The following is a 57,671-nucleotide window of genomic DNA, read 5'->3' on the forward strand; positions in this document are numbered from 1 at the left end:
CCCGCCGACATCGGCGTCTCGATCACCGGGTACGGCGAAGGCTCGTACATCACCAACGACGCCAAGCACCGCGAGCACCTGCGCAAGCTGGGTGTGGGCCGCATGCGGGTGGAGCTCCACTACCAGGAGCCAGGAAACCACGACAGCCCGATCATCTGCGGCGGCTACAAGTGCGCCACCGAGGTCTCGGGCGACGCCTGGATCACCGCCATCCGCGACCTGGGCGCCGAGCCCGTCGTCATCCTCCAGGTGGACGGGCGACAGAGCGCCGAGGTGAACCGCGGCGACGCGGTGGCCCTCTACCGGCACTTCGCCGCCACCGGCAAGCCGGTCCAGCGCTTCATCCTCGGCAACGAGCTCAACTGCGCGTGCACTCCGGAAAAGCCCGAGATGCCGGCCGGCGAGTACAGCAGGCGCTTCAACCTGATCGCCGACGCGCTGCGGGCGGAGAACCCCGCGGTGAAGGTGGGCGGCCCCGCCACGGCGTGGAACGACCTCGGCTACATCAGGACCTTCCTCGAGGGCTCCCGCGACCGGGTCGACTTCCTCGACTACCACGACTACGGCAACGGCTCCGAGCCCATCACCGACGAGGCGCTCCTCGGCAGCGTGATCCGTCAGTACGAGACCGACATCAAGGAGGTGAGCGCCCTGGCCGAGTCCGTTCTCGGCAGGAAGGTCGAGCTCCAGATCGGCGAGTTCAACTCCGACTTCGACGACCCCGACGGTCACCGTACGCTGACGCACTTCAACACGCTGTGGGGCGCGGCGGCGCTCGGGCAGATGCTGCACGCCGGCGCCGGCGCCTTCCAGTACGGCGACAAGAACGGCCAGCTCGGCCTGACCAGCACCAAGGGCGAGGGCGGCATCCCGCGCAGCGAGCCGCTGCCCATCTACCACGGCATCGGCATGTACACGGGCGAGGGGCTGTTCAGACCCTTCGGCAAGACCGTCGTGCAGGCGAGCGCGGACACCGACAAGCTGCACGTGTTCGCCTCCGACCACGCCAAGAACGTGGTCCTGGTCAACGTCGGCGCCGACCAGGTCGAGGCGGGTCTGACGCTCACAGGAGTGACGGCGGGGACCGCCGCCGTCTGGCGGAGCACCCAGGACGCCTGGGCCCCGCACAGGACGGGAACCGCCACCATCACCGGCGGCAAAGCCACCGTCGCGCTGCCGCCGGGCTCGGTGACGACGCTGGTGATCGACCAGCAGGGCCTCTCGGCGACCTACTACGACAACGTCGACCTCACCGGGGCCACGGCCACCAGGATCGACTCCACCGTGAACTTCGACTGGGGGCAGGGCGCCCCTCACCCGGCCATCGGCCCCGACACCTTCAGCGTGCGGTGGACGGGGAAGGTGGTGGCCGACAAGGCCGAGACCTACACCTTCATCACCACCACCGACGACGGGGTGCGGCTGTGGGTGGACGGCAAGGTGCTCATCGACAACTGGACCGACCACTCCAAGCGTGACGACACCGGCCAGATCGCGCTGAGCGCGGGGCCGCACGACATCAGGATGGAGTTCTACGACAGGGGCTACGACGCCATCGCCGAACTGCGCTGGTCGAGCCCGAGCATCCCGCGCCAGGTCATCCCGGCCGACAAGCTGCTGGCAGGCTAAGCGCCGGCCGTACCGGCCTCCGCGGCGGCGAGCGATCGGCGCGGAGGCGTCAGCGGCGCCTCGACGCGGCCTGGGCGGACCCCGTCAGCGGGCCGGGCCCACCACCGGCGCCCACTCCCTGACGCGGGTCACCTCCACACCGGGCGTGCGGTAGTACGGATCGGCCTCGAGCACGCGCTCGACCTCCGCGCGCTCGCCGGTGAAGACCAGGAGCGCGCCCGAGTCGTCCGCCCACGGCCCCGCCGCGAGCAGGCGCCCCTCCTCGTGGAGCCGAGCGAGGAACGACCGGTGTGCGGGACGGGCGGCAAGCCGTTCGGGGGTGGCAGTGAAAGCCAGCTCAAGGATCATCATGCGGCCGAGAGTATGGTCGGACGATGGCGAGTTCAGTATCAGCCGATACACCGGCGCCATGGCGGGCGCTGGGCGCCGTCCCTCTGCTGGCGACGCTGCCTGAAGACCGTCTTCGTGCGCTGTGGCGCGACTCGCTGCCGCGCCGCCACCACGCGGGAGAGGTGCTGCGCGGCATCGGCGATCCGGCCGAGCACCTGCTCGTGCTGTTGCGCGGCAGGGTCTGCGCCACCGCCGGCACGGCCGCCGGCAGGGTCGTCCGCTTCGGCGAGTGGGCAGGGCCGTGTGCGCTGGACAAGGTCGCCGTGATCGACGGCCGCGGCCACACGGCCACACTCACGGCGATCACCGCCTGCAGCGTGCGCAGCCTGCCCCGAGCCCGGCTCGAGGAGCTGGTCGACGACGTGCCCTCGGTACGCCGGCACGTCCTGCGCCTCCTCGCCGACCAGGCCAGGCGGCAACAGGAGCGGTTCGCCGACGCCGCCATGCTGCCCGTGGAGGCCAGGCTGGCGAGCTGGCTGCTGGCGCGGGCCGCGGCGTCGCCCCACGCGCGGGTCGAGCTGCCGCAAACCCAACAGGAGCTCGCCGACCTGCTGGGGACGACCCGGGTGACGGTCAACCGCGCACTCTCAGCGCTGCGCCGCGACGGATTGGTCGAGGTCACCCGCCGCGCCGTCGCGGTCCTCGCGCCCGAGCTCCTCGCCCTGCGCGCCCACGCCCCCTCGCGCCGCGAGCCACAGCGGTGAACCCCGGTCGGCGGTCATCGGTCAGAAGCGGCGGCACTGGTCTTCCTTGTCACCGCCGACGGAGTTCCCGCTCCCCGTCGGCTCGTCGGCGAAGGCGGGGGTGGCACGGGTCTGGCGTCGGACGGCGCGGGCCTCACTCCGGCTTCCACAGGGAGAAGGCCGCCTGCACCTCATGAGGCGCGTGGGCGAGGGCGGCCTGGTCGGGTTCGGCCGGAGTGACGCGGGGGAGGTGGACGACGATGTCGTAGGCATCGAGGGGGCTCACGCCGCTGTAGTACGTGCCGTGACGCTGCCGGGAGACGGCCCGGACTGCTGCGGCGTCGGCCGGCGACAGGCGCCGCAGGTCGGTCGCGAAGGGTCCGTCGTGGCAGGCGGCCATGAGCGCGTCGAGGCTGCCGGGCTGGGGCGCCTCCTCCAGCTCCGTGAACAGCGTGCCGGCATAGAAGTCGGGCGAGGTGTTGAGCGTCTGGCCGCTCGCCGAGGTCGTGCCGATGACCAGGTAGTCCTCGCCCAGCCGATCGGCCAGGTGCATGCCCATCGACGGCGAAGGGGACATGCCGGGCACGGTATGGGGCCAGCGTTGGACGTGGCCGTTGTGGGCGGCGAGGACGATCCGGCCCTCCCTGTCCAGGATCCACTCGACCGTGTCCGCGATCGTGGCCTCGCGGTCGAGCATCATCCCGTGCTGGTCGCCGCGAGCCAGGTCCCGCAGCATCGCGTCGAGGGTGATCGTGATGCTCAGCGAACGGAGCGCGCGCTCGTAGGCGTCGGCCGCCGTCCCCCTGACGTAGTCGAGGCGCCTGGCCGTCATGCGGGCCCTGAGATCGGCCAGGCCCGCCGTCAGCGCGTCCCTCGTCGCGGGCGCCAGCTGCCCGTAGGCGGAGAAGGTCGCGGGCGCGGAGAACGCCGACGTCGCCGCGAAGGCGGCGGCCGTCTCCCGGATGCCCGGATCGACCTGGAATCCGGGATCGGCCTGCGCGAGGTAGGCGGTCACCGCGTCCAGGCCGGGCAGGAGGGACACCATGGAGCCCGGCATGTCGATCCCGTGGAAGCCGACGGGGTGCGCGGCGGTGCGGTTGTGCCGCCGCATCCACTCCAGGTGGGCGCGCAGCTGCTTCCACAGCCCCATCAGCGATGTCATGCCGTTCGCCATGACATGGCCGAGCCGCTCCTCGCCGCCCCTGACCCAGGTGTCGGGCAGGCGTCCCTCGACGAAGCCCGACTCGGTCGCATAGGCGCTGAAGCCGTGCCGTTCGACCAGATAGCGCAGCAGGCGGTGGCGGAGTTCGTAGAACTCGCGGTTGTAGTGCGCGCTCTCTCCGATCGCCACCACCCGCGCGTCGCCGATCGCCAGGTCCAGCCATTCGAGATCGTCCAGCGGCGCGGCCGGATCGAGCGTGGACAGCGGTATCACCGCCTCGTCACTCAGCCTGGCGGATGTCGTCACAGCCTTAGCGTTCACAGACGGCTCCTTGCTTTCCCATTTTTGGGAACGGTACCAGATGTGGGACCATGTGACGATGGACATGCTTGGCCTGCTCCTGCACCCGGTGCGGCTGCGCATCGTGCACGCCATGTCGGGAGAGCGCACCCGCACCACGTCCGACCTGTGCGCGCGCCTGCCCGACGTCCCCAAGACCACCGTGTACCGGCACGTCGGCCTGCTGGCCGACGCGGGAGTGCTGGAGGTGGAGAGCGAGCAGCGGGTGCACGGCGCCGTCGAACGGCGCTACCGCCTGCGCAGGGAGCAGGCGGTGATCGACCGTGACGCGGCCGCGTCGATGTCCCTGGACGACCACCGCCACGGGTTCACCGCCGCCATGGCCGCGCTGCTGGCCGAGTTCGACGCCTACCTCGACAGGGAGCGCGCGGACCCGACCGCTGACTCGGTGTCCTACCGGCAGTTTCCGCTCTGGCTCAACCAGGCCGAACTCGCGGAGCTGATCGGCGACATCACCGGCGCCATCGTGTCGAAGATGCACAACAAGCCCGCGCCGGACCGCAGCCCCCATCTGCTGAGCACGATCCTGTTCCCGACCGAGGAGCCGCCGCGGCCTCCGAGCGGCTGAAGGGGCCCCGCTGACCCGCACGGCGTCGGGCAAGGCTTGACGGTGTTCTTGCCGTGGCCGTCCCGGCCTGGTGCGCGTCGCCGTCGTAGTGTTCATCCATGGTTCCACCGGAGGACTCGCAGCTGCTCGACACGGCGACCCGGCTGTTCGCCGCGATGGGCTACGACGGGACGCCGATCGAACAGATCGCGGAGGCGGCAGGTGTGGGCGTGGCCGATCTCAGGCGCGCCTTCGGCGGAAAGCGGGAGCTCTACCTGGCCGTCATGGAGCGCTGTCACCAGACCGAGCGGGCCTCGCTGGACAAGGACCTGGCCCAGATCTCCTACGCCGACCCCGCGGCCTTCGCGCGCTCCATTCACTTTCTCATCGACGGCTACATCGACTTCGCGGCTGAGCACCCCTACATCCACGCACTGTGGATGCATCGGTGGCTGTCCGACGCCATTGACGTCGAGGAGCTCGAGTCTCGTTACGCCCGGCCGCTCTACACGGCGATCCTCGAGACGCTGCAGCCAGGGGTGGCCGCGGGATACATCGGCTCGGATGTCGATGTGGAGTACGTGCTGCACTCGCTGATGTGGTGCGTGCACGGCTTCGGGCAGGGCGGGGTGCCCGACAGCGGACGCAACGGATTCTCCGACCCGCGGGCGCTGCACCGCTTCAGGGCCAACATGCACCAGATGGTCCATCGGGCCCTCCGCCTGCCGGAAAACCACGAACCGCGGTTCTGATCCGCCTCACGTCGATGGCCCCGTGACAGTCGCGACATCCAGCTGCGACCCTCGACGCATGGAAGAACTGATCAAGGCGTTGACGGAGGGCGAAAGCCGGATCGTCGCCCTCGTGCCCGAGATCGACGGGCTCGAGGGCGCGGGCGTCACCACGGTCGCGGCCGCGGCCTGCGCCGATCCGCGGGTCGTGAAGCGCTTCCCCAACGGCGTCGCCTGGTTGAGCGTGGGCGCCGACCGGCCGGAGATGCTGACGGATCAGATGGTCGATCGAGCTCTCGAGGTGAACGGCGAGAGCGACTCCGACACGGACTGGCTCGAGGCCGTCGCGACCGGCCGGCTCATGGACGGCGGCGAGTGGCCAGGCCCGCCGGGAGACGGACTGCTGGTGCTGGACGGGGTGCGCGATCCCCACCTGCCCCTCGGGGCACTGGTCATCGCCGACCACGTCAGCGTGCTGGTCACCGCCAGATCCGCCCGCGTGCTGCCCGACGACATCCCGGTCATCGCTCTGCCCGTACCGCGCTGGCCGCTGCTGGAGCGGCTGTCGGGCGAACTCGGCGTCCGCCCCGCGCAGGAGCCCGACCTGAATGACCCACGCTCGCGTGCGGCGGCCGTGCGCGAGGTGCTGAGCGCAGGGCTGGCCGGACTGAAACTGCCGGGCAGCGTGGCCCGCCTGACAGAGCTCGGCGTCTTCGCCGACGAGGCCAACATCCCCGCGGGGCTGGTGCGGCTGCTGTGGAAGCGCACCGCCGAGCTGGAACCGCTCGACTGCGAGCTCACGCTGACCGGGCTGAGCGCGCTCGGCGTGCTCTCCCGCGCGCCCGACCGCGAGGTGGTGATGATCCCCGACGTGATCCGCGGCCACCTGCGAGCGGAGCTGGCGGCCGCCGGATCCGGCGAGGTCCACCGCGCCCTGATGGAGGCCGTCGTCGAGGCCCCCCACACGGCGTTCTCCGCGGAGGACGCCAGGTATTTCCTTTTCTATCTGCCCGACCATGCGGCACAGGCCGGTGACGAGGTGTCCGACATCGTCTGCGACGGGGCGTGGCTCGCCCGCAAGCTGAACCGTTTCGGCATCGCGGCCGTGGAGCAGGACCTCATGCGGGCAGGGACACCGCTGGCCGAGCGGCTGCGCCGCACGCTCGCCCAGAGCATGACCGTGCTGGAGCGGCCGGAGCTGGTGGCGCCCCCGCTGCCGACGCTGGCGGCCACGCTCGCCTGCCGCCTGTACGGGATCCCCGAGACGGCTGACGAGGTGAAGATGCTGCTCAGCCGGCTCGGCGCCGCCTGGCTGGAGTGCCTCTGGGCCCCGCCCGACCTTCCCCATCCGGCGCTGCGCCGGGTCATGGGCCGTGCCGAGCCGCTGAGCGGGGTGGCGATCAGTCCCGACGGGTCCTGGCTGGCGACGGCGGGCGGCAACGGCAGGGTCAGGATCTGGAACCTTGACGGCAGCGTCGAAGCCACGCTCTCCGGGCACGACGACGACGTCAACGACGTGGCGATCGCGCCGGACGGCACGTGGCTGGCCACCGCGGGCGACGACGAGACCGTGCGGCTCTGGGACGACGACGGGACGGAGCGGGCCGTCCTGCACGGGCACGAGGGCGCCGTGCGGCGCGTGGTGATCGCACCGGACGGCAGCTGGCTCGTCTCGTGCGCCGCCGACCTGCGGGCCTGGTCGGCGGACGGGACTCTGCTGTGGCAGGTGGACATGACGGTCATGTCGGACTCCAGGCCGGTCATCGGTGCCGACAGCTCCTGGGTCGCCTTCGTGGACGAGGAACGCGAGAGCGTGCTGGTGTGGACGCGCGAGGGCAGCCTGCGCGCCGAGCTGGCCGGTGGCGAGGATGGTGCCCATGATGTCGCCGCGCACCCGGTCCGCGACCTGCTGATCGCAGAACACTGGGACGGCTGGATGCGGCTGTGGAGCCCGGACGGCGTGCCGCTGGGCGCGATCGAGCCGGACGGGTTCATCTTCGGCGCCCTGACCGCGGCGCCCGACGGATCCATGGTCGCGGGAGAGGGGTCCGGCAGCGACGTCCTGCTGCGGGCCCTGGAACCGGTCACCGACTCGCGCCTCACCGGGCACAGCATGCCCCCGAGCGACGTCGCCTTCAGCCCGGACGGCACCTGGCTGGCCAGCGTCAGCGACGACGCCACCGTCCGCCTCTGGGACGCCGGCGGCGGCCTGCCCGAGCCCGACGAGCACCTGCGCCGCGAACCCGTCCGCTTGCTCGCCGTCGCGGGCGACGGCAGCGTGCTGGTCACCGCGGCCTATCGCGGGCTGACCTTCCGCGACACGGAGGGCCGCGCGCTGCGGTCCGTCCACGACGAGGAACGGATCGACGCGGTGGCCATCAGCGCCGACGGCTCCGCGCTCGCCGCCGTCAACGCCGAGGACGGCCTGCTGTGGCTGCTGGATCGCGACGGCGGGATTCGCCATCGGGTACGGCTCAGCGAGCCGGGCACCGCGCTGGCCCTCGCGCCCGACGGCTCCTGGGCCGCCGTGGCGACGGAGAACGACCTCGGATTCTGGGAGGCCGACGGCCGGCTACGGACCGAGGTGCCCGTCGCGGGGGCGGAGTACCTGGCCATGGCGCCCGACGGCAGCTGGCTGGCCGCCGCCCGCTCCGACCACGTGCTGCTCTTCGACGCGCGAGGGCGGCGGCTGGGCCCGGCGTTGGACGCGGGCGAGGAGATCACGGGACTGGTCGTCTCGCCACGCGGCGACTGGGTCGCCGCCACCACCGGGCAGGGCGCGATCCTGCGGTGGGACCCCGAGGGCAGGCTCCTGGCCGAGCTCGAGGCGGCGGCGGCGGCCAGCCACCTGGCGGTGGGCCCGTTCGGGTCGTGGCTGGCCACGGTGTGCTTCGACGACGCGGTGCGGGTGTGGGACGTGCAGGCGGGTGAGTGCATCGCGGCGATCCACCTGGAGGCCGGGCTGTACGCGTGCGCGTGGACGCCCGGCGGCACCCGCCTCTACGTGGCGGGGTGGGCCGGGCTCCACGGGTTCGCCCTGCGCCTGCCGCACCAGAGCTAGTGCCGCGTCAGGCAACGTTTGCGACGTTCGTCGTTGACCCTGAGCCGACGGTAGGTGACGTGGCACCGTGCATCGAAGTCGAGCGTTATGGGCGCCGTCCCGTTGCGAACCTGAACGCCCCGAGCGCCGAATCGGTCGCGCGCTCGGTCTGCGGTCTGGTTCGCATCACGACGGTGTTGAGTAGGTGGGATCGGGCGCCGATGAGAAATGGCGCCGACAGTCGTCTAAGTAGACGTCCGGTGAAAACGCGCTGCGCGCATCAAGGGAGAGCAACGAGATGAGACCACTTCGATACTCGATCAACGTCACGCTCGACGGCTGCTGCCATCACGAGGCAGGGCTCCCCCCGGACGAGGAGTCGATGCGTTACTGGACCGCGGAGATGGAGCGAGCCGATGCCCTGCTATTCGGCCGGGTGACCTACGAGATGATGGAGTCGGCGTGGCGGAAGCCGGCCACGGACACGTGGCCTGACTGGATGGATGAGTGGCAGATCCCGTTCGCCGAGACCATCGACCGGGCGAAGAAGTACGTTGTGTCGAGCACGCTGAGCGCGGTCGATTGGAATGCCGAGCTGGTGCGAGGCGACTTCGGGCAAGCGGTTCAGCGGCTCAAGCAGGAGTCAGGCGAGGGCCTGTGGGTGGGTGGCGTGACGCTCCCCCTGGCGTTGGCAGATCTGGGACTGATCGACGAGTACGAGTTCCTTGTACAGCCGGTCCTTGCCGGACACGGGCCGACGTTGCTCGCCGGTCTGCGCGAGCGCATCCAGCTCGAGCCCGTGGACCGCCGTGAGTTCCGGTCGGGGGCGGTCGCCCTGCGATACCGGCCCACGCGAGTTACGGCTTGACGTGATTTATCCTGGCACGTTGGCCGCTCCCTCGCGACGGAACGACGGCTCGGAGTCGCGTTGGCCGCGCTGGCCGTGCCCCCGAACGCGCGGACATATCGACGGGGGACATCGCCCCGAGGTGCCGGTAGCGGACAGGGCAAACGTTGCCTGACGTGGCACTAGCACGCCCATGCCTCATGATCGCAGGGTGTGGCGTGCCTTCGCCGGAGGGCGTGCGCCCAGCGGTTCGTGGAACCGCTGGGCGCCGGTGTTCCAGCGGGCTCAGGAGGCGTTGCGCAGCTCCGCCCCCACGATGCCGTCGATCCAGCTGCGGTAGTGGGTCACGTCGGTCCAGATGCCGACGCCGGGACCGCCGTCGGGGTTGGTGGAGCAGCCCGCGCCGCCGTCCCTCCGGTCCTCGTAGTCGTCGCCGTCCCTCGAGGTCGCCCCGATCAGCTCCCACCTGCCGGCGATCATGCGGATCTGCGGACCGCCGGAGTCACCGTTGCAGGCGCTGGCGGCCCGCCCGCGGCTGTCGCCGGTGCACAGCTCGGCGCCTCGCGCGAGGTCGGAGCATCTGCCGTCGGGCACGCGCACGGTGTCGAGCTCCTGCAGCTGCCGAGGCTCGCAGGCGGGGTCCTCACCGTCCTCGCAGACCAGGCCCCAGCCGATGACGCGGGTCGGCTGGCCCACCTTTCCCGGGTCGGCGGCGATGCGGATGGGCTGGAGGGAGACCTTCCGGTCCAGCTGGACCAGCAGGATGTCGCTCCTGTGGTCGTCATCCCCGCCGCGCTGTCGCCAGCCGGGATGGGTGACGACCCGCTTGACGCTGGCGACCTCTCCGCCCTTGCCCTTCTCGAGGGAGCCGACCCGCACCTGGGTCCTGCCGGGCTTCATGAGCCCCTTGCAGTGGGCGGCGGTGACGACCCAGTCCGAGGCGATGAGGGAGCCGCCGCAGTGATGGCCGGGCTCCCTCCGCAGCTGGAAGGAGACCATGAACGAGTAGGGCTCCGTCACGGCCCTTCCACCGATGATGGCGGGACGGCCCGCGCCGGGGGCGGCGGCGGTGACGGCAGCGGTGGCGGCAGGAGCCAGCGCGAGGCCGGCGGCCATGAGGGCGGCGAGCACCGCTGATCGTCTGCGAATTGCCTTGAACACACACATCTCCATCAGTTGAGGGGTATGGCTGGAGCTTGACCGATGGTTGCCGCTTTTGTCCAGCTTTCGACCGGTTCGCACCGGAAACGAAGGATACGCAAGGTTATCTATGCCTTTGGCAGATTTTGAGGGAGGGCCGCCTGCGGAACACGTGGCCGAGAGTTCCGGGGCGGAAGGTCTTCGTAGTGCGGTGGCCGCGGCTGGGCGGCAGGCCTGTCCCGGCGAAACGTCGATAATCCTCATATGGAAAGCTGCCTGACCACCTCCGACAACGCCGAGGTCGGAGTGCTCGTCCTGGGCGGATCCAGCGGCCGCGTCGAGGCGGGTCGCTGCGCGCTGCTGTCCGCGCACGGGATGACCGCGATGTCCATCCGCTGGTTCGGCGGACCGGGTCAGCCGCCCGGCATCTGCGAGGTGCCGCTGGAGACCTTCGTGTCCGCGCTCGACCTGCTGGCCGCGACGGGAGTGTCGCGGCTGGCCGTGCTCGGGCTGTCCAAGGGCGCGGAGGCGGCCCTGATGCTGGCGTGCGTCGAGCCGCGGGTCCAGGCGGTGGTCGCCCTTTCGCCCTCATCGGTCGTCTGGGCCAACGTCGGGCCAGGGCCGGACGGCGTCACCGTGCCGTACCGCTCATCGTGGACATGGCGCGGGCGACCCGTTCCCTTCGCCCCCTACCCCGCGCAGTGGCCGACGGAGGGGCCGCCCACCTCCTTCCGCGCGTTCTACGAACGCGGCCTGGCAGCCGCGCCTCCCGAGGCGGCCATTCCGCTGGAACGCACTCGGGCGGAGGTCCTCCTGGTGGCGGGCGGCGACGACCTCATGTGGCCGTCGCTCGCCTTCGCCAACGCACTGGCCGGGCGTCGTGAGGTTCGCATCGTCAGCCACCCGTCGGCGGGGCACCGCCCGCTCCTTCCCGGCGAGGCTCCGCCTCCGCCATCGCAGTCCTATCTGTACGGCGGATCGCCCGAAGCCGATGCCGCCCTGGGGGCGTCGGCCTGGCCGCGCATCGTGGACATGCTGAACCAGCCGAATGCGTGACCGCGCCGGCGACCCTTCCCGCTCCGCCGAGCACTGGCGCGCGGCCCGCGACGGCGGGCCGAAGCCGTGGCACCTCTCGAGGGCGGCCGCGCTCCCTCGCGGCCCGGGGCGCGTCCAGCGCGCTGTGACAGGTGTGCGTCAGATCACAACCCCGCGTGTCACAGCCGTCCTTCCTCGATCCGTCTGAAACGCGAAGGCGGAAGAAAGGACGGATCATGACAGCGGGTCGTTTCGTCAAGGTCGTCACGGTGCTGGCCGCGATGTCCATGCTGATCACCGGGGTGTGGGCGCGGGTCGATCCCGCGAGCTTCGCCGAGTGGGCCAACTGGCCGAACCACGTGCACTTCCTGCACGACGCGGGTGTGTTCCAGATCGCCATCGGTCTGATGCTGCTGTGCGCGCTGTGGTGGCGCGACGTCGTGGTGGTGGTGCTGGCGGGCTTCGTGTTCGCCAACACCTTCCACGCGTTCAACCACGCGGTCGACCTCGAGCTCGGTGGCGGCAACGCCAGCGACCCGTGGGCGTTGCTGGCGGTCTCGGTGGTGGCCGCGGCGGGGCTCGCCGTCAGGCTGCGCACGCTTCACATCCGCAGGAACGCCAAGGAAGGGGCGAGCGCGTGAACGTCCTGCTCGCGGGGGCCACCGGCACGCTGGGTTCGGTCCTGGTCCGCGACCTGCTCGCCGCCGGTCATACGGTGCTGGGACTCACGAGGTCCGCCGGCGGCGCCCGGCGGCTCGCCGAGGCGGGCGCCGTACCGGTGGTGGCGGACATGATGGACCGCGAGGCGCTGCTGGCCGCGCTCGACGGCCGGCAGGCGGACGCGGTCGTCCACGAGGCCACCGCGATCACCGGCCTGCCGCTGTTCCACCGCGCCCTCTACGCCACCGACGCCCTGCGCGACCGCGGCACCGCCCACCTCCTCGAGGCGGCGAAGCTGGTGGGCGCGCACAGGTTCGTCACCCAGTCGTTCTTCCTTGGGTACGGCTACCGCGACCACGGCGAGGCCCCCGTCACCGAGGAGCGCCCCTTCGCCGAGCTCGGCCAGGGCGCCTTCGACCCCCACATGCGCTCGATGCGCGCCAACGAGGAGCAGGTGTTCGGCGCACCGGGCATCGAGGGGATCTCCCTGCGCTACGGGATGTTCTACGGTCCCGAGGCGTCGACCAGGAAGCTCATGGACATGACCAGGAAGCGGATGCTTCCCGTTCCTGACCCTGCGGGCACCGTCTCGCTCATCCACATCGAGGACGCCGCCTCCGCCACGGTGGCCGCCCTCGAACGCGGCGTGGCAGGCCGGGCGTACAACGTCGCCGACGACCATCCCGTCCGCTTCGACGACTACGTCAGGGCCCTCGCGGCGGCGGCCGGCGCGCCCGCGCCGCTGCGGTTGCCCAGCGCCCTGCTGCGCCCGATGCCGTACATGTACGCGCTGATGGTGGGCACGCGCATCCGGCTGAGCTCCGAGCGGGCGAAGCACGAGCTGGGATGGGCGCCGGCTTACCCCTCCTACCGCGAAGGGCTCGCGTTCGCGACGTAGCCGCATGTGTTCATCTCTCCATGACGGGAGCGCGCCCGGCATTCGGTCGCGGGATGCCGGGCGCGCCCAGCGGTGCCGCCGTCCGCGTACTTCGCGATCGTTTCGGCCCAGGTCGCCCTTGTGCTGCACGATCCCGCGCAGGCGCCGACGCGCCCCATGACGGCCCGCCGTCCGGGTGGGCTCAGCGAAGATGGAAAACTGGGTAGTCATGGACATCTGCCGCAGGAACAACGTAACGGTGACCGGTCGCTCCGACGGGCCGGTGGTCGTGCTGGCACACGGATTCGGCTGTGACCAGAACATGTGGCGCCTGATCGTCCCCGCCTTGACCGAGCGCTACCGGGTGGTGCTCTTCGACTACGTGGGCTCCGGCGGTTCGGAGCTGTCGGCGTGGAGCGAGGACCGCTACGCGTCGCTGGACGGCTACGCCCAGGACGTGGTGGATGTCTGCGACGAGCTGGATCTTGAGCGGGCCGTGTTCGTGGGGCACTCGGTCAGCGCCATGATCGGTGTGCTGGCCGCGCAGGCGGCCCCGGAGCGGATCGGGGCGCTGGTGATGGTGACGCCCTCGCCGTGCTACATCGACGACGACGGCTACCTCGGCGGGTTCACCGCGCAGGACATCGACGAGCTGCTGGCCGCGCTGGAAGCGAACTACCTGGGCTGGTCATCCACGATGGCCCCGGTCATCATGGGCAACCCCGAGCGCCCCGAGCTGGGGGAGGAGCTGACCAACAGTTTCTGCGCGACCGATCCCGACATCGCGCGGGTCTTCGCCCGCACGACGTTCCTGTCCGACAGCCGTCAGGACCTGAAGAGCGTGCACGTGCCGACGCTGGTGCTGGAATGCGTCCAGGACGTCATCGCCCCGCGTGAGGTCGGCGCGTTCGTGCACGCCGCGATCCCCTCCTCCCGCCTGGTCACCTTGGACGCCACGGGTCACTGCCCGCAGCTGAGCGCGCCGGAGGCCACCGCGCGGGCCGTCCTGGACTTCCTGGAGTCCCTGTGATGTGCCGGACGGAGCAGGACCCCGAATCGTCCGAGACCGAGGACGAGGCCGACACGGACGCGGTGTTCATCGCGCTGCTGGAGGACAGTTCCGAGGAACTGTACGAGTCGGCGCCCTGCGGGTATCTGTCCACGCTGATGGACGGCACCATCGCCAAGATCAATGCCACGCTGTTGCGCTGGCTCGGCATGGAGCGCGAGGCGGTCGTGGGGCGTAGACGTTTCACCGACCTGCTCACTGTCGGCGGCAAGCTGTACCACGAGACCCACTTCGCGCCGCTGCTGCGGATGAAGGGCGAGCTCAGCGGCATCGCCCTGGAGATGAAGACCGCCGACGGCGGCCGGCTGCCCGTGCTGGTCTCCTCCACCGTCAAGCACAGCGGTGAAGGCGAGCCGCTGCTGATCCGCACCACCGTCTTCGACGCCTCCGACCGCCGCACCTACGAAGAGGAACTCCTGCATCGCAAGCGGGAGGCCGAACAGGCCAGGGCGGAAGCCGAGCAGGCACGCGCGGAGGCGGAAGAGGCGCGCCGGCAGGCCGAGGCCGACCGCGCCCGGCTGTCCGACGCCCTGGCCGTGCTGCAGCAGTCGCTGCTGCCGGCATCGCTGCCGGCCGCGCCGGGGCTGGAAACGGCCGTCTACTACCACACGGCCTCCCCCGACCGGCTGGGCGGCGACTTCTACGACCTGTTCCCCGTCGACGGCGCCCGCTGGGGCTTCTTCCTCGGCGACGTGTGCGGCAAGGGGCCCGAGGCCGCGGCCCTGACCTCCCTGGTCCGCTACACCCTGCGCGCCGCCGCCCTCCACGACCCTGAGCCGGCCACCGCCCTGGCCACGCTGAACGCCGTCCTGCACGAGCGGTACGCCGCCAACGGCGACGTCCGCTACTGCACCGCCATCTTCGGCATCGTCGACACCGGCTCCCGCCCTGGCCACGCCACTGTCCGCCTCGCTTCCGGCGGGCATCCCTCGGCCCTGATCCTGCGGGCAGGCGGCCACGCCGAATTCCTGCCCACCCCCGGCGGCCTGCTCGTCGGTATCCTGCCCAGCGCGCCCGCCACCACCGCCGAGACCGTCCTCGAGCCCGGTGACACCCTTCTGCTCTACACCGACGGCCTGACCGAGGCCCGCACCGGGCCCACCCACAACAGCCTGTACGGCGAGGACGCCCTGCACGCCTTCGTCACCGCGCATGCTCCCTGCACACCCCAGGAGGCGATCGGAGCGCTGAGCGAGTTGCTGGACAGCTTCGGCGACGGTCTCGACGACGACACCGCCCTGCTCGCCCTCGGCGTTCCCGCCGCTCCTCCGCACCCTCTCCCGGCAACGAAACACGACCGATGAACTCGCTGACCATCACCGACAGAGACGCCGCCGCCGGACCCGTCGTGGAGGTCACCGGCGACCTCGACTACACCCACGCCGCCGCCCTGCGCCGACAGGTCGAGCGCCTCACGCTCCGACCGGGCCAGTGCCTGGTCATCGACCTGGCCGGCCTGAGGTTCTGCGACTCCAGCGGTATCACCGCACTGCTCGCGGCCCGCCAGCACGCCCTGGCCGCCGGCGCCGACATCGCTCTGGCCGCCGTTCCCGCCAACACCTTGCGTATCCTGACCGTCATCGGCCTCGACCAGATCTTCACCCTCCACCCCGCCGCCAGCACCGCCTGACCGCCATCCCGCGCACCCCACGGAAGCGACGGTCGCGGCTGCTAGCATCGATATATCCAAATATTTAGATGGATGTATGGAGGTGTGATGTCCAAGGTGCTGGTGGTCGGGGCGGGGGCGCTCGGGCAGGTCTTCGGCTCCTGGCTGGCCGAGGGGGGAGCCGAGGTCAGCTTCCTGGTGCGGCAGGGCAGGGAGGGCTGGGCCGAGGACGGGGTGGAGCTGTTCCGGCTGAGGAAGGGCCGGCCGGCGGTCGGGAGGCGGCTGGTGCCGCACCAGGTGATCAGCCGGCCGCCGCGAGAAGCGTGGGACATGGTGTGGCTCTGCGTCGACTCTCCCGCGCTGCGCGGAGACTGGACGCGTGAGCTGCGCGCGGCGGCCGGTGCGGCGACCGTGGTCACCATCGGCCAGGACCCGCACGACCTGGACACCCTGGCCGGGGTCTGGCCGCGGGAGTCGATCGTCCAGGTGACGCCGACGCTGCTCGCCTACCAGGCGCCTCTGGAGGCGGAGGTGCCAGGCCAGGGCGTGGCCTACTGGGTGCCGCCCGGCTCGGCGATGGGGGCCGCGGGGGCGCGCGCCCCGCAGGTCATCGACGCGCTGCGGCGCGGCGGCGCGCGGGTGAGGCGGGTGCGCAAGGCCGGGTCCGGCGAGGTCGCCGCCGCCAGGATGGTTCCCTACATCGCCGCGATCGAGAGCGCGGGCTGGTCCTTGCGGGCCGTACGGAGGCGGTTGGGGGGTGCGGCGGCGGCCAGCCGCGAGGCGGTCGCCGTGACGGCGGCTCAGCACGGAGGGCGCCCTCCGTTGTCCGTGCCGGCCTGGGCCGTGGGACTGGCCCTGCGCGCGCTGCCGCTGCTGACCCCCTTCGACCTGCAGCGCTACCTGGAAGCGCACTTCACCAAGGTCGGCGCGCAGACCCGGCTGATGCTGGACGGCTGGATCGCCGATGGCGCCGCCCGCGCGCTCCCCGTGACCCACCTCGCCGCCCTTCGCGGCTCCCTTCCCGAAGGAGCGCCGGCGTGAGCGGCCCGGTGGCGGCTCGGGACGTTCTCGCCCTCTTCTCGCAGACCAGGCCGCTGTTCACCGCGCTGGGCGACGAGCGCAGGCAGGAGATCATCGTCTTCCTCCTGGAGTCCACCGATCCGCGCAGCGTCGGAGAGATCGCCGCCCACCTGAACCTGTCCCAGCCCGCGGCCTCCCACCACCTGAAGATCCTGCGCGACGCGAGGCTCGTGACGGTACGGCGCAGCGGCACCCAGCGCCTGTACGCCCTCAACGCCGCGGACTACCCGCAGCTGCTGACGCCGATGCGCGACCTCGTCACGTTGATCGTCTCGTGCGCCATGGCATCACCTCCGCGATGAGGCGTTGAAGGGGATCTGGTAAGCCAGCGTTCCACGGTTACCCGAGACGAAGGAAAGTTTCTAGAGGGTATCCGCTAGGGAAAATTTCTTCCCCGAACTTATTGACCTTGGGCCTGACCCATCGCAAAGCTCTTGGGCATGACGGTCACTGTCCGCGCGTTCGCCCCCGGTGACGAGCGCTCTCTGATCGAATCCTGGAACCGGAGCCTGCCGGCCGACCCCACGACCGCGGCGTGGTTTCGCGACTGCGTCCTGCTCGACCCCAACTTCGACCCTGAAGGCCTGCGCGTGGCCGTGGCGGAGGGCCACGTGGTGGGGTGCGCCTACGCCGTCCGCCGGTTGACGCCGCTCGCGCCGGGCACGGACCTGGAGCCCGAGGCCGGCTGGATCCCGTTCTTCTTCGTCGCGCCGGACCACCGGGGTGGCGGGCTCGGACGGCGCCTGCTCACCGAGGCGCTGGAGTTCCTGCGGGCCAGGGGCAGGACGCGGGTCGACTTCGCCTCCTACACGCCCAACTACGTGCTGCCCGGCGCCGATCCCGAGCTCTACCCGGACGGGTTCGCCCTGCTGACCGGTCTCGGGTTCGCCACCCTCTACTCGCCGGTCGCGATGGACCGCACGCTGGTCGGCTACCTGACACCGCAGGACGTGCACGAGCTGCGCGCCAAGCGGGAGAGCGAGGGGTACGGCTTCCGCAGCCCGGCCGACGGCGAACTGCCCGAGCTGATCAGGTTCGCGGCCGACGAGTTCAACCCCGACTGGGGGGAGGCGATCCGCCACCACAGGGACCCCACCCGCATGGTCATCGCCAAGAAGCGGGACCGGCTGGTGGGGTTCGCGCTGTATGCCGCCTACCGCGGCATCCCCGAGCGGTTCGGCCCCTTCGGCGTGGACGAGGGCGAGCGGGGCACCGGGCTCGGCAAGATCCTGCTCCACCTCACGATGACGAGGATGCGGGCCGAGGGTCTGCACTCCTCGTGGTTCCTCTGGACCGGGGAGGCCAGCCCCGCAGGACACCTGTACACCAGGGCGGGATACCAGGTCACCCGCCGCTTCCACGTCATGAGGTGGACGGCATGACCCATGTCCTGGCCATCGGGGCCCACGCGGGAGACATGGACCTGACGGCGGGAGCCGTACTCGCGCAGCACGTGCTGGAGGGGCAGCGCGCCACGCTCCTGCACCTCACGCTCGGCGAGCCCCGTCGCGCTGCCGATCTGCTCCACGCGGGTGCCGGACCGCACCGAGCTCGGCGACGGCCGGTGGACCCACTGCTGGCACGCCGAGGCCGCGGGGCTCCGGCACAACTGATCCGCAAGCGGTCCCAAGTGATCCGCAGTTCGGTCGCGGTGAACTCTTTCGTGTCCCGACGAAAGAGAAGGAGTCATGCGATGTCGCGTTCTTCCAGGCTAGGCAGGCGGCTCACGGCCGTCGTGCTCGGCGTCCTCGCCGCCGGCGTGATCGGCGGCGCCACCGCCGCTCCGGCCCAGGCGCAGGACATGGAGTGGGTGTGGGACTGGTGCTTCGACTGGGAGGGCGGCGGCTACGGCATGTGCTGGCGTCACCTCTGAGGCAGGCTCAGAAGTAGCGGGGAGTGAGGTCCGTCGTCGGCCACGACGTGATGCCCATGGCGGCGTCGTACAGCTCGTCCAGCAGCGCGTCGTAGTCGGCGGCGCCCTCCTCCTCCCGCCGGTTGAACGTCGCGCAGTAGGTGACTCCGTTGTGCATGCGGGACAGGATCGCGAACGTGCCGGGCAGCGAGCCGTTGTGCCAGGTGTTGAGGCCCGAGCCCATGGTGCGCACCCACCAGCCGCCCGCGTACCACGAGCCGTGCTGGTTGAGGCCGGTCTCGGGCTTGGCCAGGAGTTTGGCGACCGAGGCGGAGCTCAGCACGCCGCCCCCGCCCGTGAAGATCGTGGAGAGTCTGACCAGGTCGACCGCCGAGGCCAGCCAGCCGCCCGCCGAGTCGAGGTTGGCGTAGTTGGCGCCGCCGTACGGGTGGGGGACCACGGCGCCCGAGTCGTCCAGGACCGTCTTGGCCGTGTACTTCGAGTGGTAGGGCAGGCCCTCCTCGACGCTCCTGCTCAGGCGCATCCTGGTGATGCCGACAGGGGCGAGCACCTTCTGCTTGACGTACGACTCGTAGCTCTGGCCCGAGACCTTCTCGATGATCCGGCCCAGCAGCAGGAAGTTGTAGTTGTTGTACGACATGCGGGTGCCGGGGGCGAAGTCGAGCGGCCGCTGGGTGGCGTACGCGAGGATGTGCGCGTGCGTGATGGGCAGCGGCACGTCCAGGGTCGCCGAGATGGCGTGGTCGGAGAACAGGTAGTCGCGCTTGGACACCTCCTTGTCCCAGCCGCCGAGGTTCTGCATCAGGCGCAGGACGGTCACCTTGGCGAGGCGCGCGTCGGCCGCGGCCGACAGGCCGAGCAGCGTGGTCACGGAGGCGCCGAGCGAGAGCTTGCCGTCCTGGACGAGTCGCATGATCGCGGCGCTGGTGATGTGCTTGCTCAGGCTGGCGATCCGGAACAGCGAGGTGGGCTGCACCAGTGCGAGGCCGGCGGTGTTCCCCCGCCAGATGAGAGGCCCAGCGGTGGGGGAGGCGCTCGGGCTGGGGCTCGGGCTGACGCTGGGGCTCGGGGTCGCGGTGGGCGTCGGCGTCGGAGACGGACTGGGCGAGGGAGCGCGGGTGAAGGAGTAGTGCCCGTAGCCGCGGGCCAGCAGGATCTTGCCGTTCCTCGAGACCGCGAGCTGGGCGCAGCTGATCGAGCGCGCCTGGATGAAGGTCTTCAGCATGGTGTCGAGGCGGGCGAGCTGGGCGGGGACGATGCCCGTGGTGGTCACCTCGCTCGCCGCCGCCGCCGCCGCCGCCGCCGGACGCAGGCCGAGGGCGAGAGCGGGTACGGCTCCCACGCTCGCTGCGAGAAGGTTCCTGCGGCTGATCGTCGTCACTGCTGACTCCCTAGTCCCAGATATGTCAGGCAGCACCGTATATTACGGACATCTCGTAGGTGGGGTTTGTGGCCGAATAAGGGCGGCGTCCCCGAAAGCCACCGACTTGGATGTCCCTATGGAGCTGCGGCGGTTGCGGTACTTCCGCGCGGTGGCCGAGGAGGCCAACCTCACCAGGGCGGCGGAGTGGCTCGGCATCCGCGCGACCTCGCTCAGCTCGCAGATCATCGCGTTGGAGCGCGAGCTCGGCGCCGCGCTGTTTCGGCGGACACCCGCAGGGATGGAGCTCACGGCGGCGGGGAGAGCGCTGCTCGCCCACGCCACAGGGGTGCTGGAGGCGGCGGAGTCGGCCGAGCGCGCCGTGCGCGACGCCGCGGACGAGGAGCGGGCGCTGCGCATCGGTGTGACGCCCGGCAGTCCGCCATGGGCGGTGCGGGCGTTGTGGCGGGGCGCGAACGTGGAGGCGCGTGACCTCTCCGTGGCGCGCCAGCTCACCTCGCTGCGCGCGGGGGAGCTGGACGGCGGGTTGCTCGTGCTTCCCGCCGACACCTCAGGGCTCGGCTCCGCGCTGGTCAGCGAGGCGCGGCTGGGCGTGCTCGTGTCCCGCGACCACCCCTTGGCGGCTCGGCCCCGCGCGAGCTGGGCCGACCTGGACGGCCAGGAGCTGTTGTGGTTCGACAGGCGGCTGGCTCCCGGCTACCACGAGGCGGTGCTGAGCGCGTGTCGCCAGGCGGGCTGGCCGCCCGTCCGGGTGCGGGAGGGCGCCGCCAGGCACGGCCTGCTCGCGGCCGAACTGTCGCACGGGGGAGCTCTGGTGGCTCTTCGCCCCCGGTGGGACATGCGCGAGGGCGACGGGCTGACGTGGCTCCCGCTGTCCGGCGGCCCGTCGGTCCGGCACGCGCTGGTCTGGGATCCCGCGCGGGAGCACGCTGGCCGCCTCCGTGATCTGGCCGCCCACCTGGCACGTGAGGCGCCGCCTCACGGTCATGAGGAGACACCTCGTGGACGGGGATGACGGCCCCGCCTAGGTTGCCTGACATGGCACTTTCTCACTGGGGATTCATCTACATGGCCGACGGCTGCGACCCCGATCGCGACGTCTCGATCATCGAGACCGGCGCCAGCAGGACCGTTCTGGTCGGGATCGGACGGCACGACCAGCTCGTGGAGGCGGCCGTCAAGCTGGTCGCCGACGGCGCCCAGCTCGTGGAGCTGTGCGGGGCCTTCGGCCCGACCTGGACGGCGCGCTTGATCGAGGCGGTGGGCGGCGCCGTACCGGTGGGAGCGGTCGGTTACGGCCCCGAAGCGGTCGACCAGCTGCACGCGATCTTCTCCTGACGACCGAGGGTCAGCGCACCTCCTTGCGGACCACGCGCAGGACGCCCGCGGCCATCGGCAGGACGACGCGGGCCTGTTGTGAACGGGCGCCGGGACCGGCAGCGCGGCGGCGGGTCAGACGCGAGCTCGCAGCCGCCCGCGAGCAGCGGCGGCGGCTGACGCGGAGGTCAGGGTCGATGCCGGGTGGCCGAGGACGCACGCGCGCCGCGGCCCAGCACGGGAACGAGCACGGCCGCGACCGCCAGATGCATGAGGGACAGCATGACCTTGGCCCCCGTCGTGGCACCGACGCCGAGGATCGGCACGAAGGACAGCACCAGGACCGCGAGGGCCAGCACCGTCCAGACGAGCCCGGCGCGACGCGGCGCGCGGCGTTCCAGTACGGCGAGCGCCCCCCAGCCGAGCAGCGACAGGATCAGCGTGAAGCCGGCCACCATCGGCAGGCCGACGACCATGGGCGGCCGGCCGTCGCGCTGATCGACCGTGAGGTCGATGCCCAAGGCCAGGGCGAGGAGCCAGAGCAGGCTGGTGGCCAGGACGGCGCCCGCCACCGCGACGGATCGTGACCGGCGGCGTCCGAGTCGGGCGCTGCCGGTGGTGGTGGCCATGTCGGCCATGGGGTCCTCCTTCAGTGGCGGATAACTGATCCTCAAATGTAGGAGGGAGGATGAAGATGACGAATGCTTCACAGTCGCGAATTCATACGTCATCGTCTTCTGCTAGCGTCGCCGCATGGATGTGCTCAGCGATGTGATCGCCATCATGCGCTCCGGGCGGCCCCGCTCGGCAAGGGTCGCCTGGCACGGTCCGTGGGGGCAGCGCTTCCCCTCGGTGCCGGGATCGGCCGGATTCCAGGTCGTCCTGCAGGGGTCCTGCTGGCTCATCCCGCCGACCGGCGACCCTGTCGCGCTCGGCGTGGGCGACGTGGTGTTCTTCCCTCACGGCCACGGCTACGGTCTGGCCGACAGCCCTGCGGCGTCGCTGGCCGAGCCCGCCTGCGACCCGATGGAGGACGCCGAGCTGTTCGTCTCCGACCTCGTCGGGCGGAGCGGGCCCGTCACGGTGACACTGTGCGGCGGCTACCAACTCGACCCCGCCAGGGCCCACCCTCTCCTGCGCGACCTGCCCGAGGTCATCCACCTGCCCGCCAGGGTCGGCCGGCACCCCGAGCTGCGCGCGGCGGTCGACCTGCTCGGCGCCGAGGTCGACCGTCCAGGCCTGGGCGCCGACACCCTCGTGCTCGCCCTGCTGGACATGCTGCTGGTGTACATCCTGCGCGCCTGGTTCGCCGACCGGCCCGCGGGGAGCCAGGCCGCCGGCTGGTCGGCCGCCCTGGCCGACCCGGCGGTCAACGCCGCCCTGCACGCCATCCACCAGGACCCCGCCCGGCCCTGGACGGTCCAGACCCTCGCCGATCGGGCGCGCCTGTCGCGGGCCGCCTTCTCCAAGCGCTTTACCGCCCTGGCAGGCCAGCCGCCCCTCACCTACCTGACCTGGTGGCGCCTGGCCGTCGCGGCGCGGATGCTGCGAGAGTCCGACGCCCAGCTCGGCGAGGTGGCCACGCGCGTCGGCTACACCTCCGAGTTCGCCTTCGCCAACGCCTTCAAGCGCGAGTACGGTCTCGCGCCGGGCCGGTACCGCCGCCAGGGCGGAGAGGCGGTCTCTGCCTCCACCGCGACGTAGGTCACGCGGGCGGCGCTAGATCGACGAGCGGTTGACCGAGCGCGGCAGCAGTGCGAGCAGGACGACCAGCGCGGCGGCCACCGGCACCCCCCAGAAGAGCACCTCGGGGACGGCGGCGGCCGTCGCCTCGGCGGTCTGGGCGCCGCTGCCCCGCAGCTCCCTGGTCAGCAGGCTGCCGAAGCTCGCGACCCCGAGCGACATGCCGAGGCCGCGCACCGACAGCGTGGCTGAGGTGACGGCCGCGAGATCGGCGGGCGAGGCGGCGTTCTGCGCGACGACCACCAGGTTCTGCATCAGGAGCCCGAACCCGACGCCCAGCACGCCGAGTTCGAGGGCGAGCACGGCGTAGGCGGTCCCCGGTCCGATCTGGCTGACCAGCGCGAAGCCCAGCACCACGACGAGCGAGCCGGCGACGAGCGAGGACTTGTACCTGCCGCTCCTGCCGACGCGGGCGCCGGCGAGGAACGACACCGCCATGAAGGTGACGACGTACGGGTTGAGCGCGAGGCCCGCCTGCGTGGCGCCCATGCCGTACGCGCCCTGCAGATAGGTGGGCAGGTAGACGACCGAGCCGCCGAGCAGCGCACCGAGGAGCACGGTGGCGGGCAGGGCGATCCGCAGCGCGGGGTCGGCGAACAGCCTCGGCGGAAGCAGCGGGTTGACCGCCCGCCGCTCCCACCACACGAAAGCCGTCAGGAGGACGGCGAAGGCGCCGACCAGCCCGAGGATCACGGCGGAGGTCCACGCGTGGGCGCGACCGCCCCACTCGGCCACCAGCAGCAGGCTCACCGTCGCCCCGACGAGCAGCACGGACCCCGCGACGTCGACCCTGCCGCCCCCTCCTGCCCTCGGCAGCCGCAGCGCGAACGCGACCATGGCGATGCTGAGCAGGCCGAGCGGCAGGTTGATGTAGAAGATCCAGCGCCAGCCCACGGCGTCGGTGATCGCCCCGCCGGCCAGCGGCCCGCCCACGCTGGCGACGGCGAAGACACCGCCGGTGAGGCCCTGCACCCTGCCGCGCAGGCGCTGCGGGTAGAGCTCGGACAGCGCGATCGTGGGCAGGACGAACAGCGCGCCCGCGCCGATGCCCTGCAGCGTCCTGGCGGCGATCAGCTGGGGGGTCGACTGCGCCAGGCCGCACAGCACGGAGCCCGCGATGAAGACGGCGACCGCGGTGACGAAGACGGCGCGCCGTCCGAATCTGTCGCTGAAGCGGCCGTAGAGCGCGCCGGTGGTGGTCGAGGCCAGCACGTAGGAGGTCACGATCCAGCCGATGGCGTCCATGCCGCCCAGGTCGGCGGCGATGTCGGGCAGCGCGATGGCCACGACCGTCTGGTCCAGGACCGACAGCAGCATGCCGATCAGGAGCCCGGCCGTGGCCAGCGGAACCCGGCTCGCGCCGGCCGGGGCGTCGGATGCGGTCTGGACGGACTGCGCGGACACGGCGCTCAACCCCCGGCCCTGGCGAACGGGTGGGGCAGGGCGAAGTCGGCGCTGAGCAGGTCCTGGTCGATGACCGCCGCAGCGACGGTGCCGCCCGCCGCGGCGGCGACGACGGCGGCCATCGGCATCGGCACGGTCGCCCTTCGCGCCATGTCGCCTGCCGCGTAGACGCCCGGCACGCTGGTCTGGCCGAACTCGTTCACCTCCACGCAGCCGTCGGAGAAGGCCCTGCAGCCCAGCCGGGCGGCCAGGCCTGAGCGCTGGCGTGGCGCGTTGACGACGAAGACGGCCTCCCTGTCCAGCGGCGGGCCGCTCTCGAACACGATCTGCTCGAGGCGGTCGCCCGTCGCCTCCAGCCGGGCGACGGGCTCGCATCGCACCGTGACGCCGTTCGATTCGAGCGTCGCGCGCGAGGCCGGATCGAGCGCTCCGCCGTCCGTGCAGAGCGCGACGTCGGAGGCGAAGCGGCTCAGCTGCAGCGCCAGCCGTACACGGGGTGGCTCGGATCCCATCACCGCGACGGCCTTGCCGGTGCACTCGTAGCCGTGGCAGTAGGGGCAGTGGAAGGCGGAGCGGCCCCACAGCGGGCCGGCTCCGCGCGGGCCTGGCAGCTCGTCGGCCAGTCCGGTGGCGAGCAGGAGCCGCCGCGCGACGGCCGTGTCGCCGCCGGACAGAGACAGGCGGAAACCGTCCCGATCGGCGAGGTCCACGGCGGTGACGGCTTCCTCGCGCACCTGGACGCCCGGGTAGGCCGCCAGCTCGGCGCGGCCGAGTTCGCGCAGCTCGGCGGGTGGGGTCCCGTCGCGGGTGAGGAAGTTGTGGACCGCCTCGGCGGGGGCGTTGCGGCCCTCGCCCGCGTCGATCAGAAGCGTCGTGCGGTGGGCCCTGCCCAGGGTCAGGGCCGCCGACATCCCCGCGGGGCCCGCGCCGACGATGGCGACATCGAACAGGCATGCGTTGCTTGACATGAGAGTGAGTCTGCAAGTTAATGTCAACATGAAGTCAAGTGGTTCCATGCGCATCGGGGAGCTGGCCGAGCGGTTCGGTCTCGCGCCGCACGTGCTGCGCCACTGGGAGTCCATGGGCCTGCTCACCCCCGCCACGAGGGTGAGCGGTCGCCGCCAGTACACCAGCGACCACTTCGTCAGGGTCATGACCATCCTGCGCGCCAAGTCGGCGGGGATGAGCCTGGAGCAGATCAGGGAGGTCCTCGGCGTCCCCGGGCAGAGAGAGCGCAGGGAGATCCTCCAGCGGCACCACGCCGAGCTGGAGCGGCGGCTGCACGAGATCACGGCGTCCAAGGCGCTGATCGAGCACATCATGCAGTGCCAGGCCGACGACTTCACCCAGTGCCCTGGTTACCGGCGGCTGGCCGAGAGCGAGGCCGGTGGCTGGAACCTCCACGAGAACGTGTGCGTGGTGGAGGACCGGCCTGTCTGACGGGAATCGCCGCGACCCGATGGCATGATCCTTGAGGTGGCACAGCGGCGGAAGTTCATGGTCGTGCTGGAGCACGGGGCGCTCGTGACCGGGCTGATCGTGCTCTACTACCTGATCCCGATCGGCGACGGGTCCGACCTTCCGAGGGTCGGCCTGGGAGTGGCTCTCTTCCTCCTGGGCGTGGCCGTCCTGGTCTGGGTGTTCGCCCGCCACACCCTCGCCGTGGCGCGCAGGGACAGGCAGGCTCGGCTGGGGGTGCTGCTGTACCTGCTGTACACCGCGACCTCCTTCTTCGCCCTGAGCTACTACGCGGTCGCAGGGATCGACGGCGACCAGTTCGCGGACCTGCACACCCGCACCGACGCGCTGTACTTCACGGTCGCGACCATCGCCACGGTCGGATTCGGAGACGTGCACGCCGTCGGCCAGCTGGCCCGCGCCCTCGTCACCGTGCAGATGGTCTTCGACCTCGTCATCATCGCGGCGCTGGTGGGCGCCTACCGGCTGACGTTCGCCCACAGGAGCGAGCGCTGAAGGCCCGCCACCACGCGGTGTGTACGGTTCTCGCATGCGGTTCGGGGTGCTCGGTCCACTGACGGTGTGGGACGCCGAGGGGAATGCGGTCAGGATCTCCGAGGCGAAGGTCAGGGCGCTCCGCCGACCTGCTGGTGCACGAGGGGCGGCCGGTCTCCGCCGACCGGCTCATCCCCTTGCGCCCCGGGGCTGACGCGCGTCACGTAGCGGGCGTCAGCGCTTGCGCACCGGCAGGCGAGCGGGGCGGATGATGATGCTGCCCGACGTCCACCGCACCTCCTCGGCCGCTCCCGCGAGCGTGAGACCGGGCAGCCGCCGGACGAGGACGCCGAGGATCTCCTGCAGCTCCATGCGCGCCAGGTTCGCGCCCAGGCAGTAGTGCGGGCCGCGGCCGAAGGCGAGGTGCTGGGCCGTCTCGCGCCGCAGGTCCATGGTGTGCGGGTCGGGGAAGACCGAGGGGTCGAAGTTGGCTCCCGCGAAGGAGGCGATCACTCCCTCGCCCTTCCGTACCGTGCCCGAAGGCAGCTCGACGTCCTCGGTGGCCACCCTGAGCAGCGGGCTGTCGCCGGGCTGCTCCATCCTGAGCAGCTCCTCCACCGCGCCGGGCACCAGCTCGGGCCTGGCGGCCAGGCGGGCGTAGCCGTCGCGGGGGTCGAGCAGCCTGAGCACCGCCCTGCCCAGCACCGATCCGGTCGTCTCGTGCCCCGCGAGGAACAGTCCCAGCGCGTTGCGCACGAGCTCGTCCTCGTTCAGCCGGTCCTCGCCGTCGCGGGCGTGGATCATCGCGGCCAGCAGGCCGTCCCCCGGATCCTCCCGATGCTCGGCGATCACCTCGGCCATGTAGGCGTAGAACTCCATGGCCGCGGTGAGCTTGTCCTCCTCCGACAGGCTGGAGGTGGACAGCATCGCGTCCGACCAGGCCCGAACCCGTACGGAGTCGATTCCCGGCACGCCCATGACGTCGCAGATGACCTGGATGGGCAGGGGGAAGGCGAAGTCGTGCAGGAACTCGAACTCCTCCTCAAGCCCCTCGATGAGCTCGGTGGTGAGCTCGCGCAGCCTGGGCCGCCAGCCGTTGACCACACGCGGCGTGAACACCCCCGACAGCAGCCTGCGCAGCCGGGTGTGGTCGGGCGGGTCCATGCTGGTGAGGGTCCCGGGGGAGTCGGCGATGGTGAACCCGGGAAACATCCGGGGCGCGCCGGGGCGGCTGAGGTCGCGGCTGAACCGCGGGTCGCTCAACACGGCCACGGCGTCCTCGTGGGTCGTGGTGAGGTACGCCGTGTCCCCGCTGGGCAGCAGCACCTTGCCGAGGGGCTCCTTGGCCCGCCGCTCGGCGTACGTCTGCGCAGGGACTCCCCGTGGACCGGGTACGAACGGGTAGCGCTCAAAGTCGGCCATGAACCGGACGCTATCCACTGATCCACCGACGTGACAGGCCTAAGGCGCGGCTAGATCTCCCTGAGCGCGGGAAGCAGCGAGCCCTTCGCCCAGTCGAAGAACGGCTGCTGCTGGTCGGCTCCGATCTGCACCAGCGCCACATGCGTGTACCCGGCGTCGGCGAACTTCCGCACCGCCTGGACGACGGTGTCGACGTCGTCCCCGCAGGGCACGCTCTCGGCCACGTCCTCGGGCCGTACCGCGCTCGCCGCGGCCGCGAAGTTCACCGGGCCCGGCAGCTCCGCCATGACCTTCCACCCGCCCACGCCCGACCAGCGCCACAGCCGGTGGGCGCGCTCCTTGGCGGCGTCGGCGTCGGTGTCGTAGGCGATGGGCAGCTGGCCGTAGACCGGCTTGCCCGTACCGCCCGCGGCGTTGAACTGCTGGACCACCTCGGGCATCGGCTCGTTGACCACCAGCAGGTCGCCGAGTTCGGCGGCGATCGCGGCCGAGCGCCCGCCGGAGGCCGCGATGCCGATCGGGACCTGCTCGTCGGGCCGGTCGTAGAGCTTGGCGGAGTCGACGTTGAAGTACTCGCCGTGGTAGGTGACGTAGTCCCCGCCGAACAGCTCCTTGATGATCTCGATCGCCTCGCGGAACATCTCGTGCCGCGTGTCGGCGGGCGGCCAGCCCTCACCGATCACGTGCTCGTTCAGGTTCTCACCCGCGCCCAGGCCGAGCGTGAAGCGGCCGCCGCTCAGCGCCCCCATCGTGGCGGCCTTCTGCGCGACCACGGCAGGGTGGTAACGCATGATCGGGCAGGTGACGTACGTCATGAGCGGGATCCGCTGCGTCGCGTGCGCGACCGCGCCGAGCACCGACCACGCGTAGGGCGAGTGCCCCATCTCCTCGATCCAGGGGAAGTAGTGGTCGGAGATCACCGCGAAGTCGAAGCCGAGTTGCTCGGCGGTGACGGCGTAGTCCACGAGCTGCCGGGGGGGAGTCTGCTCGGACATCAGGGTGTATCCAATGTGCACCATGAAGTCGTGGTTTCCTGGCTTCGGCAAGGATAAGTACCGAACACCGAAGATCAATGATGATCGGCGCAGGCCGTACGCTCTCCGCTCGGTGTGATGCAGGGTGGGGGCATGTCGGTCGCGGACTTTCGCAGGTGGGTGAGCCGTCCATGGGCGGGGGACGCCGCGCTCGCCGTGGTGGTGCTGGCGGCGGAGCTCGGCTCGGTCTCATCAGGTCTCAGCGTCAGGGTCGTGCTGATCGCGGTGGGCGGGGCGGGGCTGATGCTCCTGCGCCGCCGCTACCCGGTCGTCGTGGCCGTGCTGGTCGGCGTGCTCTATGTGGTGGGCGCCCAGCCGCCCCGGTACGACGCGCCGGTCAGCGCCATGATGATCGCGCTCTACAGCGCGGGCCGCCACACCCCGGCGCTCACCTCCTTCGCCGTGGCGGCGACGGCCGTGGTGGTCAGCCTGGCGCTCAACGGGGTGGTCATGGGGGCGCCTCTGTCGATGACGCTGCCCCTGGCGCTGTCGCCCGCGATGCCCGTGGCGGCAGGGCACCTCGTCCGGCTGCGGAAGGAGCTGACCGTGCGAAGGGAGCAGCGGGCGGCCGAGCACGCGGTACGCGAGGAGCGCCGGCGCATCGCGCGCGAACTGCACGACGTGATCGCCCACCACGTCAGCGTGGTCGGCCTCTACATGGGCGTGGCCAGGAGGACGATCCCGATCGACGGGGAGCGCGCCCAGCGGGCCCTGCTCACAGGGGAGGAGACGGCGCGCAGGGCGATGACCGAGATGCGTCACCTGCTCGACGTGCTGCGCACCGACGGCGAGTCGGTGGAGAACCAGGCGGGCGTCGGGGTGGCGAGGCTGCCGGCGCTGGTCGAGGAGTCGGGCAACGCGGCGCTGGAGGTCACCGGCGAGGCGGTCGAGCTGCCGACGACCGTGGACCACGCCGTCTACCGGATCGTCCAGGAGGCGCTCACCAACACGCGCAAGCACGCGGTGGGCGCCAGCTCCCGCGTACGGCTGACCTACCTGCCAGGCCTGGTCGAAGTGGAGGTCGCCGACGACGGCCAGGCGCGCCAGAGCGGCGGCGTGGGGCTCGGCCTCGCGGGGATGGCCGAACGGGTGTCGCTGTGCGGAGGCCGGTTGCGCGCCGGCCCCTCGCCCGCGGGAGGCTTCGTGGTGCACGCCCGGATCCCCCTGCAGGAGAAGACGTGATCAAGGTACTGCTCGTGGACGACCACGCGCTGGTCAGGGCGGGGCTGCGCCTGCTGCTCGAGACCGAGGACGGACTGACCGCCGTGGGCGAGGCCGTCGACGGGCTCGACGCGGTACGGCAGAGCCACGCCCTGCGCCCCGACGTGGTGCTGATGGACCTCCACCTGCCCGGCATGGACGGCGTGGCCGCCACGGAGCGGATCGTCGCCGAGCTGCCGCAGGTCAGGGTGCTGGCGCTGAGCACGTTCGACCTGGAGGAACACGTGGTGGCGGCGCTGAGGGCCGGCGCGTCGGGCTTCCTGCCCAAGGACGCCTCGCCCGAGGAGCTGATCGAGGGCATCAGGATCGTGCACAGGGGCGAGGCGACGGTGGCGCCCCGGCTGCTGCTCGGCCTGATCGGCACCTTCGTCCGCCCGACCCGCCCCCGTGTGGTCGAGGTCCCCGCCGAGCTGTCCGGGCTGAACGAGCGCGAGAGGCAGGTGCTCGAACTCATCGCGCGCGGACTGTCCAACGGGCAGATCGCCGAGGAGGTCGGTCTCTCGGTCTCGACGGTGAAGAACCGCGTGAGCGACGTCTTCGCCAAGCTCGGAGTCCGTGACAGGGCTCAGGCGGTGATCGCCGCATACGAGGCCGGCCTGGTCACCCCGCGCGAGCGGGGCCGCTGACCCTCGTCCACCACGCCGGTCGCTGTTTCGACCGCCGTGGCGGAGGGGGCGGAGCGGACGAAGAGCCCACCCGGGGGCGAGGCGTGGGCTCTCGTCGTGCCGGCCGCCCGGTCACCGGCCAGGCACGTCACGCCGGGCTGGTTGTGGCGCGGGGGCCGGAGAATCCCCGGCTCCTACTTGCAGCTGTGGAAGCCGGAGTTGTAGCCGTCACGGAACCCGTTCCACCAGGCGCCGCTTCCGTGGACGTTCAGGTCGTGGGGCTTCTTGGCCTTGCAGTCGGCCCTTCCGTCGGTGAACCCCGCGCTGTAGCCCTTGTTGTACTGCTTCTTCTTCTTGGGCTTCGGCGGCAGGGCCGTCGTGACGGTCGTGGTCTCCGATCCGGCCTGGGCGATGGCCGTGGTGCCGAAGCCCGCCGCGCCCTGGGTCACCGTGCTCGCCTGCACGGCAGCGACCGGTCCGAAGGCGAGAGCGGTGAGGAGTGCTGAGCCGACCAGCAGACGTCGAGTGCCAGGCATTCCCTTCTCCTTTCTTCTGCCGGGGCGGCCCGTGGCGATGGTCGGCCGGCGAGCTCGCGCTCCGACGTTCCCTGCCATCATCGGAAACGGACTGTCACGCGGCCGCCATGATCGCGTGACGCCGGCGTGACCGGCGTCCTCACCCGCCGGCGGGCTGGAGCTGCGCCACCAGCTCGCGCAGCCGTGGCGTCGGCCGCAGCCCGAGCTCGCACTGAAGGCGCTGTGCGTAGCGTGTGAAGTGGCGCAGCGCCTCGACCTGGTTGCCTTCGGCGAGGTGCGCCTGGATGAGCGCGGCGCAGGCGCTCTCGCGCAGCGGCTCGGCGTGCAGGGCGGCGCTCGCGGCCGCGACGGCGTCGGCGTGGCGGCGGGCCCTGACGAAGTCGGCGGCCAGCGCCTCCAAAGCGTGCAGGCGTTGCTCGTGCCACTCCTCCGCCGTGGCGAGGACCCAGTCGTCGTACCAGCCAGGCAGCAATCCCGACGACAGCACGGAGACGGCCGAGGGGCTCAGGTCCTCGTCAGGGGTCGGCGCGGTGCGGTCGAGGATCCGCAACGCCAGGGAGCGGGCGTGATCGATGTCCACGTCGGTGTCGGGCGAGAGCCGGATCTCGGTCACACCGACGTCGAGCATGCGCCGCCCCGCCCCGTTCAGGCGGGCCAGCGCCGATCGCAGGCTCGCGTACGCGCGCCGCTCCGACGCCTCGGGCCAGAGGGTTCCCGCGATGAGGTTCCTGGGAACGCTCTGGCGGCACAGGGCGACGAACGCCAGGAGGCGTTCCGAACCACTTGGCAGGGTGACCTGGTCGTCCCCTGCCTGGAGCCGGAAGCCGCCCAGGAGATCGACACGCAGAGGAGACCGGTAGCTGCTCTCCATAATCCTCCCGTCCCGGCACTATCCGGGAACAGCGTCACGCGGTGGGCAGCCCTTCCAACCATCCCTATTGTCCGTTATGTACCCTCCGAATGTCGAGGGAGGCGCTCGAAGGACCGGCCGTGGCGGCTCAGCCGCGCGCGTCCAGGAGGGCGTTGAGCTCCGGGTAGGGGACGGCGCCGTCCAGCGCGGTGTAGGTGCCGGAGCGGAGGAGCTCCTCGGTCGCGCGCCTGGCGACGCCGTAGGCGGCCTCGGCGACGGCTGAGCCGAGGCTGATCCTGGCCACCCCCTGGGCGGCGAGCGTCGCCACGTCAGGCGCGCCGAAGCCGGCGAGCACGTTGAGGGGCGCGCCGACCTTGTCCGCCAGGGTCGCGAGGGCGGGAAGATCGAGCAGGCCGGGCACGAACACGCCGTCCGCTCCGGCCTCGACGTAGGCGGTCGCGCGCTCCAGCGTCTCACCGAGGTCGGCGCTCCCGCCGAGGTAGGTGTCGACGCGGGCGTTGAGGAACATCGGGATCCCGGCCTCGTCGGCGGCGGCGCGGGCGGCGGCCAGCCGTGCGGCCTGCTCCTCGATCGTGCGCAGCGGGGCGGCGCCGGGGCGGTCGGCGTCCTCCAGGCTGACGCCCACGGCGCCGGCGGCCAGCACCTCCCGCACGGTCCGCCCGACCCCCTCGGCGTCCTGCGCGTAGCCGCCCTCGATGTCGGCGCTGACCGGCACGGTGACGCCCGCGACGACCCTGGCGACCAGGTCGCGGGCGGCGGCGGCCCCCAGGCGGTCGCCGTCGGGCGAGCCGAGGCTCCAGGCGACGCCCGCGCTGGTCGTGGCGACGGCGGACGCGCCGGCGGCGGCGACGACCATGGCGCTGGCGGCGTCCCATGCGTTGGCGAGCAGCAGCGGCCGCCCGGGGACGTGCAGCGAACGGAACAGCAGTGCTCGGTCACGTTGTGTGCTCATGAGGAGAGACTCCATCAGCTGGCGACGCCCCGGCCAAACGTTTTAGGCAGGGCTGAAACGTGGCGGGGCGCGGTAGGCGGCGGTGATCGCCCCGATCGCCGGCGCCATTCTTGATTGCCGCCTTTTGGAGAAGAAACATTCGACGGCGCCATGACTGTGGAATGTCGAGATGAATTCGGTAAGGAGTCATGGTTGTTTTCGCACATGGATTTCGGTCCGCAGTGGAAAGTGGTCCTACCGTGCGGAAAGAGACCGAAACGATCTGCCGGACCCGCGGCGGCGCTTCCTTGACAGTCGGTGATTTCCGGGAGTCGATGTCGCGGCCGGACGAAGGCGCCAGGACAACGATCTTGGGTGGGCCGATTTCGCCTCCGCAGGCCGGAGGGGGCAATTCCGCTTGTTCGCCTGCACAGAGGGGTCCTGTATCAGCCTGTCCGAATCTCTGGTTTGGTCCCGACGCATACTTGGGCGCCCTATCACCCCGAAGGGGTTCTGTGAAGCCCCTGAGTCGGACGTGTCAGCTGAGTTGCGGACTGCGGTAATGACCGTTGACGCCGCCCGTAAGGACTGGATATAAGAGGTCTGACCGCAAACCGCCAATACTTGGGCAAGACGTACTAAGTCGTACGGGATTCAATTCAAAGAGTTCTTTGCAGCTTTTGCCGAGGAGCCCCCGCACCATGGCGATGAAGCATCTCTGTCTTGCGCGACCTATGCCCTGTACGTCCTTTCTGACCGCGGACGGCACCCGCCCAGGCCGGGGAGGTGCGCAGCCATCACGGGTCAGCTGACCGCGGCTCCGCGCGACCCCCACCCGGTCTCCGCGCGCCGTACCCGCACCCTGTTCTGCCTCCCCTTCGCCGGCGGGGGCGCAAGCGCCTACACCCCTCTGCAGCGCGACCTCGCGAGCCTGGAGGTGGTGCCGCTGCAACTGCCTGGCAGGGAGAACCGCCTGTCCGAGCCGCCCGCGTTCACCGTCCACGAGGTCGCCGACGAGATCGCTCCCGCCACGGACACCCCCTACGCCCTGTACGGCCACAGCATGGGCGCGCGCCTGGCCTTCGAGGTGGTCAGGGAGCTGCGCCGCCGCGGACTGCCGCAGCCCACGCGCCTGTACGTGGGAGGCGCGCACCCGCCGCACCTCAGGGTGCCGCTGGCCGCCACCGCCGACCTGCCCGACGACGCCTTCATCGACCAGCTGGTACGGCGAGCAGGCGCCATGGCCGAGCTGAGGGAGGAGCCCGAGCTCCGCGAGCTGATGCTGCCCCTGCTCCGGTCGGACCTCGCCTGGATCAAGCGCTACCGCTACACGCCCGAGCCCCCGCTGGACACCTCCATCGTCGCCTTCGCGGGCGTCGACGACGGGGAGGTGGGCCCTTCCGACATGCTGGGCTGGGCCCGGCACACCGCCCGTGACTTCGGGCTGAGAACCGTGCGCGGCGGCCACCTGTTCGTCAAGGACACACCAGAGGAGCTGGCCCGCCTGATCAGCGCCGACCTGGCCGGCGAGGTCGGCGCGCCGGAGCAGGACGAGCTCCACCTCTGGCTGGGCGAGAGCGCGGCGGGCGCGGAGGAGGTGCTGCGCCGCTACGGCGGCGACGTGCGGGCGAGCGCCTGCGAGGCCGACGGGCTGACCCTGGTCGCCGTGACCGCGTCACACGCGGCGGGCGTGGCCGTGGGCCTGGCCGCCGCGACGCCCGAGGCCGTCGACCTGTCCGTGCTCGACGTCACCGAGCGTGACCAGATCGAGGACGCGGCGGAGGAGGACAGGCACTGGCTGGCGCAGCGCGCCGTGACCGCCAGGCGAGCCCTGGTCGCGGGCGCGGGCCATGGCGCCGCGATCGAGCCCTTCCCCGACCTCGGCGACCCAGGACCCTGGCAGGTCCAGGGCTGGCAGGTGCTCCACCTGCCGCTGCACACCTCGCGGGGCGAGGCTCGGGGAGCCGTGGCCGTGCCGTACGGCGGGGCGAGGCTCACGCTCTTCACGCTGAAGGACCGGACCAGGTGATCGAAGTGAAGGCGAGTCCGCTGCTGCACGACCTGGTCACCGCCCAGGCCGGCCGTACCCCCGACGCCGTCGCGATCAGGCAGTGGAACGAGCGCCTGACCTACCGCGAGCTGGTCGGCGCCGCCAACGCGCTGGCCCACCGCCTGCGCGAGGAGGGGGTGGGGCCCGAGGTCCGCGTCGGCGTCTGCGCCAGGCGCACACCCGGCCTGCTCGTGTCGGTGCTCGGCGTGCTGCTGGCAGGCGGCGCGTACGTGCCGCTCGACCCGTCGCACCCCACGGCGCGGCTCCTCACGATCATCGAGGACGCCGGGATCGACGTGGTCGTCGCCGACGAGAGCGGCGAGAAGAAGCTGGCAGCCGCGCCCGTCAGGCTCCTGCTGCCGGACGGGCGCGAGGAGCCCGAACCGCCCGCGTGCCACACCCATCAGGCCGGCGCGGCGTACGTGCTCTACACCTCCGGCTCGACGGGCCGGCCCAAGGGCGTCGTGGTGAGCCACGCGTCGGTGGTCGCGTTCGTCACGATGGCGGGAGGGCGGTTCGACCTCGGCGCGGGATGCCGCTCCATCGGCTTCGCCGCCCTCGGGTTCGACGTGTCCGTGCTCGACATCTTCGCCCCGCTGGCCGAGGGCGGGTCGGTCATGCTGGTCCCCGACGAGGACAGGGTGGACCCCGCCCGCCTCCAGCGCTTCCTCGAAGGTCACGAGGTCACCTGGGGCACCATCCCGCCCGCGCTGCTGCCGCTCCTGGACCCCGGCAGGCTGCCCTCCCTCACCGACCTGCTCACCGCGGGCGAGCCTGCGGGTCCCGAGCAGGTGGCCCGCTGGTCCAGGCCGGGCCTGCGCCGCTTCCACAACTGGTACGGCCCGACCGAGACGACCGTGTGCGTGGTCGGCACGGAACTCGAGGGCGAGTGGGACAGGCCGCTGCCGATCGGCCGCGCCCTTCCCGGCTGCACCGCGCACGTCCTCGACGACGAGCTCGAGCCCTGCCCTCCCGGCGTTCCTGGCGAGCTCTACATCGGCGGCCCCCAGCTGGCCCGCGGCTACCTGGACAGGCCCGCCCTGTCGGCCGAGCGCTTCGTCCCCGACCCCTACGGAGCGCCCGGCGCCCGCCTGTACAGGACGGGCGACAGGGTCGTGCTCGGCGACGACGGCGCGATCGGCTTCCTCGGCAGGGTGGACCGCCAGGTCAAGGTCCAGGGGCAGCGGGTGGAGATCGGCGAGATCGAGTCCGTGCTGCGCGCGCACCCGGCGATCCGCCACGCCGTCGTCGACCTGGACACCGGCGCGGGCGGGCTGAAGGAGCTGACCGCCTACCTGGCGCCCGAGGACGCCCCCGATGTGGCGGACCTGCGGGCCTACTGCCTCCAGGCGCTTCCCTCCTACATGGTCCCCACCAGGGTGGTCCGCCTGCCGGTGCTGCCGATCACGGTGAGCGGGAAGATCGACATGGCGGCGCTGCGCGCGCACGAGGCGTCCCCCGCGCAGGCGGCGGGCAGACGGCCGGAGAGCGTGGAGGAAAGGGCCGTCGCGGCCGTGTGGGCCACGACGTTCGAGACGGGGGAGCCGGGCGCCGACGACGACTTCTTCGCCGCGGGCGGCCACTCCCTGCTGGCCATGCGTCTCACGGCGGGGCTGCGGGAGCGGCTGCGCAGGGAGATCGCCGTCGAGGACGTCCTGTCGGGGCGCACGGTGGCGGGCATCGCCGCCCGCGCCGCGGCCGCCGCGCCGCTGCTCGACCCGCCCGCCGTGGCGCCCGCCGCCTTGTCGGCGCTCCAGCGGCGGATGTGGTTCGTCGAACGGCTGGCCCAGGGCACACCCGTCCACAACATCGCGATGGCGCAGCGGCTGTCGGGCAGGCTCGACGTCGACGCGCTGCGCGCCGCCCTCGCCGAGGTCGCCCGCCGCCACGAGGTGCTGCGCTGGCGCGTGCCGCAGTCGGGCGGGGTCCCGGCCGTCGCCGTGGACCCGCCGGGCGAGGTGCCGCTTCCCGTGGAGCAGGTCACCGAGGAGGGGTTGCGCGAGAGGCTGCAGGCCGAGGCGGCCTCACCGTTCGACCTGGCGAAGGGGCCGCTCTGGCGGGCGCTCCTGCTGCGCGTCGCCGACGACGAGCACGTGCTGGCCCTCACCGCCCACCACCTCGTCTTCGACGGCTGGTCGCAGTCGGTGCTCTACGAGGACCTCGGCCGCGCCTACCGGGGCGAGCCGCTCGCCGCGCTGCCCGCCTCCTTCGGCGGCTACGTCGCATGGCTCGCGGAGAAGGAGGCCGCCGCCGACCTCGACTGGTGGAGCGCGCGGCTCGACGGCGCCCCCACCGTGCTCGACCTGCCGAGGGACCATCCGCGCCCCGCCGTGCAGACCTTCGAGGGCGCGGGCGTCACGGCCGAGGCGGGCCTCTCGACCAGCGCCGCCGTCAGGGCGCTCGCCGCGCGCCTGGGGGCCACGCCGTACGCGGTCATGCTCGCGGCCTTCGGACAGGCGTTACGGCGGCTGACAGGCCGGCACGACCTGATCGTCGGCACCCCCGTCGCCGACCGCCGCGACCCCGCGCTGGAGCCGATGGCCGGATGCCTGGTGCAGATGCTGCCGGTGCGGCTGCGGATCGAGGACGACGAGGCGTTCGCCGCGCACGTCGCCAGCTGCCAGTCGACGCTGTCCGAGGCGCTCGCCCACCTCGACGTGCGCCTGGAACGGCTGGTGGACAGGCTCGGTCCTGGACGCGACCTGTCGCGCAACCCGCTGATCCAGGTGCTGTTCAACATGTACGACTTCACCGAGCCGCGGCTGAGCCTGCCGGGGGTGAGCGCCACCCCGCTGCCGCCCGGCCTGCCGGGGTCGCTGTTCGACCTCACCCTGTACGTCGGAGAGCGGCAGGGCAGGCACGTCCTGCAGGCCGTCTACAACCCCAGGCTGTTCGCCGCCGAACGGATCGAGGCGCTGCTGGAGGGCTACCTCACCCTCCTCGGCGACCTGGTCGCCGCCCCCGAGCGCCCGGTACGGCACGCCGCGCTCCGCCCCGCCGGCACCGCCCTGCCCGACGGGAGGGCGCCGCTTCCCGGCTGGGACGGCCCCGGCCTCGTCGAGACCGTCCTGGAGCGGGCGGAGGCCCATCCCGAACGCGTGGCGGTGAGCGGCGAAGGAGGCGAGCTGTCCTACGCCGACCTGGCCGAGATCGTCAGGACGACGGCCGCGACCGTGCGGCAGGGGCAGACGGTCGCGGTCCTGGCCGCCAGGCGCTGCGAGCTGCCCGCGCTGCTGCTGGGGGTGCTGGCCGGCGGAGCCCGCTGGGCGGTGCTCGACGCCGCCCATCCCTCCGCGAGGCTGGCCGCCCAGGCGCGGTCGGCCGGCGCCCAGGCCCTGATCGCCTGTCCCGGAGTCACCGTTCCGCAGGAGCTGTCCTGGCTCCCCCGCCCAGGCGGCGAGGGCCACGACGGCGCGGCGGTGCCGTACGAGCAGCAGGGGTATCTGTCCTTCACCTCGGGCTCCACGGGGGAGCCCAAGCCGGTCCGCGCGGGAGAGCGGCCGCTGGCCCGCTTCCTCGCCTGGTACCCCACCGCGCTCGGCCTGACGGAGGACGACACCTTCGCCCTGCTGGCAGGCCTCGCCCACGACCCGCTGCTGCGTGACGCCTTCACCCCGCTCGTCCTCGGCGCCCGCCTGTGCGTGCCAGGCCACGACCTCGTCCGCGACCCGGCCAAGCTCGCAGCGTGGCTGCGCGACCACGCCGTCACCGTCGTCCACCTGACCCCGCAGCTGGCCACGCTCATCGCCGCCGCCGGGGTCGCCTTACCCGACCTGCGGCTGGTGGTGTTCGGCGGGGACAGGCTGACCTGGGCCGACGTCGCCAGGTTCGCGCAGGTCGCGCCACGAGCCAGGATGGTCAACTCCTACGGCACCACCGAGACGCCGCAGACCCAGGCGATGCACCTCGTCGGCGAGCCCGGGGGCGACAGCGGCGACCCCGTGCCCGTCGGCCACGGCGTCGACGGCGCCGAGCTGCTCGTGCTCGGGGCGGACGGCGCCCCCGCCGCGGTCGGCGAGCTGGGCGAGGTCGTGATCAGGAGCCGCAGGCTGGCCGAGGGGTACCTCGACGAGCGGCTCACCGAGGAGCGCTTCGCCGTGGAGGCCGACGGCGTCCCCGGCCGCTACCGGACGGGAGACCTCGGCAGGTACGAGCCCGACGGCGGCGTGGTGCTCGCGGGCAGGAGCGACGGCCAGGTCAAGATCCGCGGCTACCGGGTCGAGCTGGGCGAGATCGAGCACGCGCTGCTGGCCCATCCCGGCGTGCGGGCCGCCGTCGCCGTGGCCGTCGACCAGCGGGCGGGGCCCGCGCTTCGGGCGTACGCGGTGCCGGAGAGCGCGGCCACGCACGCGGGCGAGTTACAGCGGCATCTGAGCAGCAGCCTGCCCGACTACGCGCTCCCCGCCGACCTGATCCTGCTGCCCGCGCTACCCCTGACCCCCAACGGGAAAGTCGACAGGGCCGCGCTGCCCGCCCCCGCTTCCCGGCCCGCGGCCCGCGGGGGAGAGGAGCCCGCCACCGGCACCGAACGGCTGATCGCGGGCGTCTGGCGGGAGGTCCTCGGCCTGCCGAGGGTCTCCGCCGGCGAGAACTTCTTCGAGATCGGCGGGCACTCGCTCGCCACCGCCCAGGTCCAGGCCCGTCTCACCGCCTCACTCGGCAGGGACGTTTCCATCGTCGATCTGTTCCGCTTCCCGACCGTCCGCGCGCTCGCCGCCCACCTCGATGGCGAGCGCCGTACGGCCGGACCGGAGCGTGCCGCCCGACGCATCGCGGCGCGCCAGGCACGACCGTCATCTCGCAGGCCTTACCAGGCCAGACAGGAGAACAAGGAATGACCGGTCCGGCGTACCACGAACCAGAGCAGGCCGTCGAGCCGATCGCGGTCATCGGGATCGCTTGCCGCCTCCCAGGCGCCGAGGACGTGCCCGCGTTCTGGCGCAACCTGGTCGACGGAGTGGAGTCCGTCAAGTTCTACACCCGCGAGGAGCAGGAGGCGCTCGGCGTCCCCGACTACCTGCTCGACGACCCGACCTTCGTGCGGGCGGCCTCGGTGGCCGAGGACTACGGCGCGCTCGACGCCGCCTTCTTCGGGATGTCGCCGCGAGAGGCCGAGCTGCGCGATCCGCAGCAGCGGATGTTCCTCGAGCTGTCCAACACCGCTCTGGAGGACGCGGGCTACGACCCCTCCCGCTACCAGGGCGAGGTCGGGGTCTACGGCACCATCGGCTCGGACGAGTACCAATGGATGTACATCAGGCCGAACCGCAAGGTGTTCGCCTCCGTGGGCAGCCTGGCGGTCTTCACCGGCAACCACCCCGACTACCTGGCGACCCTCGTCTCCTACAAGCTCGATCTGCGCGGGCCCAGCGTGACGATGCACACGGCCTGCTCCTCCTCCCTTGTCGCCATCCACGTGGCGTGCGAGGCGCTGCGCGCGGGTGAGTGCGACATGGCGCTGACCGGCGGCGTCTCGCTGGAGATGCCCGCCGAGTGGGGATACCAGTACCACCAGGACGGCATCTACGCCGCCGACGGGCACTGCAGGGCCTTCGACGCCGGAGCGGCGGGGACGATCTGGGGCGGAGGCGGCGGCGTCGCCGTGCTCAAGCGGCTGTCCGATGCCATCGCCGACGGCGACCACATCCGCGCCGTCGTCGCGGGCAACGCGATCAACAACGACGGCGCGACCAAGGTGGGCTTCTCGGCGCCCAGCGCGGAGGGCCAGGCCGCCGCGGTCTCGCTCGCGCTCGGCGTCGCCCAGGTCGACCCGCGCACCGTCACCTACGTGGAGGCCCACGGCACCGGCACCTCCCTCGGCGACCCGATCGAGGTGGCCGCCCTGTCCAACGTGTTCGGCAGCGGCACCGACGAGGCCGGCTGGTGCGGCATCGGCTCGGTGAAGACCAACATCGGCCACCTCGGCCCCGCCGCGGGCATCGCGGGCTTCATCAAGACCGTCCTGGCGCTCGAACACGGCATGATCCCGCCGACGATCAACTTCGAGAAGCCCAACCCGCGCATCGACTTCGGCACCAACCCCTTCTACGTCGCCTCCTCGCTGACCAAGTGGGAGACCGACGGCTTCCCCCGCCGCGCGGGCGTCAGCTCCTTCGGCATCGGCGGGACCAACGCCCACGTCGTGATGGAGCAGGCGCCGCCCGCCCCCGTGCCCACGACGCAGCCGCGCCCCGCCCACCTGCTGCAGGTGTCGGCCCGCACCTCCAGCGCGCTGGAGGCCGCCGTGCGCAGGCTGGCCGACCGCCTCGACGGGGCCGAGATCGACCTGGCGGACGTGGCGTTCACGCTGCGCAAGGGGCGGCGCGAGATGACCCATCGCGCCGCGGTGGTCGCCACCGACGCCGCCGACGCCGTCGCCGCGCTGACCGACCCACGCCGCCTGGTCAAGGGCAAGGCGGGCAAGCCGCGCGTGGCGTGGCTGTTCTCGGGCCAGGGCGCGCAGTACGCGGGCATGGGCGCGCAGCTGTACCGCACCGAGCCCGTCTTCGCGGCCGCCGTCGACGAGTGCGCCGAGATCCTGCGCGACGAGCTGGGCCTGGACATCAGGACCCTGCTGTTCCCCGAGGACGGCGAGCGCGAGCGGGCCGACGAGCGGCTGCGTCAGACCTCGCTCACCCAGCCCGCGCTGTTCACCGTCGAATGGGCGCTGGCGAGCCTGTGGCGCTCGTGGGGCGTGGAACCGGCCGCGATGGTCGGCCACAGCATCGGCGAGTACGTCGCCGCCACCTTCGCGGGCGTCTTCGACCTGCCCGACGCCCTGCGCCTGGTCGCGGCCAGGGGCAGGCTGATGCAGAGCATGCCGGAAGGCTCCATGCTCGCCGTCAGGATGGAGGAGGACGAGGTGCGCGGGCAGCTGCCCGACGGCCTGTCCATCGCCACCGTCAACGGGCCTGGCAGCTGCGTGGTGGCCGGGCCGACCACGCTGGTCGAGGAGTTCTCCGCCCGTCTCGAGGAGGCGGGCGTCGGGCGCACCATGCTGCGCACCTCCCACGCCTTCCACTCGCCGATGATGGACCCCATTCTCGGCGAGTTCCACGACGTCGTCGCCAGGGCGGCGCGTCACGCGCCGAGCAGGCCTTTCCTGTCCAACGTCTCCGGCACCTGGATCACCGCCGAGGAGGCGGTCGACCCCGCCTACTGGACGCGCCACCTGCGGGAGGCCGTCAGGTTCGGCGACTGCGTGGCCACACTCGCCGCCGAAGGGGAGTGGCGGCTGGTCGAGTGCGGCCCCGGCAGGCAGCTGGCCGGTCTCGCCAGGACCCAGCTGCCGCGCACCGGGCCCGCGCCGCTGGCCAGCCTGCCCGGCCCCGCCGACCCCAAGCAGGACCTCGAGGTGCTCTACGCCGCGGCGGGCACGCTGTGGACCTCGGGCGTCCAGCTCGACGCCGACGCCCTCGGCGAGCCCGCCCGCAGGGTGCCGCTGCCCGGCTACCCCTACGAGCGCACCCACCACTGGGTCCAGACGACCATCGACCCCGAGCTGGTCTACCCGCGCTCGCCGCGCGCGGGCGCGCTCGCCCCCGAGGAGTGGTACTCGGTCCCCGCGTGGCGGCAGGCCCCTGTCGCCCTCACCGCGGCCACCACCGCGTGGAGCGGGCGCTGCCTCGTCTTCGCCGGCCCCGCCGCCGAGCCGATGGTGGCCGCGCTGCGGACGGCGGGCGCCGACGTGGTGTCCGTGATCAGGGGCGAGACCTACGGCGTGGCCGCCGACGGCACGATCACGATCAGGCCGGGACGGCGCGAGGACTACGAGGCGCTGCTGGCCGAGACCGGGGTCCCCGCACGGGTGGTCCACGCCTGGGCCCTCGACGGCGAGCCCGCCGACGGCGTCCGGCAGACGCTGGCCGCCCAGGACGCGGGCTTCCACAGCCTGCTCGACCTGGTCCAGGCCCTCGCCCAGGCCGAACGCGAGCACGACGTCCACCTCGACGTCGTCACCGCGGGCACGCAGAGCGTCACGGGCCACGACCTTCACAGGCCCGAGCACGCCACGGTGGCCGGCATCGCCAAGGTCGTCCCCCTGGAGGCGCGCTGGCTGTCGGTGCGCCACATCGACCTCGAGGACGTCGTCTACGACCCCACCCCCCTGCTGGTCGAGCTGACCGCCGCTCCCGAGGAGCCCGAGGAGGGCGTGCCGCCGTCCCCCGTGGCCCTGCGGGCGGGGCGCCGCTGGGTGCGCGGCTACCAGCAGGTGCCCGTGGCCCCGCTCGACGGCGAGCCAGCGGGCCTGCGCGAGGAGGGCGTCTATGTCATCACCGGAGGGCTCGGCGGCATCGGCCTGACCCTGGCCGAGGACCTGGCCGCCAAGGTCAGGGCCAGGCTCGTGCTGATCAGCAGGTCGGGGCTGCCGCCGCGCGACGGATGGGACGCGCTCGAAGGCGCAGACGACCGCACGGGCCGCGCCGTCCGCGCCGTCCGCAGGATGGAGTCGGCGGGCGCGGAGGTGCTCGTCATGGCCGCCGACGTCACCGACCCCGCGAGCCTGCGCGAGGTCAGGACGGCGGCCCTCGGCAGGTTCGGCCGCGTCGACGGCATCGTGCACGCCGCGGGGCTGCCGGGCGGCGGCATGGCCGAGGTGAAGGAGCGCGAGGCCGCCGACCTCGTCATGGCGCCCAAGCTGGCGGGCACCCTCGCGCTGCGCGAGGTCTTCGGCGACCTCGACCTGGACTTCGTGTTGCTGTGCTCGTCGGTGACGGCCGTCGCTGGCGGCTTCGGCCAGGTGGACTACTGCGCCGCCAACAACTTCATGGACGCCTACGCCCACACCTGGCCTGGCCGGGTGCTGTCGGTGAACTGGGGGGCCTGGCTGGAGGTCGGCATGGCGGCCGAGGTCGCCGCCCCCGTCGCCTTCCGCGCGCTGCAGCGAGGCGACAGGGTCACCCCGTTCGACCATCCCGTCCTGTCCCACAGGCACGAGACCCCTGGCCGCACCCCCTGGTACGGCGGGACCGTCGCCCCAGACACCCACTGGATGCTGGACGAGCACCGCATGGCGCAGGTGCCCGTCATGCCGGGCACCGTCTACCTGGACTCCGCCCGCGCCGCCTTCCAGGACGCCGTGCCGAGCCCCGGCCCCGGCTACGAGGTCGAGCTGCGCGACGTGGCCTTCGTCGCGCCCATGCCCGTGGCCGACGGCGGCGCCGCCGAGCTGCGCGTGCACCTGACGCCCAGCGGCGACGGCATGGACTTCGAGGTGGTCAGCGTCGTCGGCGGGCGATCGCGCCAGCACGCCAGAGGAGCGGCGAGCTGGATCCGCGGCGGCCAGGAGCACGCCGCCGAGCTGGCAGAGGTGCGCGCCCGCTGCTCCCACGCCAGCAGCGACGACATCGCCCACGTGTTCGCCTCCGCCTCGGGCCTGCTGTCCTTCGGCCCCAGGTGGACCAGCCTGCGCTCGGTCTACCTCGGGCAGAACGAGGCGCTGGCCAGGCTGGAGGCGGGCCCCGAGGTGGCGGCCGAGATCGACGGGTTCGGCTTCCACCCCGCGCTGCTGGACGAGGCGACCGCGTTCCTGGGCGCCAGGAACGACCACAGCTTCCTGCCGATCGGCTACGGCAGGATCGTGGTGCACGCACCCGTCCCGGGACGGGTGTGGAGCCACGCCATCCAGCGCGACACGGGCAGCGCCGAGATCGTCGCCGTCGACTTCACCCTCTACGACGACGACGGCGGCAAGATCCTGACGATCTCCGACTTCGTGCTCCGCAGGATCGACAGGGACTCGGTCGCCCAGACGGTCGGCGAGGGCGCGAAGGAGAGCGTCGAGGACCGCGCCGTCGCCGAGGAGTCCGCCGCCGCCGGCATGGCGGTCGACCTCGACGGGGCCAAGGCGGGCATCTCGCCCGCCGACGGCGCCGACGCCTTCCGCAGGCTGCTGGCCGTCGGGCTCGGCACCCAGGTGGTGGTCAACGCCACCCCGCTGCCCGAGTTCGTCGCCGGGGTGCGCGAGCTGACCCAGGACACCGTCGCCGAGGAGCTGGACGGCGCGGCGGCCGCCGACGGCGCCCACGCGCTGGACGAGGACCACGTCGCGCCGCGCAACGAGCTGGAGAGCACGCTGGCGGGCCTGTGGGGCGAGGTGCTCGGCGCCAGGCAGGTCAGCGTCGAGCAGGACTTCTTCGAGCTGGGCGGCAACTCTCTCGTCGCGGTTCAGCTCATCGCGCTCATCAGGAAGAAGATCGGCGTCAGGCTGCCCATGCGCAGCCTCTTCCAGGTGCCGACGGTGGCGGGCATGGCCTCGCTGGTGGAGGAGCTGCGCGGCCAGCAACCGGTCAAGCAGGTGGCCCTGACCAGGCTGCCCAGGCAGGAAAGGGCGTGACATGCGCGACGGCGAGTACAAGGTCGTGGTCAACGACGAGGAGCAGTACTCCATCTGGTTCGCGGGCAGGCCGGTGCCCGACGGCTGGCGGGAGGCCGGCTTCGCCGGCGACAAGCAGCAGTGCCTGGACCACATCGAGCAGGTCTGGACCGACATGCGGCCGCGCAGCCTGCGTGAGGCCATGGGGCGGTAGGAGGAACGACAGGTGAGCGGCTCTTACGTCTTTCCCGCCTCCTACGCGCAGGAACGCCTGTGGTTCCTGTCCAGGTTCGACCCCGACGTGCCTGTGCACCACGTCAACATCGTGATCGACCTGCCGGAGGGCGCCGATCACGACAGGTGCGCCAGGGCGCTGGGGGAGATGGCCAGGCGGCACGAGACGCTGCGCACGGCCCTGGCCGTCGAGGACGGGAGCCTCGTCCAGGTGGTCATGGCCGAACTGCCGGTCACCCTCGCCCACACCGACCTCAGCGGCCTGCCCTCCGAGCAGGCCGAGAGGGAGTTCGACGCGCTGGCGGGCGCGGACGCCAGGCTGCCCTTCCAGCTGGACCAGGCGCCGCTGTGGCGGGCGCGCATGGTCCGGCTGGCCGAGGGCGACCAGCGCCTGGTGTTCGTCGTCCACCACGCGGTCTTCGACGCCAGCTCGGGGCCGACCTTCGTCAACGAGCTGCTGGAGATCGAGGCCGCGCTGGCGCAAGGGCGGCCGCACGGGCTGCCCGACCTGGCCATCCAGTACGCCGACTACGCGGTGTGGCAGCGCGAGCACCTGGCCCAGGGCGTGCTGGCCGAGCAGATCGGTTACTGGCGAGAGAGGCTGGCGGGGCTGCCACGGGATCTGGGCCTGCCCACGGACAGGCCCCGCCCCGCCGTCCGCGGCCATGAGGGAGCCGAATACCACCTGAGCCTGCCCGCCGAGCTGGTCGACGACCTGGAGGCGCTGGCCAGGCGGCGCGGCGCGACGCTGTTCATGGTGCTGCTCGCGGGGTTCAAGGCGCTGCTGGCCCGCCACGCCGACCAGTACGACGTCGCGGTGGGCTCGCCGGTGGTGGGCAGGGACCTGCCCGAGGTCGAGCCGCTGATCGGCATGTTCATCAACACGCTGGTGCTGCGGACCGATCTCGGCGGCGACCCCTCCTTCGGCGAGCTGCTCGAGCGGGTGAGGACGACCGTGCTGGAGGCGCTCGACCACGCGGAGGCGCCCTTCGACCGGCTGGTCGAGGCGCTCCAGCCGGAACGCGACCCCAGCCGCACCCCGCTCTTCCAGGTGGGCTTCAACCTGTTGCCGCTGGAGGTCAGGGGGCGCTTCCCCAACGGCACGGCCCAGCTCGACCTGAGCATGGACGTCGTCAGGTCGAGTGAGGGCGCCGGGCTCTGGCTCGAGTACAGCACCGAGCTGTTCGACGAGGAGAGCGTCGCGCGCCTGGCCGGCGCCTACCGGCTCCTGCTCGCCGCCGTGGCCGCCGATCCCGGGCTGCGGCTGTCGGAGCTGCCGCTCATGTCGGACGAGCAGCGCGGGCGGATGCTCGACGAATGGACGGCGACCGCCGCGCCGTACCCGGGGCTGCCGCTGCACGATCTGGTCGCCGAGCAGGCCAAGCGCACACCCGACGCGATCGCCGTGAAGACCGTGGAGGGCGAGGAGCTCACCTACGCCGAGCTGGTCACCAGGGCGGAGGACCTCGCCAGGCTGCTGGCCGCGCGTGGCGTGGGCGTCGAGTCGTGCGTCGCGCTGTGCCTGCCGCGCGACGCCGACCTCATCGTCGCGCTGCTCGCCGTGCTGCGGGCGGGCGCGCACTACCTGCCTCTCGACCCCGCCTATCCCGCGGAACGGCTCGCCTACCTCCTGTCGGACTCGGGCGCCGCCCTGCTGCTGACCCACTCCTCCCTCCTCGACCGCCTGCCCGGCACGCGGCCTGAGGAGCTCCTGCTCGACCGGCGCCCGCCCGCGCCCGAGGGGCCGCTGCCCACCGTCACCCAGGACCACCTGGCCTACCTGATCTACACCTCGGGCTCGACGGGCCGTCCCAAGGGTGTGGAGGTGCCGCATCGCGGCGTGGTCAACCTGGTCACCGACGTCGTCCGCACCCTCGGGGGCGGCAGCGCGCTGCTGATGACCTCGCTGTCGTTCGACATCGCCGCACTGGAGATCTTCACGCCGCTGCTGTCCGGCGGCACGCTGGTGATCGCGCCGGAGGACGCCGCGCGCACACCGAAGCAGGTCAGGGCCGCGGCGGCCGAGGTGGACCTGGTCCAGCTGACCCCCTCGGTGGCGGGGCTGGCGCTGCCCGAGCTGCCGCCCGGCCTGCCGCGCGTCATCTGCGGAGGCGAACCGCTGCCCGCCGACCTGGCCGCCGGCCTGCTGCGGGTCGCGGGGGAGCTGTGGAACTTCTACGGCCCCACCGAGACCACGATCTGGTCGACCGCCTACCGGGTGCCGCACGACGCGACCACCATGCTCATCGGAGGGCCGGTGGCCAACACCACCGCCTACGTGGTCGACGGCCACCTGCGCCCCGTGCCCGTGGGCGTGCCGGGCGAGCTGCTGCTCGGCGGCGCGGGCGTGACGCGCGGCTACCACGGCCGCCCCGGGCTGACCGCCGAGCGGTTCGTGCCCGACCCGTTCGGCACGGCGGGCGGCCGCCTCTACCGCACGGGCGACCTCGTCAGATGGCGGCCCGAAGGGACGCTGGAGTACCTGGGCCGCCTGGACGACCAGGTGAAGGTCCGCGGCGTGCGGATCGAGCCCGACGAGATCGCTGCCGTGCTCGCCGAGCACCCCTCGGTACGGCGCGCGGTGGTGACGGTGCGCGACGACGCCCCCGGCGGGCGCGGCCTGGTCGGCTACCTCGACTGGACAGGCCAGGAGGGGCCCGCCGGCATGACCGGCGAACTGCGCGCGCACCTGCGCTCCAGGCTGCCGGAGGCGATGATCCCCGCCGCCTTCGTGGCGGTGGACGCCTTCCCCGTGATGCCCAGCGGCAAGCTCGACAGGGCGGCCCTCCCGCCGCCGCGGGCCGTCGAGAGCGCCGAGCGGGTCGAGCCGCGCACCCCTGCCGAGAAGCGGCTGTGCGCGATCTGGGCCGAGCTGCTCGGCAGGGACCACGTGGGCGTGCGCGACGACTTCTTCGCCTCGGGCGGACACTCGCTGCTGGCCGTCCGCCTGGTCGGCCGTGTCTTCGAGGAGTTCGGCGTGGATCTGCCGCTGCGCCGCTGCTTCGAGGCGACCACCGTCGAGGCGCAGGCGCTGGCCGTGCTCGAATTGGGCCCGGGCGAGGCCGAACCGCTCGAGCCGCCGCCCATCCCGCGCAGGCCCGACCCGTCGGCGCCCGCGCCCCTGTCGGACGCCCAGCGCCGCCTGTGGATCATCGACAGCCTCGACCCCGGCAACCCCGCCTACACGCTCTCGTGGGCGTACGGGATCAGGGGGCCGCTCGACCCCGCCGCCATGGCCGCGGCCTTCGACGCCCTGGTGGACAGGCACCCCGTCCTCGGCCACGTCGTCACGGTCCTGGACGGGGAGCCCTGGCAGCACCCCGGCCCCTCACGGCCCAGGCTGACCGTCACCGAGCTGACCGCGCGGGAGGCGGACGAGGTCGAGCTCGCGGAGGCGGCCTTCCGCTTCGACCTGACCACGGGACCGCTGGTCCGCGCCCTGCTCGTCAGGGTGGCCGAGGACGAGCACCGGCTGGTGCTGACCCTCCACCACCTCCTCGCCGACCGCTGGTCGGTGGCCATCCTGCTCAACGAGCTGCTGGAGCTGTACGCGGGGCAGCGCCCGCCCGAGCCCGGTGTCGGCTACGCCGACTACGTCGAGTGGCGGCGCGAGCAGCCCGCGGGCGACGACCTCGCCTACTGGCGCGAGGCGCTCGCCGACCTGCCCGACGTCCTCGACCTGCCCGCCGACAGGCCGAGGCCGCCGCTGCGGACCCACGAGGGGGCGCGGCTGCTGTTCGAGCTGGACCGCGACCTCGCCGACGGCCTGCGCGCGCTGGCCGCCGAGCAGCGGGCCACCCCGTTCATGGCGCTCGTGGCGGGGCTGCAGGCGCTGCTGTCCCGCTACACGGGACGACAGGACATCCCGCTCGGCACGCCCATGTCGGTCAGGCCGCACCCCTCCCTCGACGGGACGGTCGGCCTGTTCCTCAACACGCTGGTCCTGCGCGGCGACCTGTCGGGCGAGCCGAGCTTCACCGAGCTGCTGCGCCGCACCCGCGACACGGTCCTCGGCGCCTTCGAGCACGCGGGACTGCCCTTCGAGGTGCTGGTGGACGAGCTGGACGTCAGACGGGACCTGTCGCGCAACCCCCTGTTCCAGGTCATGCTCGCCTACCAGAACACCCCCGACCTGCCGGGCGACGGCCACGGCCTGAGGCTGGAGCGCCGCGACGTCCGCCCCGGCACGGCCATGTTCGACCTCGGGTTCGTCGTCGAGGAGCGGGCGGACGGATCACTGCTGTGCGTCCTCGACTACGCCACCGACCTGTTCGACGACGACAGGATGCGGCGCCTGGCCGAGCACTTCCGCGCGCTGCTGGCGGCCGCGGTCGCCGACCCGGCGGCCCCCGTCGCCGACGCCGCCCTGCTCACCCCGGGCGAGCTGGCCACCATCGAGTCGGCCAACCACACGGCCGCCGAGCAGCCCCGCGCCGCCCTGCACGAGCTCGTGGCCGCCCAGGTCGCGCGCGCCCCGCACGCGCCCGCGCTGAGCTTCGACGGGGCCGGGTGGATCACCTACGAGGAGTTCGCCGCCAGGGTGAACCGGCTGGCCAGGAGGTTGTGCGCGCTCGGGGCCGGGTGCGACCAGGTCGTCGGCGTGTGCCTGGAGCGCGGGACCGACCTGGTGGTCGCCGTCCACGCCGTCCTCGCGGCGGGCGCGGCCTACCTGCCGCTCGAGCCCGACCATCCCCGCGACCGGCTGGCCTTCATGACGGCCGACGCCGGCGCGCGGCTGGTGATCTCGACAGGCCGGTCGTCGGGCTCGCTGCCCGACGACGTCGTCCACGTGCTGCTCGACCGCGACGCCGACGTCATCGGCGCCGAGGACCCCGCCCCGCCCGGCGTCGCCGTCCCCGCCGACGCGCTCGCCTACGTGATCTACACCTCGGGCTCGACGGGCAGGCCGAAGGGCGTCGGCGTCTCCCACCGCGCGATCGTCAACAGGCTGCTCTGGATGCAGGACACCTTCGGGCTGACCGGGGCCGACCGCGTGCTGCACAAGACGCCCTTCTCCTTCGACGTGTCGGTGTGGGAGCTGTTCTGGCCCTTCATGACCGGCGCGGGCCTGGCCGTCGCCAGGCCCGGCGGGCACGCCGACCCCGCCTACCTGGCGGGTCTCATCGAGGCCGAGGGAGTCACCACCGCGCACTTCGTGCCGTCCATGCTGGACGCCTTCCTGGAGGAGCCGCGGCTGCCGGGGACGCTGCGCAGGGTCGTCTGCTCGGGAGAGGCGCTGAGCGCCGACCTGGCCGACCGCTTCCACGACCGCCTGCCCTCCGCCGGGCTGCACAACCTGTACGGCCCGACCGAGGCGGCGGTGGACGTCTCCTGGCACGCCTGCGGGCCTGGCGAACGCGTGGTTCCCATCGGGCGCCCCATCGCCAACACCCGCCTGGAGATCCTCGACGACCGGCTGAACCGCGTGCCTGTCGGCGTGCCTGGCACGCTGTGGATCGGCGGCGTCCAGCTCGCCCGAGGCTACGCCGGCAGGCCGGGGCTGACCGCCGAGCGGTTCGTCCCCGACCCCTACGGCCAGGAGGGCGCCCGCCTGTACGACACGGGCGACCTGGCCAGGTGGCGGCCCGACGGCGAGATCGAGTACCTCGGCAGGTCCGACTTCCAGGTCAAGATCCGCGGCATGCGGGTGGAGCTGGGCGAGATCGAGGCGGCCATGGCGGGGCTGCCAGGCGTGCGAGCGGCGGCGGCCCACGCGGTCGAGGACGGCGCCGGCCTGCGCCTGGTCGGCTACGTGGTGCCGGAAGCGGCCGGCCAGCCGGCACCGGAGGGCGGTCACGCGGTGCCGGAGGGCGGTCACGCGGTGCCGGAGGGCGGTCACGTGGCGCCGGAGGGCGAGGCGGACCCGTACGGCTGGCGTGAGCGGCTGGCGCGTCTGCTGCCCGACCACATGATCCCCACCAGCTGGGTGCTGATGGACGCGCTGCCCCTCACCCGCAGCGGCAAGCTCGACAGGAAGGCGCTGCCCCGCCCGCTGAGCCAGGCGGCGGCCGCGCACGCCGAACCCGAGGGGCCCGCCGAGCTCGCCGTCGCCGCCGCATGGGGCGAGGTGCTCGGGCTCGAGCGGGTCTCGGCCCACGACAACTTCTTCGCCGTCGGCGGCGACTCCATCCGCAGCCTGAAAGTGGTCGCCCGCCTGCGGGCGGCGGGCTATGCCGTACGGCTGGAGCAGCTGTTCCTCCACCAGACGCTCGGCGAACTGGCCGCGCGCCTGACCGTGGCGGAGGCGGCGCCGCCACCCGAGACGCAGGTCGCGGCCTTCGGGCTGCTCAACCCCGAGGACTTGGCGCTGATGCTGGAAGGTGAGGCGGAATGACGGTCACGACGGGGGCGGCAAGCGGCCTGGAGGACGCCTACCCTCTGGCCACGCTGCAGGCTGGGATGCTCTACCACAGCGCCTACGAACCCGGCGCGCTCACCTACCACGACCTGACCACCGTCACGCTTCGCGGACACTTCGACAGGGAGTCGTTCGAGGCCGCGCTCGCCGAGCTGGCGGCCAGGCATCCGGTGCTGCGCACCTCGATGGATCTCACCAGGTTCAGCGAGCCTGTGCAGCTGGTGCACCGCTCGGCGGTCATCCCGCTGGAGGTCACCGATCTGTCCTGCGACCCCGAGGCGGGAGAGCGGGTCAAGGAGTGGTCGGAGGGGGAGAAGCGACGCCCGTTCGACTGGTCGACGCCGCCCCTGGCCAGGTGCCATGTGCACCTGCTCGCCGACGGTCACTTCGCCTTCAGCCTCAGCTTCCACCACGCCATCCTCGACGGGTGGAGTGTGGCGGCGCTGATCACCGAGCTGTTCCGCCGCTACCACGCTCACCTCTCCCACGATCCGCTCCCCGTGACGGCGCCCTCGGCCGGCTTCAGGGAGCTGGTCGCGGCCGAACGCGCGGCCCTCGCCTCGGAGGCGTCGCAGGAGTTCTGGCGCGAGCGGGTGACCGACGCGCCGGAGACCCGCATCCCCCGCCTGCGCGGCCACGGCGTGGAGGGCGAGAGCCTCGTCGAGGTGTTGCGCGAGCCGGTGCCCCCGGCGCTGCTGGCCGAGCTGGAGCAGGCGGCCAGGTCCCTGCGGGTGCCGCTGCGCACCGTGCTGCTGGCCGTCCACCTGCGCGTGCTGGCGCTGGTGACCGGCGCGCCCGAGGTGATGACGGGGCTGGTCACCCACGGCCGTCCGGAGAGCGAGGCCGGCGAGGAGGTGCTCGGGCTGTTCCTGAACACCGTGCCGCTGCGGATCGACGTCACGGCGCCCAGCTGGGCGGCGCTGGTGCGCAGGGTGTTCGACGCCGAGGTGGCGCTGATGCCGCACCGGCGCTACCCGCTGTTCGAGATCCAGCGCGCCTCGGGCCGCTCGCCGCTGCTCGACGTGCTGTTCGACTTCCGCGACTTCCACGTCTACCGGGGGATGCCCGGCATCGAGGTGGTGGACCAGGAGTTCTTCGAGCAGACCGACCTGCCGTTCGCGACGAGCTTCACCCGCGCGAGGGAGCACGGGGGGTTCGAGCTGGCGCTCGCCTACGACAGGAACCAGTTCGGCGCCGAGCAGGTCGCCGCGATCAGGGACCACTACCTGACCGCGCTGCGCCAGGCCGTCGACACCGGCGCCGATCCCCGGCCCTCTGGCCCCTACCTGGAGCGGGACGCGGCCTCGATCGAGCGGTGGAACGACACCGCCCTGCCGTACGACGCCGCGTCGCTGCACGAGATCGTCGCCGCGCAGGCGCTGCGCACGCCCACCGCGCCCGCCGTCTGTTACGACGGCGTCTGGCTCACCTACCGGCAGCTGGCGGCCCGCGCCCGCGCCGTCTCCGACCTGCTGGTCGCGGCGGGGACGGTCCAGGGCGACGTGGTCGGCGTGTGCATGGACCGCGGCCCCGACCTGCTGCGCGCGCTGCTGGCCGTCCTCGCGGCGGGCGCGGCCTACCTGCCGCTCGAGCCCTCGCTGCCCGCCGACCGGCTCGCCTACATGATCGAGGAGGCGGGCGCGCGGACGGTGCTCGCGGACGCCGGCACCGCGGCCCTGCTGCCCGACGGCGTCGCGCTGCGCGTGGACGGCCCCGCCGCAGGCCCCGCGGGCCCGCTGCCCGAGGTCCATCCCGACGCCCTCGCCTACGTCATCTTCACCTCGGGCTCGACAGGACGGCCGAAGGGTGTCGGGGTCTCGCACAGGGCGATCGTCAACCGCCTGCGCTGGATGCAGCAGACCTTCCCGCTCACCCACGCCGACAGGGTCGTCCAGAAGACGCCCATCGGCTTCGACGTGTCGGTGTGGGAGCTGTTCTGGCCGCTGATGGTCGGCGCGGGCCTGGTCGTGGCGCGGCCGGACGGGCACAAGGACAGCGCCTACCTGGCCTCGCTGATCACCTCGCAGCGGATCACCACCCTGCACTTCGTCCCCTCGATGCTGGCCGTCTTCCTGGAGGAGCCCCTGCTGCCCGAGACGATGCGGCGGGTGATCTGCTCGGGCGAGGCGCTCGGCGCCGACCTGGCCGGCCGCTTCCTCGAGCGCCTCCCCCAGACCGAGCTGCACAACCTGTACGGCCCGACCGAGGCGGCCGTGGACGTCTCCTGGCACGCCTGCGCGCCGGGCGAGCCGTCCGTGCCCATCGGCGGGCCGATCACCAACACCCGCATGGAGATCCTCGACGCGCGCGGCGAGCGCGTGCCGATCGGCACGCCAGGTGAGCTGTGCCTGGGCGGTGTTCAGCTGGCCCGCGGCTACGTCAACAGGCCCGCCCTGACGGCCGAGCGGTTCGTGCCCGACCCCTACGGCCGGCCCGGCTCGCGCCTGTACCGCACGGGCGACGTGGCCAGATGGCTGCCGGGCGGCGAGGTGGAGTACCTCGGCAGATCCGACTTCCAGGTCAAGATCCGCGGCCAGCGCGTCGAGCTGGGCGAGATCGAGGCCGTCCTCGCCGCGCAGCCGGAGGTCCGCGCGGCGGTGGTGACGCTGAGGCAGGAGCGGCTGGTCGGCTACGTGGTCCTCGACCCCGACTCGGAGATCGACGGGGCCGCGCTCGCCGTACGGCTGCGCGGGCGGCTGCCCGAGCACATGGTGCCGGGCGCATGGGTGGTGCTGGAGAGCCTGCCCGTCACGGCCAACGGCAAGCTCGACAGGGCCGCCCTGCCCGCCCCGGGGGAGCAGGAGAGAGAGCGGTACGTTCCGCCGCGCGATCCCTTCGAGGCGCGCCTGGCCGTGCTGTGGGAGGAGACGCTGGGGGTGCGCGCCGTCAGCGTCCACGACGACTTCTTCGCCCTCGGCGGCCACTCGCTGCTGGCGCTGCGCCTGACGATGCGGCTGCGCAAGGAGCTGGGCAGGGACGTGGCGCTGTCGTCCGTGCTCACCGCGCCCACCGTCGCGCTGCTGGCCGCCGAGCTGCGCCGTCCGCAGGACAACGACGGTGCTCCCGAGCGGATCGTGCCGCTGAGGCCCGCCGGTGACCGTACGCCGATCTTCCTGTTCCACGCTCTCGGCGGGCAGGTCTTCCGCTACCTGCCGCTCACCCGGCACCTGGGCGCCGACCAGCCCGTCTACGCGATCCAGGCCGCGGGGCTCGCCTCGGGCGAGGAGCCGCACGCGACGCTGGAGGAGATGGTCGACGACTACGTCGCGCACCTGCTCAAGATCCGGCCCCACGGCCCCTACGTGCTCGGCGGGTTCTGCATCGGCGGCAACATCGCCCTGGAGAGCGCAAGGCGGCTGCGGGCCATGGGCGAGCAGGTGCCGCTGGTGGTGCTCTTCTACTCCGACGCCGACGAGCCCGTCCTGCGCGCCTCCCTGGAGGACGACGCGGTCCTGCTCATGCACGCCCTGGCCGGCGGGCCCGTGCAGGTCGAGCTGGAGGACCTGCACAGGATGGACCCCGAGGAGCGGCTCCTCACCGTCATCGACGCCGCGGCCCGCGCCGACACGCTGCAGCCCGACACCGCGGACCTGAACCAGGCCCGCCGCTTCGTGAAGGTCTTCCGCGCCAACGCCCACGCCGTGGGCCACTACCGGCACGACCCCTACGACGGCGACGTGCTGCTGTTCTCGCCGGCCGAGAACGGCGCCGCCCCCGGCGACATGGGCTGGAGCTCGGTGATCACCGGCAGGCTGCGCATCTCGCCGATCCTCGGCGACCGCTTCACCGTTCTGTACGAGCCCCTGGTCGCCGACGCGGCCGCCGAACTGAGGAGCAGCATCGACCATGGCCTCACCGACGGCTGAGCCCGCCACCCTGTGGCGCAACCCCGACTTCATGAAGCTGTGGGCGGGGGAGAGCTTCTCGCTGATCGGCACCCAGGTGACCGTGCTGGCGATGCCCATTGTGGCCTTCCTGCTGCTGAACGCCTCCGTCGCGGAGATGGGCGTGCTCGGCGCGCTGGCCAGGCTGCCGATGGTGCTGTTCTTCGTCGTCGGCGTCTGGGTCGACAGGATGCGCCGCCGTCCCGTGTTGATCTGGAGCGACGCCGGGCGCGCGCTCATGCTCGCCACCGTGCCGCTGCTGTTCCTGATGGACCTGCTGACGCTGTGGTGGCTGTACGTCGTGGTCTTCGTCATGGGCGTCCTCGGTGTGCTGTTCGAGATCGCCTACCGCTCCTACCTGCCGGTGCTGGTGCCGCCCGAGCACCTCGGCGAGGGCAACAGCAAGCTGCAGCTCAGCGACTCCCTCTCCAAGGCGATCGGGCCGAGCCTCGCGGGCGTGCTGGTCGCGGCCCGCTCGGCGCCGCTGGTCATCCTCATCGACGTGGCCAGCTACGTCGCCTCCGCCCTGTGCCTGCTGTCGATCAAGAAGAAGGAGGAGGCGCCGCAGCCCGACGGCGGCGGCTCCATGCTCGGCGCCATCCGGCAGGGATTCAGCTGGGTGATGACCCAGCCCCAGGTCAGGCCGCTGGCCATCGCCACCGCCGTCTACTCCTTCTTCGACATCGGCATCCTGCAGACGCTCTACTTCCCCTACGTCGTCGACGGCGTCGGCGTGCCCGCGGCGTGGGTGGGCGGGGTGCTGGCCGTCGGCGGCATCGGGGCGCTCATCGGGGCGTGGCTGTCGGTCAGGCTGATGAAGGGCATCGGCCCAGGGCCGACCATGCTGTGGTCAACCGTGGTGGGCAACAGCGCGCTGCTCCTGGTGCCGCTGGCCGGAGGGCCCCTGTGGCTGGCGCTGACGATGCTGGGTGTGGCGCAGTTGCTGGTCGGGCTGTGCGCGCAGGTGTTCATGGTCAACAACATCACCGTGCTGCAGACCTCGACGCCGAGGGAGCTGACCGGCAGGGTCATCGCGACGATCTGGGCGATGGGGCTGGTGCCCGCGCCCCTGGGCGCCCTGGTGGCGGGGCTGCTCGGTCAGGCGGTGGGGATGCGGCCCGTCGTGCTGGTCGCGGCGCTGATCGGCGCGCTGGTGCCGATGGCCGTCCTCGCCCTGTCGCCGATCCCCAAGATGCGCACGCTGCCCGAGGCGCCCGTCAGCGCCTGAGCCCCAGGAGCCGAATTCGTCAGGAGTTGAGCTCGGCCAGCCAGCCGAGCTGCTCGATCCGATCGTCCATGGTCGGGGCGTTGAGCCCGACGATCAGCCTGGTGGCGCCCGCCTTGCGGTAGGCGCCCATCAGCTCCCTCACCCGGTCGGGCGTGCCGCACAGGGTCAGCGCGTCGATCAGGTCGTCGGGCAGCTCCTCCACGGCCTCACCCATGTCGCCGTCAAGATAGGCGTCCTGCACCCTGGCGGCGGCCGAGCCGAAGCCGAGGCGGTGCGCGAGCCTGTTGTAGAAGTTGACGCCCTTGGTCCCCATGCCGCCGAGATACAGCGCCACCATCGGTCTGACCATGTCGCGGGCGTAGTCGGCGTCGTCGTCGACCATGGCCATGACCATCGGCGACACCTCCACCCGCGACGCGTCGCGGCCCGCGCGTGCCGCCCCCGCGCGCAGG

At 72.3% G+C, this 57,671-nt stretch carries 43 protein-coding genes (2 of these 43 only partly in view); 30 read left to right on the plus strand and 13 right to left on the minus strand.

Annotation, left to right across the window (positions count from 1 at the left end; all coding sequences use genetic code 11):
• Positions 1-1,629, plus strand: partial view of a PA14 domain-containing protein gene (locus ABFX50_RS07910; protein ID WP_346144561.1) — the 3' portion only. Its footprint begins 150 nt before the window's first position; the window shows 1,629 of its 1,779 coding nt (coding positions 151-1,779); the start codon falls outside the window, past its left edge; its stop codon occupies positions 1,627-1,629.
• A gap of 84 nt (positions 1,630-1,713) precedes the next feature.
• Here ABFX50_RS07910 and ABFX50_RS07915 read toward each other — a convergent pair whose 3' ends face one another.
• Positions 1,714-1,980 carry a YciI family protein gene (locus ABFX50_RS07915; RefSeq protein WP_346144563.1) on the minus strand — a complete coding sequence of 89 codons (267 nt, stop codon included), beginning with the start codon at positions 1,978-1,980 and terminating at the stop codon, positions 1,714-1,716.
• Between the two features lie 23 nt (positions 1,981-2,003).
• On the opposite strand from ABFX50_RS07915, the gene ABFX50_RS07920 reads away from it, so the two are divergent.
• Positions 2,004-2,723 carry a Crp/Fnr family transcriptional regulator gene (locus tag ABFX50_RS07920; protein WP_346144565.1) on the plus strand — a complete coding sequence of 240 codons (720 nt, stop codon included), beginning with the start codon at positions 2,004-2,006 and terminating at the stop codon, positions 2,721-2,723.
• Positions 2,724-2,856: 133 nt separating this feature from the next.
• Here the strand turns inward: ABFX50_RS07920 and ABFX50_RS07925 are convergent, their stop codons facing one another.
• Positions 2,857-4,185: an erythromycin esterase family protein gene (locus tag ABFX50_RS07925; RefSeq protein ID WP_346144567.1), complete on the minus strand. Its 1,329-nt coding sequence runs from the start codon at positions 4,183-4,185 to the stop codon at positions 2,857-2,859.
• A 58-nt stretch (positions 4,186-4,243) separates the two neighbouring features.
• Between ABFX50_RS07925 and ABFX50_RS07930 the strand changes: the two genes are divergently transcribed.
• The 4 genes from ABFX50_RS07930 (at position 4,244) to ABFX50_RS07945 (ending at position 9,410) form a co-directional block, all read left to right on the plus strand.
• Positions 4,244-4,792, plus strand: a complete 549-nt coding sequence (locus ABFX50_RS07930; protein ID WP_346144569.1) for a helix-turn-helix domain-containing protein — start codon at positions 4,244-4,246, stop codon at positions 4,790-4,792.
• A 98-nt stretch (positions 4,793-4,890) separates the two neighbouring features.
• Positions 4,891-5,523, plus strand: a complete 633-nt coding sequence (locus tag ABFX50_RS07935) for a TetR/AcrR family transcriptional regulator (RefSeq protein ID WP_346144571.1) — start codon at positions 4,891-4,893, stop codon at positions 5,521-5,523.
• A 58-nt stretch (positions 5,524-5,581) separates the two neighbouring features.
• Positions 5,582-8,563, plus strand: coding sequence for a WD40 repeat domain-containing protein (locus ABFX50_RS07940; RefSeq protein WP_346144573.1), 2,982 nt, complete (start codon positions 5,582-5,584; stop codon positions 8,561-8,563).
• A gap of 277 nt (positions 8,564-8,840) precedes the next feature.
• Entirely contained in the window at positions 8,841-9,410 is a 570-nt protein-coding gene (locus ABFX50_RS07945) for a dihydrofolate reductase family protein (protein ID WP_030925166.1), read from the plus strand.
• A gap of 264 nt (positions 9,411-9,674) precedes the next feature.
• Here ABFX50_RS07945 and ABFX50_RS07950 read toward each other — a convergent pair whose 3' ends face one another.
• Positions 9,675-10,550, minus strand: coding sequence for a S1 family peptidase (locus tag ABFX50_RS07950; RefSeq protein ID WP_346144575.1), 876 nt, complete (start codon positions 10,548-10,550; stop codon positions 9,675-9,677).
• A gap of 243 nt (positions 10,551-10,793) precedes the next feature.
• On the opposite strand from ABFX50_RS07950, the gene ABFX50_RS07955 reads away from it, so the two are divergent.
• The 10 genes from ABFX50_RS07955 (at position 10,794) to ABFX50_RS08000 (ending at position 18,732) form a co-directional block, all read left to right on the plus strand.
• The gene (locus tag ABFX50_RS07955; protein ID WP_346144577.1) at positions 10,794-11,585 is read left to right on the plus strand and encodes an acyl-CoA thioester hydrolase/BAAT C-terminal domain-containing protein; all 792 of its coding nucleotides are present in this window, start codon (positions 10,794-10,796) and stop codon (positions 11,583-11,585) included.
• Positions 11,586-11,800: 215 nt separating this feature from the next.
• Positions 11,801-12,205, plus strand: a complete 405-nt coding sequence (locus ABFX50_RS07960; RefSeq protein ID WP_346144579.1) for a hypothetical protein — start codon at positions 11,801-11,803, stop codon at positions 12,203-12,205.
• Positions 12,202-13,122: an NAD-dependent epimerase/dehydratase family protein gene (locus tag ABFX50_RS07965; protein ID WP_346144581.1), complete on the plus strand. Its 921-nt coding sequence runs from the start codon at positions 12,202-12,204 to the stop codon at positions 13,120-13,122. Before ABFX50_RS07960 ends, ABFX50_RS07965 begins: the two co-directional genes overlap by 4 nt.
• Positions 13,123-13,330: 208 nt before the next feature.
• Complete coding sequence (locus ABFX50_RS07970) at positions 13,331-14,131, plus strand: alpha/beta fold hydrolase (protein ID WP_346144913.1); 801 nt, start codon at positions 13,331-13,333, stop codon at positions 14,129-14,131.
• Positions 14,131-15,474 carry a PP2C family protein-serine/threonine phosphatase gene (locus tag ABFX50_RS07975; RefSeq protein WP_346144915.1) on the plus strand — a complete coding sequence of 448 codons (1,344 nt, stop codon included), beginning with the start codon at positions 14,131-14,133 and terminating at the stop codon, positions 15,472-15,474. Before ABFX50_RS07970 ends, ABFX50_RS07975 begins: the two co-directional genes overlap by 1 nt.
• Positions 15,471-15,800 (plus strand): STAS domain-containing protein, encoded by a 330-nt coding sequence (locus ABFX50_RS07980; RefSeq protein ID WP_346144583.1) that lies wholly within the window; start codon positions 15,471-15,473, stop codon positions 15,798-15,800. The genes ABFX50_RS07975 and ABFX50_RS07980 overlap by 4 nt, the downstream gene beginning before the upstream one ends.
• A gap of 87 nt (positions 15,801-15,887) precedes the next feature.
• Positions 15,888-16,820, plus strand: coding sequence for a 2-dehydropantoate 2-reductase N-terminal domain-containing protein (locus ABFX50_RS07985; RefSeq protein ID WP_346144585.1), 933 nt, complete (start codon positions 15,888-15,890; stop codon positions 16,818-16,820).
• Complete coding sequence (locus ABFX50_RS07990) at positions 16,817-17,161, plus strand: ArsR/SmtB family transcription factor (protein ID WP_346144587.1); 345 nt, start codon at positions 16,817-16,819, stop codon at positions 17,159-17,161. The genes ABFX50_RS07985 and ABFX50_RS07990 overlap by 4 nt, the downstream gene beginning before the upstream one ends.
• Before the next feature lie 138 nt (positions 17,162-17,299).
• Positions 17,300-18,241 carry a GNAT family N-acetyltransferase gene (locus tag ABFX50_RS07995; protein WP_346144589.1) on the plus strand — a complete coding sequence of 314 codons (942 nt, stop codon included), beginning with the start codon at positions 17,300-17,302 and terminating at the stop codon, positions 18,239-18,241.
• Positions 18,242-18,552: 311 nt separating this feature from the next.
• Entirely contained in the window at positions 18,553-18,732 is a 180-nt protein-coding gene (locus tag ABFX50_RS08000; protein WP_346144591.1) for a hypothetical protein, read from the plus strand.
• Positions 18,733-18,739: 7 nt separating this feature from the next.
• Here the strand turns inward: ABFX50_RS08000 and ABFX50_RS08005 are convergent, their stop codons facing one another.
• Positions 18,740-20,113 carry a serine hydrolase domain-containing protein gene (locus ABFX50_RS08005; protein WP_346144592.1) on the minus strand — a complete coding sequence of 458 codons (1,374 nt, stop codon included), beginning with the start codon at positions 20,111-20,113 and terminating at the stop codon, positions 18,740-18,742.
• A 118-nt stretch (positions 20,114-20,231) separates the two neighbouring features.
• Between ABFX50_RS08005 and ABFX50_RS08010 the strand changes: the two genes are divergently transcribed.
• Together ABFX50_RS08010 and ABFX50_RS08015 are read left to right on the plus strand one after the other, a co-directional pair.
• On the plus strand, positions 20,232-21,128 hold the full coding sequence (locus ABFX50_RS08010) for a LysR family transcriptional regulator (RefSeq protein WP_346144594.1): 897 nt from the start codon (positions 20,232-20,234) through the stop codon (positions 21,126-21,128).
• Positions 21,129-21,151: 23 nt separating this feature from the next.
• Complete coding sequence (locus ABFX50_RS08015) at positions 21,152-21,451, plus strand: DUF6506 family protein (protein ID WP_346144596.1); 300 nt, start codon at positions 21,152-21,154, stop codon at positions 21,449-21,451.
• A 167-nt stretch (positions 21,452-21,618) separates the two neighbouring features.
• Here ABFX50_RS08015 and ABFX50_RS08020 read toward each other — a convergent pair whose 3' ends face one another.
• A complete protein-coding gene (locus ABFX50_RS08020; RefSeq protein WP_346144598.1) occupies positions 21,619-22,068 on the minus strand; it encodes a DUF6069 family protein in 450 nt (149 codons plus the stop codon).
• A gap of 115 nt (positions 22,069-22,183) precedes the next feature.
• On the opposite strand from ABFX50_RS08020, the gene ABFX50_RS08025 reads away from it, so the two are divergent.
• A complete protein-coding gene (locus ABFX50_RS08025) occupies positions 22,184-23,134 on the plus strand; it encodes an AraC family transcriptional regulator (RefSeq protein ID WP_346144600.1) in 951 nt (316 codons plus the stop codon).
• A 15-nt stretch (positions 23,135-23,149) separates the two neighbouring features.
• Here the strand turns inward: ABFX50_RS08025 and ABFX50_RS08030 are convergent, their stop codons facing one another.
• The gene (locus ABFX50_RS08030) at positions 23,150-24,577 is read right to left on the minus strand and encodes an MDR family MFS transporter (RefSeq protein WP_346144602.1); all 1,428 of its coding nucleotides are present in this window, start codon (positions 24,575-24,577) and stop codon (positions 23,150-23,152) included.
• 5 nt (positions 24,578-24,582) lie between these two features.
• Positions 24,583-25,545, minus strand: a complete 963-nt coding sequence (locus ABFX50_RS08035) for an NAD(P)/FAD-dependent oxidoreductase (protein WP_346144604.1) — start codon at positions 25,543-25,545, stop codon at positions 24,583-24,585.
• A 46-nt stretch (positions 25,546-25,591) separates the two neighbouring features.
• Between ABFX50_RS08035 and ABFX50_RS08040 the strand changes: the two genes are divergently transcribed.
• Together ABFX50_RS08040 and ABFX50_RS08045 are read left to right on the plus strand one after the other, a co-directional pair.
• Positions 25,592-26,017 carry a MerR family transcriptional regulator gene (locus ABFX50_RS08040; protein ID WP_183660531.1) on the plus strand — a complete coding sequence of 142 codons (426 nt, stop codon included), beginning with the start codon at positions 25,592-25,594 and terminating at the stop codon, positions 26,015-26,017.
• A gap of 36 nt (positions 26,018-26,053) precedes the next feature.
• The gene (locus ABFX50_RS08045) at positions 26,054-26,551 is read left to right on the plus strand and encodes an ion channel (protein ID WP_346144606.1); all 498 of its coding nucleotides are present in this window, start codon (positions 26,054-26,056) and stop codon (positions 26,549-26,551) included.
• A 213-nt stretch (positions 26,552-26,764) separates the two neighbouring features.
• Here the strand turns inward: ABFX50_RS08045 and ABFX50_RS08050 are convergent, their stop codons facing one another.
• The gene (locus tag ABFX50_RS08050; protein ID WP_346144608.1) at positions 26,765-27,952 is read right to left on the minus strand and encodes a cytochrome P450; all 1,188 of its coding nucleotides are present in this window, start codon (positions 27,950-27,952) and stop codon (positions 26,765-26,767) included.
• A 50-nt stretch (positions 27,953-28,002) separates the two neighbouring features.
• The gene (locus ABFX50_RS08055) at positions 28,003-28,971 is read right to left on the minus strand and encodes a TIGR03557 family F420-dependent LLM class oxidoreductase (RefSeq protein WP_346144610.1); all 969 of its coding nucleotides are present in this window, start codon (positions 28,969-28,971) and stop codon (positions 28,003-28,005) included.
• Positions 28,972-29,079: 108 nt separating this feature from the next.
• Between ABFX50_RS08055 and ABFX50_RS08060 the strand changes: the two genes are divergently transcribed.
• Entirely contained in the window at positions 29,080-30,168 is a 1,089-nt protein-coding gene (locus ABFX50_RS08060) for a sensor histidine kinase (RefSeq protein ID WP_346144611.1), read from the plus strand.
• Positions 30,165-30,833, plus strand: coding sequence for a response regulator (locus ABFX50_RS08065; protein ID WP_346144613.1), 669 nt, complete (start codon positions 30,165-30,167; stop codon positions 30,831-30,833). Before ABFX50_RS08060 ends, ABFX50_RS08065 begins: the two co-directional genes overlap by 4 nt.
• Before the next feature lie 173 nt (positions 30,834-31,006).
• Here ABFX50_RS08065 and ABFX50_RS08070 read toward each other — a convergent pair whose 3' ends face one another.
• The 3 genes from ABFX50_RS08070 to ABFX50_RS08080 form a co-directional block, all read right to left on the minus strand.
• Positions 31,007-31,348 carry a hypothetical protein gene (locus ABFX50_RS08070; protein ID WP_346144615.1) on the minus strand — a complete coding sequence of 114 codons (342 nt, stop codon included), beginning with the start codon at positions 31,346-31,348 and terminating at the stop codon, positions 31,007-31,009.
• 139 nt (positions 31,349-31,487) lie between these two features.
• Positions 31,488-32,219 carry an AfsR/SARP family transcriptional regulator gene (locus ABFX50_RS08075; protein ID WP_346144616.1) on the minus strand — a complete coding sequence of 244 codons (732 nt, stop codon included), beginning with the start codon at positions 32,217-32,219 and terminating at the stop codon, positions 31,488-31,490.
• 127 nt (positions 32,220-32,346) lie between these two features.
• Positions 32,347-33,171 (minus strand): isocitrate lyase/PEP mutase family protein, encoded by an 825-nt coding sequence (locus tag ABFX50_RS08080; RefSeq protein ID WP_346144618.1) that lies wholly within the window; start codon positions 33,169-33,171, stop codon positions 32,347-32,349.
• 841 nt (positions 33,172-34,012) lie between these two features.
• Here ABFX50_RS08080 and ABFX50_RS08085 point away from each other — a divergent pair.
• The 7 genes from ABFX50_RS08085 to ABFX50_RS08115 are packed head-to-tail and all read left to right on the plus strand — an operon-like array spanning position 34,013 to position 57,219.
• Positions 34,013-35,179 carry a thioesterase II family protein gene (locus ABFX50_RS08085; protein ID WP_346144917.1) on the plus strand — a complete coding sequence of 389 codons (1,167 nt, stop codon included), beginning with the start codon at positions 34,013-34,015 and terminating at the stop codon, positions 35,177-35,179.
• The gene (locus tag ABFX50_RS08090) at positions 35,176-40,038 is read left to right on the plus strand and encodes an amino acid adenylation domain-containing protein (protein WP_346144620.1); all 4,863 of its coding nucleotides are present in this window, start codon (positions 35,176-35,178) and stop codon (positions 40,036-40,038) included. Before ABFX50_RS08085 ends, ABFX50_RS08090 begins: the two co-directional genes overlap by 4 nt.
• Positions 40,035-45,536, plus strand: a complete 5,502-nt coding sequence (locus ABFX50_RS08095; RefSeq protein ID WP_346144622.1) for a type I polyketide synthase — start codon at positions 40,035-40,037, stop codon at positions 45,534-45,536. Before ABFX50_RS08090 ends, ABFX50_RS08095 begins: the two co-directional genes overlap by 4 nt.
• A gap of 1 nt (position 45,537) precedes the next feature.
• The gene (locus ABFX50_RS08100) at positions 45,538-45,729 is read left to right on the plus strand and encodes an MbtH family protein (RefSeq protein ID WP_346144624.1); all 192 of its coding nucleotides are present in this window, start codon (positions 45,538-45,540) and stop codon (positions 45,727-45,729) included.
• Between the two features lie 12 nt (positions 45,730-45,741).
• Positions 45,742-52,083 (plus strand): amino acid adenylation domain-containing protein, encoded by a 6,342-nt coding sequence (locus ABFX50_RS08105; RefSeq protein WP_346144626.1) that lies wholly within the window; start codon positions 45,742-45,744, stop codon positions 52,081-52,083.
• Positions 52,080-55,973 (plus strand): amino acid adenylation domain-containing protein, encoded by a 3,894-nt coding sequence (locus tag ABFX50_RS08110; protein WP_346144628.1) that lies wholly within the window; start codon positions 52,080-52,082, stop codon positions 55,971-55,973. Before ABFX50_RS08105 ends, ABFX50_RS08110 begins: the two co-directional genes overlap by 4 nt.
• Positions 55,954-57,219, plus strand: coding sequence for an MFS transporter (locus ABFX50_RS08115; RefSeq protein ID WP_346144630.1), 1,266 nt, complete (start codon positions 55,954-55,956; stop codon positions 57,217-57,219). The genes ABFX50_RS08110 and ABFX50_RS08115 overlap by 20 nt, the downstream gene beginning before the upstream one ends.
• Before the next feature lie 19 nt (positions 57,220-57,238).
• On the opposite strand, the gene ABFX50_RS08120 is transcribed toward ABFX50_RS08115, so the two are convergent.
• A protein-coding gene (locus ABFX50_RS08120; RefSeq protein ID WP_346144632.1) for an LLM class F420-dependent oxidoreductase crosses the window boundary here: on the minus strand, positions 57,239-57,671 show its 3' end. It continues 605 nt past the right edge of the window; 433 of the gene's 1,038 nt are visible here — the last part of the coding sequence; its start codon lies off the right edge, out of view; it ends in the stop codon at positions 57,239-57,241.

The sequence above is a fragment of the Nonomuraea recticatena genome, assembly GCF_039533245.1.
Lineage (GTDB): Bacteria > Actinomycetota > Actinomycetes > Streptosporangiales > Streptosporangiaceae > Nonomuraea > Nonomuraea roseola.

Coding starts and splice junctions, on each gene's coding strand:
- ABFX50_RS07915 (WP_346144563.1), bottom strand. CDS start 1,980: ATGATGATCCTTGAGCTGGCTTTCACTGCCACCCCCGAACGGCTTGCC.
- ABFX50_RS07920 (WP_346144565.1), top strand. CDS start 2,004: ATGGCGAGTTCAGTATCAGCCGATACACCGGCGCCATGGCGGGCGCTG.
- ABFX50_RS07930 (WP_346144569.1), top strand. CDS start 4,244: ATGGACATGCTTGGCCTGCTCCTGCACCCGGTGCGGCTGCGCATCGTG.
- ABFX50_RS07935 (WP_346144571.1), top strand. CDS start 4,891: ATGGTTCCACCGGAGGACTCGCAGCTGCTCGACACGGCGACCCGGCTG.
- ABFX50_RS07940 (WP_346144573.1), top strand. CDS start 5,582: ATGGAAGAACTGATCAAGGCGTTGACGGAGGGCGAAAGCCGGATCGTC.
- ABFX50_RS07945 (WP_030925166.1), top strand. CDS start 8,841: ATGAGACCACTTCGATACTCGATCAACGTCACGCTCGACGGCTGCTGC.
- ABFX50_RS07955 (WP_346144577.1), top strand. CDS start 10,794: ATGGAAAGCTGCCTGACCACCTCCGACAACGCCGAGGTCGGAGTGCTC.
- ABFX50_RS07960 (WP_346144579.1), top strand. CDS start 11,801: ATGACAGCGGGTCGTTTCGTCAAGGTCGTCACGGTGCTGGCCGCGATG.
- ABFX50_RS07970 (WP_346144913.1), top strand. CDS start 13,331: ATGGACATCTGCCGCAGGAACAACGTAACGGTGACCGGTCGCTCCGAC.
- ABFX50_RS07975 (WP_346144915.1), top strand. CDS start 14,131: ATGTGCCGGACGGAGCAGGACCCCGAATCGTCCGAGACCGAGGACGAG.
- ABFX50_RS07980 (WP_346144583.1), top strand. CDS start 15,471: ATGAACTCGCTGACCATCACCGACAGAGACGCCGCCGCCGGACCCGTC.
- ABFX50_RS07985 (WP_346144585.1), top strand. CDS start 15,888: ATGTCCAAGGTGCTGGTGGTCGGGGCGGGGGCGCTCGGGCAGGTCTTC.
- ABFX50_RS07995 (WP_346144589.1), top strand. CDS start 17,300: ATGACGGTCACTGTCCGCGCGTTCGCCCCCGGTGACGAGCGCTCTCTG.
- ABFX50_RS08000 (WP_346144591.1), top strand. CDS start 18,553: ATGTCGCGTTCTTCCAGGCTAGGCAGGCGGCTCACGGCCGTCGTGCTC.
- ABFX50_RS08010 (WP_346144594.1), top strand. CDS start 20,232: ATGGAGCTGCGGCGGTTGCGGTACTTCCGCGCGGTGGCCGAGGAGGCC.
- ABFX50_RS08015 (WP_346144596.1), top strand. CDS start 21,152: ATGGCACTTTCTCACTGGGGATTCATCTACATGGCCGACGGCTGCGAC.
- ABFX50_RS08020 (WP_346144598.1), bottom strand. CDS start 22,068: ATGGCCGACATGGCCACCACCACCGGCAGCGCCCGACTCGGACGCCGC.
- ABFX50_RS08025 (WP_346144600.1), top strand. CDS start 22,184: ATGGATGTGCTCAGCGATGTGATCGCCATCATGCGCTCCGGGCGGCCC.
- ABFX50_RS08035 (WP_346144604.1), bottom strand. CDS start 25,545: ATGTCAAGCAACGCATGCCTGTTCGATGTCGCCATCGTCGGCGCGGGC.
- ABFX50_RS08040 (WP_183660531.1), top strand. CDS start 25,592: ATGCGCATCGGGGAGCTGGCCGAGCGGTTCGGTCTCGCGCCGCACGTG.
- ABFX50_RS08050 (WP_346144608.1), bottom strand. CDS start 27,952: ATGGCCGACTTTGAGCGCTACCCGTTCGTACCCGGTCCACGGGGAGTC.
- ABFX50_RS08055 (WP_346144610.1), bottom strand. CDS start 28,971: ATGGTGCACATTGGATACACCCTGATGTCCGAGCAGACTCCCCCCCGG.
- ABFX50_RS08060 (WP_346144611.1), top strand. CDS start 29,080: ATGTCGGTCGCGGACTTTCGCAGGTGGGTGAGCCGTCCATGGGCGGGG.
- ABFX50_RS08070 (WP_346144615.1), bottom strand. CDS start 31,348: ATGCCTGGCACTCGACGTCTGCTGGTCGGCTCAGCACTCCTCACCGCT.
- ABFX50_RS08075 (WP_346144616.1), bottom strand. CDS start 32,219: ATGGAGAGCAGCTACCGGTCTCCTCTGCGTGTCGATCTCCTGGGCGGC.
- ABFX50_RS08080 (WP_346144618.1), bottom strand. CDS start 33,171: ATGAGCACACAACGTGACCGAGCACTGCTGTTCCGTTCGCTGCACGTC.
- ABFX50_RS08095 (WP_346144622.1), top strand. CDS start 40,035: ATGACCGGTCCGGCGTACCACGAACCAGAGCAGGCCGTCGAGCCGATC.
- ABFX50_RS08100 (WP_346144624.1), top strand. CDS start 45,538: ATGCGCGACGGCGAGTACAAGGTCGTGGTCAACGACGAGGAGCAGTAC.
- ABFX50_RS08110 (WP_346144628.1), top strand. CDS start 52,080: ATGACGGTCACGACGGGGGCGGCAAGCGGCCTGGAGGACGCCTACCCT.
- ABFX50_RS08115 (WP_346144630.1), top strand. CDS start 55,954: ATGGCCTCACCGACGGCTGAGCCCGCCACCCTGTGGCGCAACCCCGAC.